This window comes from Kosakonia cowanii JCM 10956 = DSM 18146 (assembly GCF_001975225.1).
GTDB lineage: Bacteria > Pseudomonadota > Gammaproteobacteria > Enterobacterales > Enterobacteriaceae > Kosakonia > Kosakonia cowanii.
The window spans coordinates 2,879,262-2,936,932 of sequence record NZ_CP019445.1 but is presented as its reverse complement, the minus strand read 5'-3'; the positions used below and the strand labels follow the sequence as shown (position 1 = coordinate 2,936,932).

Sequence of the window (57,671 nt, the reverse complement as noted above, 5' to 3'; positions counted from 1 at the left end):
TAACGCAGATACCCTGCCGCAGATTGCTCATCAACTGCTCAGCATGATTTGCATAAGGCAATGAAAGGCTGTAGCCGGAAATCAAAGCTGCATTTTCCACGGCGCTATCCTTTTATAACCATCGCGTAGTAATTGCCGCCCTCAGTAGCGCCGACCAGCAGCGCATGGCGAACAGCAAGCTTGAGCGGTTGGCGCACAAAATTCATTCGCTTATCAAAGAAGGAATCGGTGCCAGCAATCGCCGGTACAGTTTGCGTTTTCATGCACTCGGTAAGCACCAGCAGGTTCAACAGACCGGCCGCCGATGCGACGAAACCGAAGTAAGCGTTGTAGTTAACAACCGGCACCTGCGGGTGCGACTGATGGAAAACCGCGTAAAGGGCGTCGATCTCAATCTGCGAATGCGCAGGCCCGCCATGGCTGCTGCCGCACACCAGATCGATCTCGTGGGTACCCAACCCGGCATCGGCAAGCGCACGTTGAATAGCCAACACCATGGCAGCCGATTTTTCGCCTGATTGGGCAGGATCAAACCAGCTGTTATCACAGGATTTGCCGTAGCCAATGATTTCGGCCAGAACCTCAACTCCGCGCTCGCGAGCAGCCTGCGGATCCTCAAGCAACACCATGCAGGCGCCTTCACCCGGTACATACCCTTTTGCCTTCTCGCTATAAATTTGATAATCGGCCGCGTCGGCGATCATGGCGATTTTCTGCGTAACGGCATCCATATAGAGCGCCATGGAGGGAAAATACTCATCTGCGCCGCCGACAATGACCTGCGGCTGCAGATTCTGTCGCACAAGTTCGTAACCATAGGTCAGTGCGCCGAGCGCAGCATTTTCACCGGTTGCAAGCGTCGTGGTATAGCCTTTGATCCCTTCAGAGATGCCGCAAAAAGTGGCAATAGCGTTCATTAGCGAGCCGGGAAATTCCGAAGTGCGAACTTTGCGCGGATCGGGTTTCAGGCTTTGCAAATATTTATAGGTTGTCTCCTGCGGACCGCGTGACATGCCCATCACCATGCCGAGGTTTTCACCGTCGCGCTTAATTTTGCGCTTACCGCTGTTTAACGCCTCTGAGAGTGCGACCAGTGCAAATGTTCCCCCGCGAGTGGCTTTACGTGAATCAAAGCGGCGCAGATATTTGCGGGGTTCCAGATTGTTCACCTGGAAGGTTTTGAAATGCGCCTCCTCTTCCGGCAGCCTCCCCTCGCCCACAGCATGCTGACTGCCAAAGATGTCGCTCAGTTGGTTGGTTTTCTCCAGAACCCCTAACAGCTCACGCGCCTCGGTGAGGGTATCCTGCGGGAACTTCACTCCGCCCAGGGTTCCGGTAGCGCTGCGCTGCCAGATGTTATGCAGAATGTCGCTTACCGTGTGACCAATAGCCGTTACGGCACCAGCGCCGGTTATTGCAACGCGTTTCGGGGAATAGTGTGTTACAGGTACGGTTCCGGGTCGGGTGCTAATAACCATGCAGCAGTTATTACCGCCAAAGGCATAGTTGTTTTTCAAAAAGAGATTAACCGGTTTCTCTCTGAACTCATTTGCTACGTAATCCAGATCGCAGTTGGGACGCGGGACAGAGAAGTTGAGCGTAGGCAAAACGATATTGTCAGGTAGTGTGACCAGACAGGCGATTAACTCAACGATGCCGGCAGCGCCGATGTTGTGACCAAAATAGGACTTTGTTGAGCTGACAAGCAAATCCTTGCGATGGGCAAAGACTTTGTTCATCGCCATGGTCTCGATTCGGTCGTTAGCTTCCGTTCCGGTACCATGCGCATTGACGTAGTCAATCTGGTCAGGGGTGACGCCCGCGTTCTCCATCGCTTTGAGCATCACCTGCACAGCACCATTGGCGCGCGGATCGGGCCCGGTCTCGTGGTAAGCGTCGCAGGATGTGGCATAGGAGAGGATTTCGCCATAGATAGTGGCCCCACGTGCTATGGCATGCTCATACTCTTCCAGTACCAGCGCCCCTGCACCTTCACCGATTGACATACCGGGCTGGCCAGAGAAAGGGGTACAGGTATCGGGATGCATAACGTTAAGGGCGTAGAAACCGGCGAAGGTCGGCAAATAGATCGGTTCCGTTCCCACAGCCAGCATGGTTTTGCTTTTGCCGTTTTGCAGATAGTCGAACGCCATGCCAATAGCATTTGGGCTGGCCGTACAAGCGGTCGCTACCAGTTCTACCCCGCCTTTCAGACCAAGCAGCGTTGACACACTTGAACAGCATGAGGCGAATCCGCCAGCATAAAGAGCCTTACGCAGGGAAAAGTCTTCGATGCGTTGTTCAAAAAGTGGCAGAAAGGCTTCGGTACCCGCAGAGGAGACGCCAACAATTAACCCCGTCTCTTCCAGTACAGGCAAGTTTGTGATGAGCCCCGCCTGGCTTAACGCATCCTTACCCACTTTATAGGCCCAGAGCGCAGCGTTATCCAATGACTGCACAATCTCATCTGACAGCTCAGGGAACTGAATGTCGTGCAGCACCTCCGCGGCACGGGCATTTTCGAACCATTTCGCAAAACGTTGGCTATCCGTTACACCACATCTCTTATTAAGAAGTGCGGATTTAAAATCCTGAAGGTTTTCAGCCAGAGACGAGAGTATGCCCATCCCGGTTATAACGACTCTTTTTCTACTACTCTTCATTATTCTTCCCTGCAGCGGCAATGATGAACAGACCACCTGGATCGAGGCGGGTAACAACGCCAGTCGGCGCATTTGCGTAAAGCTGGCGTTATGGATGATTACGCGTGTCGTGCTTTCATGGCGTCGATATAACTGTGCTCCGTCGGGCTGACTAACAAACTCAGGTTATAAAGGAAGGGAAGATTTTGTGTTTTTGCCGGGATCTTCGCGGTCGCGGTTTCGATGGTGAAACCTGAAATATCTGACCAGGCGTAATCATGATCGAGCAGTGCGAGGGCAATTGGTGCGCCCAGCGCAGGAGACCAGACGGATTTAATGATGACGCCAACCTGCCGATCGTCGACCAAGACTTTGTCATTGGAAGCAATAACGGCGCTATCCGTCAGCGGAGAAATACCGATAATTTTACGTTTTGCAGGCGCGAGGGATCGTTCTATAACCGCGTCTTTACCGATAAATCCCTCTTTGTCGTATTGCACCGCCCACTGCATTTGCAGCTCAACCGGATGACGGCTGAAATCGGCATAGATACTTTCATCCCAGCACATATTCTCGATGCGCACTGTGTGTTGGTAATCAAGACCGCCAGTTTTTAATTGATATTTTTCACCTTTCTCAACAAGCATTGACCATGTATCAACGAGCGTAGGCTGTGGGCCAATTAACAGATAACCAAACTCCCCGTGTTTGCCGCAGCGAAAGAGGATCAGTTCTCCGTCCTGATTAATATATTCATGGTAGGGTAAGCCGATAATGTCGAAGCCATAAACTTCCGCGAGTAACTCCCAGGAGTAAGGCCCCTCAACCATAAGCGCCCCCCACGCCTCCTCCGTCATCGATTTGATAACAGGTAGATCAGCGATCTCCAGCGCTTCAGGATGTTGGAGAAGGTTATTAAGAGAGTCGATTATATCGGACGCGGAAATGTTTTCTGACAAGATATAGTAACCATCCGGCGTACATAAAATATAGGCGTCACCTCTAATGGTGCCATCCTCATAAAGCACCAATGAATATAGCCCCTGCTCATCGCGGATAATGGAAACATCAGCCGAAGCAAGATGATTGACTAAAGCCCATGCATCATCCCCCATAACGCTTACTATAGACATGTGAGAGTAATCAACCAGCAGGGCATTCTCTCTTACCGCTTTATATTCGATAGCAGGTTCGTGATAAGCAGCTGGAAGCAGATGATTATTGAAAATACCCATTTTAGCCTTGCCGGCAAGATGCAAGTCATGCAGTGATTTCATAGAAGTCCTTATTAAAATAGTTAACCGAAATTAAGCTTGACGTTTCGTTATCACAAAAGAAGCAAGGCTGTTAATGCTGCGCATATAAGAAGGGTTATCGCTTTCACTTACTTCAATATCAAAAACCTTATCCAGCATTACGATAATTTCGGTGGCGTCAACTGAATCTAATTTCAGGCCATTGCCAAACAAGGGGGTGTCATCGTCAATTTGTGACGGCTCGCGAGAGATGTTTAAGCGCTGGACGATTTCTGTTTTGATGGTAAACAGAACCTCTTTACGCTCTTCAATTTTACTCTGCATTATTGTCATGCTTTTCATCCCTGTTATTTAGTTTCACGAAAATTGATAATGGTGCCATCGCTTATCTTTTTCTTACCGACATTTGCCGTAACGGAGTAGTGTTTAAAACCAGCAGGGTCAGTAAAAGCAGGCCTGCTTATCACCTCAATGGTATCTCCCGGATAAGCTATGTCCTTAAATTTCAAGTTCTGCGATGCCAGAACGCCACGGACTTGCGCCCGGCGCTCGCGAATAATTGCGATTAATTCCGGCTTGTGAATAACGTTATGAATATCGCGTAAACTGGTTAGTGACATACCAAACCGTTCGGCACAGGCGTCGCAAATATCACTGATGAAAGAGAAATACTCACTCGCCTGACCAAATATCTCCGCAACAATCACACCCGGCATAATAGGGTTTTCGGGAAAATGCCCGTTAAGATAAGGGTCGTTATAGGTAACATGTTTGATTACCCGGATATAACCATTTTCACCATATTTATACTCTTCTATACGATCGACCATCATAAGAGGCTGGCGCCAGGCGCCCATCTCAAGAAAGAGCTTTGGAGGAATAGTGTATTTTGACATAAATCACCGCATCACTAGCCCACCATCAATAACGATGGTCTGCCCGACAATATAACTGGATACTGAGGAAGATAACCAAACGATGGTATTAGCGACTTCATTACAGTCTCCTAGCCGCTTGAGGGGGATAGAGTTGGTTACATCACGAACGACGGTCCTTGAAACTTTTTTGACCATCTTTGAGGCAATCATACCCGGCGCCACGGCGTTGACACGGATTCCACGTGGAGCAAGTTCAGCAGCCAGAGTCCGCGTAAAACCGAGTAACGCCCCTTTAGAAGCGCTGTAGTTTGCTTGCCCAACACTGGAAATAATTCCAGCGATAGACGCGACGTTAATAATTGTCGCGCCTTCCGCGCTCCGTAAGAGTTTCAGCACCGCTTTCGTAAGATGAAAGGTGCTTAATACGTTGGTTTCAATCACGGTATTGAAATCGTCGAAACTCATTGAGGAAAAAAGATTATCTTTAACGATACCCGCATTGTTAACGAGAACGTCGAGACGCTCGATAGCGGAACCAAGATGGATAACCAAATCACCCACACTCGCGGGATTAGCAAGATCGCACTGCAAAACTGTTAAACGGTGGCCATTGTCATGAGTCTCGCTTAATAAACGGAGGGGCTCGGCGTTGCTTTTAAATATTGCAAAGACGTTACAGTTCTGATCCAGATATTTCTCGCATATCGCTAATCCGATATCGCCGCTTGCGCCAGAGACAAGCACATTTTTAGTGTTCAAATCCTTATATGTATACATTCTATTCCTTTATCCTTGCTCAGGAGATAATTGTCACTGCAATAGCGTGTGTTCGACAGTGGGATATGCTTAGTGAGATATGTTCGATATCTCTCTCTTGGATTATCTGTGCTATCCGACCGGAAAGAGAAAAATAGGGACATCCGAAACAGTCATGCTGGACCTCCATATCCTGAAAAGTTATCCCTTCACGAAACCCCAAACCTAACGCTTTCACAAGAGACTCTTTTGCAGCCCAAAAACCTGACGCTCTCTCATAATCCAGACACTCTGCGATAAATTTATCTCTCTCTGAAAGAGAAAACACACGATGGAGAAAACCATCCCCACCATTATTTATTGCTCGTGTAATCTTGCTTACTTCAACAATGTCCGTACCAAGGTAAAAGCGCTTTTTAGCCATAGTTATTAAAGCTGATAACTGATGTTAAATTTCGCCGTAAAATCATCGACGATCATCTTTGAAGGAGAGAGCAAAGGAAGAGACAAAGATAGTTCATATCCCAAAGACTGGACATTCCCTTTTACTCCTCCAGTAACCCCCACGAGTTTGTCGCCACCATATATTTGCCGTGTAGACTTGCTCCCACCTACTTGCCCATAATCAGCCCCAAAGAAAGGGGTAACCCCGTAAAAGCCAGTGTTAATATTAAGAGTATTTTGTATGTAGAAACCATTTATCGCATCAACACCAGAACTGTTTTCAAACCCTCGTACATTCCAGCGATTACCAATATTAAACTGATCCTGAATCGTTAGTGCTGCGGGGCTGTATTGCGCACCGATGGACATCTCATACCAGGCAGGCATAGATGACAACTCCAGCGCCTTTAAATATGTCATATTTAAATTATAGATATGACTGGCGCGATCCACGTCGCCAGATAACATATCTGGTGTTTCTTTTCCAGCTGGCCATTTAACAAACTGCTGCCAACTTAATGTTGAATCTAATGAAGCTCCGTCAAACCCCTGAATATAATTGAAGGCCAGTTTTACGTTGCTCATATCGCGTTTCTGCATTGCCAGTTTGACACCGCCAAACTCATAATCGGCTTTTCTCTTGAAGATTTCCAGGCTTGCTGAAAGTTTCTTTGACATATCGCGAAAAAGTAGGCGCGAAGTTTTAAAACTGTAATATTTATTCCTACACATATAATCATAATCCCATCCAGCAATGGGTATGTTTTGATTTGAGACGCTGGTGCTATAGATAAATTCATAGTCCCAAAACCCATATGGGAAGGAGTACCAGGCGGTTATATTTTTGTAGCCTCCAGTTGTACTACTCGCTCCGGAAAGATAACCCACATCACTTATGCCAGCGATATTGAACAGATAAAGTGCACCACTTGTTATATTTTGCCCAGTACTTTTATCACCCCAATTACTATAATTTGCTTTTGCACTCCATCTCTTTGTACGGTGGGTGTTTATAATGATATTGCTATAACCGTTTTGATTTCCGGGTGCGACATTTATCTTAACATCAACTGCGGGCGTTCTTTGCAAATTTTCAAGCCCTTGCTCAATATCCCTTAGATTAAGAATGTCGCCTTCTTTAAAAGGCAGGATGAGAGTGGTAACGTCACCGCTTTCAATTAAAATATGCTCTATCCGACCCGGTGTAACCGTTATAACAAGCGTGCCTGTAGTTAAATCTTGACTGGGAATGTCAATACGCGTTGTTACAAAGCCAGCATTAATAAAGTAATCTTGAATGATTTTAGCCAGACTGCGAATGCCATTGACGCCAAGGCATTCCCCAGTAAATTTATTTTTTATATCCTTAATATTTTGATCATTTATAAAATCATTATCAAGAGTAAGACTAGTTATGGGATAACATATTTTTTCCTCAGGAACCTTGATATTATCAATAATCAACTCTCTTTTATCAGAGAAAACATCTTTCTTCTCAATTTTATTCTCACGCAATAGATTTGCGTCGTTGCGCTGCTGTTCCCTCGCAAAATGGTCAAGATTGTCGGCTGCGGCCACATGAAAACAAAAAAAACAAATAAGAAAATGGATTTTATAGAGTTGCACTATTACGGTCGCTCAGATTGAATTAAAAGCAGCAGCATTGCTGCTGCTTTTATAACGTTTTTAAATCACAAACCAACGATAGTGCCTGTGCCGGTTAACTGTGCGGTGTTAAGTACAAGTCCCCTTTCACCGCCTAAAACAGCATTAGCACCAGAGTTATGTATTAATTTCGAAGTAATTACTGCGTTGCCTTCAGTATAGATGTTTTTGTAATTGTAAATCGTGCGAGCAGCGTTGACATCGAGATAATCCCAGGCAACCACATTACCATAGTTAGTCACATCAAGTGCTGATTTGATGAATGCTGAACTACCAACCATGTTGCCCTTGCTGCTATTAACAACATTACCTTCCGATTCAACATAAAGCACCGTACCTGCAGCAATATCCTTTTCATTGGTAAGAGTGCCAGTTGTATCTACTTCCAAGGTATTATCAGCAGAAATAGTATTGTAGTTATGCAATGCCCCCGCAACACGTACTACCGAGTTCTGCTTACTACTAACCCACCCATAATTATTAAAATCGCTGCCGACAATTAACGAGAGATGACGATCGGCTGAAATTATCCCTGTTGCATCATTGTTTTCAATTGATCCAGAGCTGTAATTTGACAGAGAGTCAACATCAATATTGAGATCGCCAGTACTATGGATCGTGGCATAATTGTTAACCAAGCGTTTGGCCTTAATATTTGCATCACTTCCACTGACGAGCAAGCCGCGATAATTGTCGAGTGTTTCTGCAACATTCAAAGTTAACGGGCCGTGCTCGGCAATAATGCGACTATGCGTATTATTAATAGACTTAGCGTTAATTGTCACACCATTAGTCCCAATCAATCCGCCAATTTGACCGGGTATTCCGAAGTAATTACCATACCACGATCCGAAATCTTCACCATAGGTGTTATTAACACTGGTTTTAGCATCAATCTTGAGAAGGTTATTTGCAACCATCAATCCATGATAGTTATCAACATCTGCTTCTGTTTGGATTGAGATATCTTTGCCAAGAATCACCCCACCCACGTTCTTGACGTTTTTAGCTTTAATGTCAACATTACCTAACTGTGAACTTACTAAACCAATATGGTTGTTAAAATACCCGGTTAAATCTATGTTAACTCCACGGTCCCCCATAATCTGACCGACATAAAGACTATTATCCATTGTGGAGCCGATGACTGAAACGGTGTCTTTCGAAAGAAGCCTTCCACTGGAGTTGTCGATATTGCCAATTGCAGACAGTGACACAGCTTTATCAGCGGCTATTTTCCCATTACGATTGTTGATCGTACTACTACTTTCCAGGGAGATCGTACCTGATGAACTTATTCCACCAGTCGAATTATTAATCGTGCCAGCTTTTAACTTAATACCGTCGTCACCTGCAATTAATCCTAAGGAATCGTTACTGGTAGCATCAGCAGTGATATTATCTTTGTTGATAAAATACTTAGCCGTCTCAATCTGAATGCCCCCTGCTTGTGACCTAATAAGGCCTTTGGTGTTATCAATATTCCCGGAACTGATCATATCAATTTTTCCGGTAGATTGAATTTCACCTCCAACATTAGTTATCTCTGAAGTTTCAAAAGCAACATAACCACCCTTGATCTGCCCAGCCCGGTTATCTAACTTACCTGTTTTTAAGGCGACAACAGCGGCTTCCAGGCCTGCAGAACTACCTTTACCGCTGTTAATTAACGTTTTGCCATTAGTATTGACACCTAAAATCCCACCAGAAGAAATTTTACCGTTTTTGTTATTAAACTCACCACTATCTATATAGATATCGGATTCTGAAGCGATACTACCGGCGCTAGTGTTATTTATTGAATTCTTCGTCGTGTTAATAAATATTTTGCCCTTACCCGATATATCTCCACCGATATTTTCCAGCACACCATTAGTTGTGATGTTGGTAGAGCCAACTGATTGAACCTCACCGCCAGTGTTAATAAACTTACCATTTACATTAATATGGATATCATTAGCACCACCGGCAATAACCCCCATATTTCTGACACCAACTCCACTTTCAGTACTGATCAAATTAATATGATTTGCGTACATCCCGCCAAGATCAGACACATCAACCGCGTATGTATTCCTGATACCGCTTGCTGTTACATGGCCTAAGACCTCAGCATTTTTATTGACATAATTATTACCTGCGATAACAGTAAGTTCATCCGTCACGATTTGCCCTTGTACTGCAACGGAGCGAGCAAGAATTTCTGTTGGCGAAGAGCTCATTAGCCCTTTGACAGTAATAACACCACCTCCAACTGAATAACCTCTTAACACGCCGTTCTGAATATCTGGTCTACCGGTCGTGATAGTGGCTTTACTGGTATTGATAAAACCACTGCCCAGGCTAGTAGAGATACCATTCGGGTTGGCAATGACTAAATGAGCTTTGTCTCCTGCAACCTCCATCAGGCCTTCAAGCATGCTGGTTTTATTGGAAGTGACTTCATTAAGGATGACTTTGGCGCTACCTGAGGTAAGGTTGCTATTACCCGCTATGACTCCCCCAATTACGGTATTTGTGCCAGATGAGCTGTTATTGAAAATAACCCCGTTCTTGCCAACATTGAAATCATCATAAACGTTATGAGAGAGGCCATTATCATTGGGATTGGCAATATTGATTACGGGTACGCCATTTGAACTGGCAATGGTGCCATTTTTAATATTCAGATCGCCTGCTTGAGCAAGAACCGGTAGAGAGAGCAGAATAGAAGCTGCTACTGGATTGAATCTCATCAAACGCCCTGTTTTTCTTTTACCTTTCATTTATTTCCTACCTGTAATTTATGCAAATTATTAAGATGAGTTTAGCCGCTTACCAAATCGACTTTTGAAGTAGTTTATGTAGGCATCTAAACTCGTTATGCAGATTGAAACCACGCTAACATTGGAGCTCCGCCATTTGTCTTAACACTTATTTCGGCATACGGATTTGCAATACACATACCAAAAACTCACACCCTAAAATTAGTTAATATCAAACACACTTTTTATTTCACACTCTTCTAACAATGAAGAGCTAATAGGAATTTTTTAATTATTGCTAAAGAGCGCATTAAAACAAGTGAATTATCCTTAAAAAAAAGGCCAAGTGCTTACCAAGTAAAATTAAGATGAATTCTTATTTTACCTTTTAACTCAACCATTTATAAAAACAAATTATACGACTAATGAATTTAAGATTATTTCATATAACTACTACAAATATTCAAAACATAAAAATAACATCTGCATTAAAAATTTACATAGGTCGCACCAGGCAGTATTTACCTCCCTTCAGCCAATACTTCCATCAAAGAGTCAATGGGGGCACAAAAGTTTCCATAACCAGGAGCGAGACTAATAGTCATATTATTAAATAAGAAAAATAGCTAAACATAAAATCTTAAAGAAAAATCTAACCACATCGCTCTTAAATAAAGAAATTATTATTTAAGTAATGCTTATGTTCTTCTTAAAAACGAATAAGAGATCTTATCAATAAAACACAAATACGTTACTGACATGTTATCAGCAGGACGGGAAACCACGTTTTTTCATGTAAAAAGAGATCAATAATTTAACACATATTATTTATTAGCTAATTAACACTTTATTGCTATCCAATCATTTTACGGGAAGGTTATTATTTTTGTCGGAAGCAGTGGCTTTGCGTGAGATCGCGATTCATTCGAGTGAGTACATGTTCGCTATCAAATGTAAATGCGCAATATTAGCTTGTTATTAGCACACTTAAGCAAGTTATATCCTTTAGCTTCTTTCAATCAGATTAGCGCGTAATGAGATCTGAATTGTAAAAAAATCCTTGTTAATACAAGGAACCTTTAAGGTTAAAACCATCAAGAGTAAGGTGCATTTATGAAACGTAAAATTTTAGCGCTTGCATTATTGTCTTCTTTTAGCATGGGTGCAGTTCAGGCAGCTGATACTACAGCACAAGCTGTGGCGACATGGTCCGCAACAGCAAAAAAAGATACCACTAGTAAATTAGTGGTTACTCCCCTGGGAAGTCTTTCATTCCAGTACGCTGAGGGCGTTAAAGGGTTCAATACTCAAAAAGGTCTTTTTGACGTTGCAGTTGAAGGAGATTCAAGCGCAACGGCATTTAAACTAACCTCACGATTAGTAAGTAACACGCTAACACAGCTTGATGGATCAGGGTCAACGCTGAATGTTGGAGTTAATTACTTTGGTAATGCGGTCGACAAAACGTCAGATACAGTTCTTGTTGACACCCTTACCGGTAAAAGTGGTGGTCTGAGCAATATTGCTTCTAATTATAATCAAGCAGGTCGTTTTGCTGGTCAGGATGCATTTACATTCTCGATCGCAAGTGCAACTACTGATGGCACAACACCTGCAACAGATTTAAGTGTATTGCCAGAAGGTATTTGGAGCGGCGATGTTAGCGTCCAGTTCGATGCAACATGGACTAGCTAACTTTCATTAATTAAGGAGCGAGGGACCGCTCCTTTTTTTTAGGACAAGAAATTATGAAAAAAATTATTTTTGCGTTAAATTTTTCTTTAACTGTCATGATGCCTGCATATGCATTAGATATTGGAGACATATCTTCTTTTATGTATAGCGATAGTTCCGTTATCAGTAAGGAGATAAAGAACTCTACAAATACAGGTCGTCTTATCAATATCAGAGTTGAGAGAATAACAAACCCTCTAGAAGGAGGTACAATCATTCCCATGGAGAGTAAAAATGAGCTTCTTTTGACGCCAGGAAGTTTATTGCTACCCGCTAATAGCAATGAGACCATTCGTTTTTTTTACAAAGGACCGACTGACGATAAAGAACGTTACTACCGAATTCTTTGGTCCGATCAATCGTTAAGCGAAGGCAAAAGAAGCAACGCAAAGCGCCATGCTGTTGCCACAGCATCAGCGCTTATTAGTTCAATATTGGTTGTTGCTCCTCGTAAAGCTAAATATGAATACAAATATTCCACAGGAAAAATCACCAACCCTGGAAATGCTACGTTACGTATTATCGCCTATGGCCCATGTTTAAAACCGACTGATGGTGAGTCTTGCAAAGAAAATTACTATCTTATGCCCGGTAAGTCGCGAACATTCACTCGAGTCAATGTTGCAGATAAGAATGGCCGTGTAGCTTTCTGGCAAGAGAATCATTTCGTTTCAGTTAAATAGTTTTGGGAGATTTTGTCTGTGCGCATTGTCGAGAATAAAACCCTCCAGGCTTGCGTTACTTATACCGTCATTTTCTTTGCTGGCATGAGTGAAGTTTACTCCTCTCCTCTTCAGAGTTTACATGTCGCCGGCATCATGGTTCCTGATGCTTTTAGGAAAGCATTACAAGATGGTATGAGTATCCCTTTATTCATTCATCTAAATGGGGTTTCTGGTACGCAAGATGATCAGCGTATCGGCACTGCTTCCATTTGGCTCGATGAAAATATGGTGAAAGTGCGCTTAATTGAGCTTGAAGATCAGAATGGCAATGCGTCGTTGAATGATCACACACGGTCAAAAATTAATAGTCTAAAAGATATTCCATTTAATGAAGAGTCTAAAATACCCATTACCGCTAATGCCTGGTTATACCTAAACTTCCAACAACTTACATTGCAAGTGATCGTCACTCAGCAAGCACTAAAAACCCTTTTCCGCCCTAAAATCGAGGATATCGGTGAATCAAGTGCAGAAGATCTTAGTAGTACAATTGCTTATAACTTTGGCATCTATAACAATAAAATGAAGGGGGGAGATATTAGTACTTCAAATTACCTTTCATTTGACTCAGTTACAGCCCTAAAAGAGCACCATTTAATGATGAATGGCACTGTGTATGGCCTGGGATCGAATTCCCAACAGGCTCAGATCTACCGTGCCATGTACGAACGTGACTTTTCAGGCTTCAGAGTTGCCGGTGGCATGCTAGACTCCTGGAACTTACAATCTCTTGGATCGGTCACTGCGCTTCCTTCTGGAAGAATTTATGGTTTCTCCTGGGGCAACCACGCGCAGTCAACGGTCTTCAATGATTCGCACTCCGTTATCCCCGTCATTGTTTTCCTGCCCTCTGCTGGCGAAGTTCACCTTTCTCGGGATGGTAAACTTCTCAGCGTACAGAACTTTAGCATGGGCAGTCATGAAGTTGACACCAGCGGACTCCCTTATGGCATTTACGATATCAAAGTCGATGTTATCGTTAATGGGCAACATATAAGCCAAAATATTCAGCGAGTTAACAAACTTTTTGCGCGGGGTAAATCAGCGGGAATGCCATTCCGTTGGCAATTTTGGGGAGGTAACATACATATGGAGCGATGGGAGAGTGGCGATAGGGAAATTCAGAAAGCTAAAAACAGTCTCCTGATAGGATTGTCCACTTCAGGCGGTCTTAATGCGTTAGCCTGGATGGCTTCAGCATATAACTACGACTCAGTCACTGTCGGAGAACTTCAGCTCTCATGGCCCATTACCGAAGCTTTACAAATCAGCATGCAAAATATGTTAGCTACCGATGGATCATGGAGTTCCATTAGTAGTCTAAATGCAACTTTGCCCGGAAAATTTAGTTCTGTCTGGTTAAGCCAGGAAAAAACGTCTATAGGGAATACCCTTCGGCGTAGCGATGCTACCAATATTGCAATTGGTGCATCATTAAATCTCAATACGCTTTGGTCACGGCTAGGTTCCTTCAGCGCAAGCTATAACAAAGATCGCCAACATAACAGTCATTATTATACGGCTGATTATACGCAGACCCTCTACAATGGGCAGTTCGGTTCATTAGGATTACGAGCAGGCTTGCAACGCTATCAGCATAGCAATAGTCGGCAAACAACCCGTATGCAAAAATATGTTGCTTTTGATTTTCTGCTTCCGCTCGGAAGCGCTTTTCGGGCCGGCATAACGCAGCAGAATGGCTATGCTATGGCAAACATCTCAGCTCAGAAGCAGTTCGATGAAGATGACACTATACAAGCCATCGGCGCCGATATTTCCAGAGGCATTTCTGGTAAAAACAGTAATAATAAAAACTTAAGCGCCACGGCATGGACAAAATATGAGAATCGCTTTTCAACCGGTACATTAAGTGTCAATAGCGGCCTTGATGGATACTTAAGCACAAATTTTACGGCTAACGGTAGTCTCGGCTGGCAAGGAAGTGAGATAGGTATGAGCGGCAGCACAGAGGGTAACGCTGGCGTGATATTACGTACTGATATTGAACATGATGGCCAACTCACTGCAAGAGTTAATGGTCGCCTTTTCCCACTACTAGGAAAACGTAACTATCTTCCTTTAGATCCTTACTCACGTTATGAAATTGAGATTCTTAATAGCAAAAAATCTGTCGATAGCTATAACATCGCAAACGGCAGAAAAGGTCAATTTACACTCTATCCGGGCAACGTTGTAACCATGGTGCCCGAAATTAAACAGATGGTAACCGTTTCGGGCCGGATACGCGCTGAGGACGGAACATTACTTGCCAATGCTCACATCAATAACCATATTGGAAGAACACGCACGGATAGTAATGGCGAGTTCGTAATGGATATTGATAAGAAATTCCCTACCGTTGATTTCAACTACGATGATAATAAACTTTGCGAAGCAAATTTGGATATAAGTAATGCGCGCGGCGCTGTTTGGGTAGGTGATATTATTTGCCAGGGGTTAAAAACGTTCGCTAGCACTATGGTTGATGGAGAGATAAATGAAGGTTAATTTATATTGGCTTTTAGCTTTTGTTTCTCTCTTCTTAACGGTTCATATTGTAGAAGCTGCCATGAACAAAACCGTCTTTTCCGATGCTCCTACTCGTGAATATGTTTTCGTAGAAAATAATAACAACGATAATTTTTTCGTTACTCCTACTGGTGCGCTCGATCCACGAATGACAGGTTCCAACCGTTGGACGGGCCTAAAATACAATGGTTCCGGAACCATTTACCAGCAGAGCCTTGGCTATATTGACAACGGCTATAATACGCTTTTATTGAGCAACCGTCGTTTCGATATGTGGCTTGAAAACGCGCCGACATCACATTTAATTACTGGGTTACGCTGCATTAACTGGTATAAAGGCTGCGATATGGCGACAAGCTTGATTTTGCCAGAAGCTACAGATGCAGCAGGATTTTATGGTGTCTCTGTCCCGTCAGGTGGTGCTAAATGGATGCATGGAATGATGAGCGATCAATTCTATCATTATCTTAATAATGCCTCCGTAGGGAGTAACTTTACCATGACCATTAATACTTGTACGACTGCAGAAAGTTACAGCGCTCATTTTGGTCAACGCTGTCGCAATATGGCCTCAGGTAACTGGTACGTTCGTAAAGTCTCTTATACAAAAGGCGCTCATCTCAAGTTTGAAAATACTAACGGGATTACGGAAGTTTTCATTAATAGTGATGGGGTTCCGACGCTCGGCGAAGGAAACTCAAGCTGTTACCCCCTGGTTATCGGAAAAATCTCTGGCCTTGCCTGTAAAATGCTTACCTATTCCCTGCGTGATAATGGGATGAGTAACTCAACAATAAAAGTTTTTCCATCAATAAACAAACCAGCTCTCGAATCAGTGATAAATGCTGAAGATATGCAATTTAGTCTCGATAGCAACACCTGGAAGACAGTAAGCAAAACGAGTCATTACTTTACTTTTAATGAACTGAAAGGAAAAAGAAGTGTTTACATTTTTCTTTCACAAAATTTTTTCAAACAAATGGTTAAACTAGGTATCAGTGACAGCAATACAAACGATCTTTTTAATTTCAGAATGCATAATGCCCTTGCACCTGAATCCGGTTGGTATGAATTTTCCACATCAAGCCAGCTTATTATTAAACCAAGGGATTTTAGTGTAAGCATAATTTCTAAAGATTATGTCCAAAATCCCTCTCGCACCGGAAAAATCGGTAGAAATAGTCCTTCACTGGACTTTGATTATATTGTAACGACAAATGGCAAGACCTCAGCTGATGAAGTGCTAATCAGCGTAACAGGACCAACACAAAAAATTTACGGGCGCTCATGGTGTATATTTAAATCTTTAGATAGCTTAACTCAGGTTCCTTTTCCAGCATCATTAACTTATAAAACCAGAAATGGGGTCAATAAAACCTATGATGTCGGCTGCGATGGGCTATGGCGTGATATGACAGATGCCTTTTGGTTAACAACACCCTGGTTTAGCTCAAATGGGGCTATGGGATTGATGAACAAATCAAACGTCCGCTTCTCCATTCCTATGAACGATGAGCGCTCTTTGTATACATTAAATCATTCAACGTGGTTCGGGGATGTTAGCGCATCGGGAGAAATTAGAATTAAGGCGACCTGGCGGAATGTTAATTAAAAGAGTTATAAATTACGTTTGCTTGCTTTTTTGGCTTGCTCCATTTTTTGCGAATGCTATTTATGTTGGTAATCAAACCTTTTCGATTGATGCTGGAAGCAATATGTTCGCAAAATTGGTGATAAATAATAATAAATCCGCTCGTCTCTATCGTATAACTATCAGGGCAATCGACAGTCCAGGTATATCTGAAGTTTATTCTCAACCTGCTGACGGGGAGCTATTGTTCGCACCTCGACAAATGATGCTGCAACCAGGAGAGAGCGATTTCTTCAAGTTTTATTACCATGGCCCTGCAGATGATAAAGAACGTTACTACCGTGTTGCATTCGAAGAGATCCCGCCTCAGAACAAAATATCAAAGAACGCTAATGACAGTATTATAAGTATGGCACCGATCATAGTGATGGACACCATTCTTGTAGTGAGACCTCGTAAGATAAATTTCAAATGGTCTCTGAACCACTCCACAGGAGAGGTTGCTAACAATGGAAATACATGGTTTAAGGCGCTATTAAAACCCGGATGCGGAGCAAACGAAGATGCCAGTACGACATGGTATCTTCGGCCCGGTGAATCACTCCACAGTGGCCATGTAAAACAGGCGGGTGAAATATTCATACTCTATAACGATGCTTTTATAAAAATATATGATGAATGCACCTGAATCATAACTGATTTTTATATTTCATGTGGTTATTGTTTATACAACCATACCGATATAATCAGATAGATGGTGAGTTTTACTACGAATTCACTCCAGCATTAGTCACGTTAAACTCTCATATAAGAAAATTGATGATTTGAGATCTTAAAGCCGTCTAATCAATATTCATTTAAGTCATAAAAAATCATGGAAATTGCGCTCCCATCATGTTGAAATTACCGGATGGAGTAATGGCTGTTTTAAATATGGAATGTTGATAAGGAACTCAGCTCTGGCTGCGTTGATAGGCATATGCACTGGATTATAAACGAATATATTGAATTCAGGCCCGTTTTAAAGAAATTAACCTCCCTTAAAAACCCTGAAGTAAGTGTGATCTTAACCACACCAGCAAGTCGGTGTCTTCTGTTATTACTTGAAGCCTCTCCCGATATTGTCTTACAGCAAGATTTTTTCAAGAAAGTATGGGAAGAGGAAGGTATGTTGGTTCCCGCTAATACTCTCTATCAGAACATTTCTATTGTCCGCCGCGGGTTGCGTGCAGTGGGCGATACGGATCAAAAACTCATCGCCACCATCCCTCGTAAAGGCTTTCAAATTGACGATGGCGTCAGGATCCTTAAACAGGAAGATATTGTAAAAGCGGATAACACGATTGAGCTTCCTGCTATTGACGTCCCGAGCTCAGACCTGCCTGAAAAGAGCGCAGTTCCAGAGGATGAGGATGCCTCACCCGAGCCTGTATTAACACCGACTTTCCAACCATTACCTGGTGAAGATGAGAATAGAATTAAGAAATTGCTTTTGCCTCTTCTGCTTATTCTTATCTCTTTTGTTACTGGCTTTATTGTCACAAGCTTCATTTGGTACAGACATGTTGAACCCGCCTTCTTCAACACTTATACGCTTACAGAAACTGATAACGGTTGTCATCTTCACACCAGGAATGACATTCATGATAACAATAATCCTTATTCAAAATATAAATCCTTAATTCTGAATACGGGCTTAAGTTGCAAAAGTTATCCCTGGGTCTACTTTCCTCTTTCCGTGACCTCCCCTACTTTGACTGCGTTAGCTTGTAAGAATAAATATACAACGGAATCTTCGCCAGGATGTATCTCTCTTCATATTACCGGAATCAACCGTGATGACTAAAAAGAGGGTTAGCTTATTAATAATTTGTCTGTTGGCAGGTCTCGGATTCGGCTATTTGTACCTCATGGTAACGACACACTTCCGCGCTGCGGAAACCTGCACGGCGGTTGTGGTTGTGTTTAACAAGGACGCACAAGCTAATTTGACACTGGACTTTATGTACAACAGACGGACCCTAAGCGGTATCGTCTCTGTTAGCGGGCGTTACCGTGATCCCAACCACACAGAGGGTACAATAAGAAGGGATGTCGCTTATACATGGGTTGAGAACAAAAATACTTTTCACCTTTTATCAACCAATATTAATAAGGTCGATAATGTTGAAAGTTTACCTGAGGATGTCATCGCTACTGTCCTGCCGGCGTTCTATGTTTACCCTAACAGACGGGTAAATTATGCAATTCAACCGCAAGGGAGTAGCAGCTTCCTGTTCAGTGTCGGTAAACGCCCTTTGTTTGTCTGTACCAGGTGATGAACGTTCAGAAAAGGCAGTAGAGGTGTAAGTCGGCTATTTGATAGTTTTTAGCGGCGTATAAACACGGTTTTACTTTCGAAGCAAAAAACAAGGGGTTACCTTTCGGTAACCCCTTATCAGATATGGCGGAAGCGCAGAGATTCGAACTCTGGAACCCTTTCGGGTCGCCGGTTTTCAAGACCGGTGCCTTCAACCGCTCGGCCACACTTCCGGTGTGAGGCGCACTATAAACATCCCTGCCCTTCATGTAAAGCGTGACAATGTTCGTTTGCGTGAAAAACAACCAAAAACAGGTTAATCGCTTTAAACATCAACACAGTGCTCAATAAAGAAGCGGATAAGGACAGCGTTTTAATGTTTTTTGATGTACATATCTTGCGTGAGATAGTAACCCAGCGGATCGGGATTGAAACCACCCACCCATGGTTTCACCAAATGCGTACGGACATAGTGATAAACCGGGATTGCTGGTACATCACGCGCCAGAAGATCTTCTGCTTGCTGATAATATTTTCCTCGCTCAGCAATATCTTTCGCCTTCGCTGCATTATCCAACGCCTCGTCATAGGCTGAATTGCTGTACTTACTGGTATTCTCACTACTTCCGGTACGGAAGTTGTTCAGGAAGGTCGCTGCATCATCGTAATCCGCGATCCATGCATAGCGCACTGCGTCAAAATTGCCGGTATGCATCGTATCCAGCATTGTTTTCCATTCCTGATTCTGCAGCTTTGCCTCTACACCAAGATTTTTTTTCCACATTGAACTCGCAGCAATGGCAATCCGTTGATGTGTCTCCATCGTGTTGTAGAGAAGGTTAAATCTTAGGGGGTGCGCTTCATTGAAGCCCGCCTCGTTTAACAATTTCTTCGCCTCTGCAAGGCGTTTTTCACGCGGCCATGTTGAATAATCTGGCGGAGATAACTTCACTCCGCCGATTTCTGGCTGGCTGATGACCCATGCCGGCCTTTGACCCTGCGCCATCACTTTGTCAGCAATAATATCTTTATCTAACCCCATATTGAGCGCGCGGCGCAGACGCGGATCGTTGAAGGGGGGTTTAGTGGTATTGAACTCGTAATAGTAGGTTGCCAGTTGAGGCTCAACGCTGACCTGCTCGCCAAATGTTTTACGTAGCTGGGCAAACTGATTCACAGGAATTGTGTAGGTAATATCAATTTCCCCGGCCTTAAAGCGGTTTACATCTGCAGTTTCCGCGCTGATAGGCAGATAGGTGACTTTATTGATCACTGTCGCCTTATTGTTCCAGTAGCGCGTGTTACGTTCCGCCACGATGCGCTCATTGACCACCCAACCGGTCACTTTATACGCTCCGCTGGTGACGATATGTTCTGGTTTTGTCCACTTATCACCGAAGCGGTTAACCAGTACTGGATCGATCGGAACCATTGAGGGGTGAGCCAACATAGATAAAAAAGAGGCTGTCGGTTGAGTCAGGGTAACCTCAAGGGTCGAGTCATCCACTGCTTTTACACCCAGTGAATCAACTGGTTTTTTACCTTGTGCGATATCTTCTGCATTGAGGATATGCATATTGCCCGGATAGCTGGCGTAAGGAGAGGCCGTTTTCGGATCAACAAGACGCTGCCAACTCCAGACCACATCCTTAGCTGTAATTGCCGTACCATCTGACCAGGTGATCCCCGGGCGTAAATGAAACGTCCAGACAGTATTATTTTTGTTTTCCCATTTTTCGGCTAAAAGCGGCTCAATAGAACCATCCTTTTTGACTGCCAGCAGCCCATCGAACATATCGCGAATAATATTGAACTCGATGTCACTCTCAACTTTATGCGGGTCCAACGATGCTGGCTCGCTGCCATTATTGCGCACCAATTCCTGTTTTGCCGCCAGTTCAACACCTGCGGGTACGCTTGCCGCATAGGCCTGGGTCGTTGCGCACATCATCCCAACTGCCAATAAAACGTGAGTTATGTTGTTTAGTGTTTGTGGTTTCATATCCATTTCGCCTTTGAAATTTGTTATATACCGACGCCTTTACACTCTTAACGTGCTAAAGATTAGACGGCAAAACATTTCGAGCGATATAAGAGATAAATATGGCTCTGCATCACATTTGTTCCCAGAATCTTCTGGTCACCTTTTTTATCGATAAAACAGGCATCAGCAGCCGCTGCGATGAGTAAAGATGGGTAAAACGTCTTTTACAGCACGCAAGACTTTCCTAGACTCCACTTCTAATTACATCTGTCATAAGAGAGTGGCTTATGGATCGTCTAATTACTTCTTCGCGTGACCGCACATCCCTGCTGAGTACGCACAAAGTTCTTCGTAATACCTATTTTCTGCTCAGTCTGACACTGGCTTTTTCTGCGATTACCGCAACAGCAAGCACCGTTCTGATGCTCCCTTCACCGGGTCTTATTCTGACTCTGGTGGGTATGTATGGTTTGATGTTCTTAACCTATAAACTGGCGAATAAGCCAAGCGGTATTCTGGCAGCATTTGCTTTTACCGGCTTCCTTGGGTACATCCTCGGCCCAATGCTGAACGCGTATTTGTCTGCCGGGATGGGTGACGTCATTGCGCTGGCGCTTGGCGGTACCGCACTGGTATTTTTCTGCTGCTCAGCCTATGTGCTGACTACACGCAAGGATATGTCTTTCCTGGGCGGTATGCTGATGGCCGGTATCGTGGTTGTGCTAATCGGTATGGTTGCGAATATTTTCCTTCAGCTTCCTGCCCTGCATCTGGCAATCAGCGCAGTATTTATTCTGATCTCTACCGGTGCGATTTTGTATGAAACCAGCAATATTATTCATGGTGGCGAAACGAATTATATCCGTGCGACCGTGAGTCTCTATGTTTCGCTCTACAACATCTTTGTCAGCCTGCTGAGCATTCTCGGTTTCGCCAGCAGAGACTAACGCCAATCCCTTCTCCATCAGGCCCCGCTTATGCGGGGCTTTGTTTTTTGTTACACTCCCGCCGTCATAAACAGCCGTTGTGGAAACTATGTTGATCTTTGAAGGTAAAGAAATCGAAACAGATAGCGAAGGTTATTTAAAAGAGACTTCGCTGTGGAGCGAGGCTCTGGCAGAGGCGATCGCAGAGAAAGAGAGTATTTCTCTCTCCCCTGAACATTGGGAAGTGGTGCGTTTCGTGCGTGGCTTTTATCTGGAGTTCAATACTTCACCTGCGATTCGCATGCTGGTAAAGGCAATGGCCAATAAATATGGCGAAGAGAAAGGCAACAGCCGCTATCTCTATCGCCTCTTTCCAAAAGGACCGGCTAAACAGGCCACGAAAATTGCAGGCCTCCCTAAACCGGTTAAGTGCATTTAGTAGCGGATCCCAAAATCGCTCCACGCTTTGTCGGGTTGATGAGGCTCGGTCAAAACCTTATCAACCCGCGCACTACGCGGCCCACCCGCTTTTAACCACTCAATCAGTTTGTTGACATTCTCAGCCTCACCGCAGGCAACCACCTCAACACTGCCATCATCCAGATTTCGCGCATATCCGACTAATCCCAGACGCTGCGCTTCGTGTTGTGTGGTGTAGCGAAATCCAACACCTTGTACGCTGCCGTGTACCCAGGCGATTGTGCAAACTTGAGCCATATCTTATCTCCATCAATGCGGGCGCGTTGCATTTACCCGGCGAACCCGTGACAATAGCGCCCATTTTCTTCAGCCGACAGAATAGCCAAATATGAGTGTACGTTTAGTGTTAGCCAAAGGACGCGAGAAGTCATTGTTGCGTCGTCATCCCTGGGTGTTTTCCGGCGCCGTAGCGCGAATGGAAGGCAAAGCCAGCCTCGGAGAAACCGTGGATATCGTCGATCATCAGGGTAAATGGCTGGCCCGCGGAGCGCTCTCTCCCGCTTCACAAATCCGCGCGCGCGTCTGGACATTTGATAAAGACGAAAGCGTTGATATCGACTTCTTTATCCGCCGTTTACAGCAAGCGCAGCAGTGGCGTAACTGGCTCGCCGGGCGTGATGGTCTGGACAGCTATCGTCTGATCGCGGGCGAGTCTGACGGCTTACCCGGTGTAACGATTGACCGTTTCGGCAATTTTTTGGTGCTGCAACTTTTGAGCGCCGGAGCGGAATATCAGCGTCCGGCACTCCTTTCTGCACTACGAACGCTCTATCCGGAATGCGCTATTTACGATCGCAGTGATGTCGCGGTGCGAAAAAAAGAGGGACTGGAGTTAACACAAGGCCCGGTGTCAGGCGAGCTTCCTCCGCCGCTGCTGCCTATCGAAGAGAACGGCATGAAGCTGTTTGTTGATATTCAGGGTGGGCATAAGACAGGTTATTACCTTGACCAACGCGACAGCCGACTGGCGACACGTCGCTATGTAGCTGACAAACGCGTACTTAACTGCTTCTCTTACACTGGCGGCTTTGCCGTCTCCGCACTGATGGGCGGCTGTCGTGAGGTCGTGAGCGTCGATACCTCTCAGGAAGCGCTGGACGTTGCGAAGCAGAACATTACCCTGAATAAGCTCGATCTGAGCAAAGCGGAGTTTGTACGCGATGATGTGTTCAAACTGCTGCGTAAATATCGCGATCAGGGCGAAACCTTCGATGTGATAGTGATGGATCCGCCAAAATTCGTTGAAAACAAAAGCCAGCTAATGGGTGCGTGCCGCGGCTACAAAGATATCAACATGCTGGCTATTCAGTTGCTCAATCCCGGCGGCGTGCTGCTGACCTTCTCCTGCTCAGGTTTGATGACCACCGATTTATTTCAAAAAATCATCGCTGATGCCGCCTTAGATGCCGGGCGTGATATACAATTTATAGACCAGTTCCGTCAGGCCGCCGATCACCCGGTGATCGCAACCTACCCGGAAGGGCTTTATCTGAAAGGGTTTGCCTGTCGCGTCATGTAAGTTGAAATCTGGAGCCGTGCCCCCATATTTGGGGTTATCAAAGGTTCCCGGGAGGTGACAATGATAGCCAGCAAATTCGGTATCGGTCAGCAGGTTCGCCACTCACTGCTGGGGTATCTTGGCGTAGTGGTCGACATCGACCCAGAGTACTCGCTTGATGAGCCGTCAGCAGATGAGCTGGCAGTCAATGACGAGTTACGCATACTGCCCTGGTACCACGTAGTGATGGAAGATGACGACGGTCAACCTGTTCACACTTATCTGGCCGAAGCGCAGCTCACCAGCGAAATAACGGATGAGCACCCCGAACAGCCCTCAATGGATGAACTGGCGCGGACCATTCGGCGCCAGCTGCAGGCTCCAAGACTGCGAAACTGATCGTACCCCGCAACCAGCGGGGTATTTTTTTATTTCGCCAAACCCAGGCGCGGGATTTCAATCGCCGGGCAGCGATCCATCACTACGTTCAACCCCGCTTCCTGTGCCAGCACAGCAGCCTGTTCGTTAATCACGCCCAGTTGCATCCATAACGTTTTCGCCCCCACGGCTATCGCCTCTTGCGCGACGTCCCATGCGGCCTCGGAGTTGCGGAACACATCCACCATATCAATTTTCTCTGGCACTTCTGCCAGCGTCGCATACCCCTGCTGACCCAATAGCGTCGTTCCCGCCACTTTTGGTGAGACTGGGATCACATGATAGCCCTGATCTAACAGGTACTTCATGACGCGGTAGCTGGGACGATCGGGTTTGTCGCTTGCGCCAACCAGAGCGATGGTGTGCGTAGCGCGTAAAATCTCGGCAATATCGTTCTCTTTCATCATTTCCTCCGCTTGATTTCACAAAGTGTAAATCAATCGGGGTAACTCAACCATTTTCTGTTTTTTTTATGCGCTTCTCTTGCAGCATCAAGTGCTTCCAGTAATCTGTAGCAAACATCACTGACGGAAATAGATCATGGAATCAACCACTCGCACGCTACCCGTACGCAAGAATATCGCCCTTGTCGCGCACGATCACTGCAAGCAGTTGTTAATGAAATGGGTTGAGCGGCACCAGCCCGTGCTGGCAGCACATCAACTGTATGCAACCGGCACTACCGGTAATTTGATTCAACGCGCAACTGGGCTGGAAGTGAATGCTATGCTGAGCGGCCCGATGGGGGGCGATCAGCAGGTCGGCGCGCTCATCTCGGAAGGTAAAATCGACATACTCATTTTCTTCTGGGATCCGCTAAATGCCGTCCCTCACGATCCTGATGTAAAAGCCCTGCTTCGCCTGGCAACGGTATGGAATATTCCTGTGGCAACCAACCTTTCAACCGCCGATTTTATTATCGAATCCCCGCAATTTAATCACAGCGTTGATATTTTGATTCCAGATTATCAGCGCTATCTGGCTGAGCGGTTAAAGTAACTTCAGGCGGCACCGCCGCCTGAGTTCAGGGCTTTCTGGCAACGGGCACATCCAGCGATTTGAGTATTTCAACAAAGCGTGAAGGTTCATCCTTGTTGAACAGCAACCAAACGCGCTTACGTGCTCGCGTCAGTGCAACATAGAGCAGACGACGCTCCTCCGCGTCAGGAAACTCCTCCTCCTCAGGCAAAAGCGCCTGTTCCATAATCGATTCCCGCGCTGGCGCAGGAAACCCATCTTGCCCCTCTTTTAGGCCAACAATAATGACATAGTCGGCCTGCTGCCCTTTACTGGCATGAACCGTCATAAAATCCAGCTGCAGTTTCGGCCATCGCGTTGCCGCTTTGTCCAGGCTTTTTGGCCTGGCGTGATGATAACGGGCCAATACCAGGATGCGCTCCTCAGGCTTCGCGAAACCGCTTAGCTTATCAAGCAGCGCATCGAGTTGATCTTCTGCCAGCAGCGTTACGGATTTTTTATCACCTGCCAGCAAGCTGTTAAGCGGCTTGGCAAGCTGCGAGGGGTTTTGCTGAATAAAGCGGTTCGCCACTTCACCGATGCGTGAATTAAAGCGATAAGTTGTATCAAGGGCGCAGAGATCGCCTTCACCAAAATAGTGATGAAAAGCGGTGGTAAGCGAAAGTTGCGCGCCGCTGAAGCGGTATATGGCCTGCCAGTCATCACCGACCGCAAAAAGTGTTGTTTGCGTATTCTGTTTGCGTAACGCCGCCAGTAGCGCAGCGCGCTGGGGTGAAATGTCCTGGAACTCATCCACCAGAATATGCTTCCACGGGCTGATAAAGCGCCCTTTTTCCAGCACGTTGATGGCCTGATGAATAAGCCCCGAAAAGTCGACGGCGTTCTCTTCCTTAAGCGCGCTCTTCCATGCTTTCAGCAATGGCGCCATCAATTTGATGCGTTTGGCAAAGAGATCGCGTATCTCATCCGGTGCGCTGGCAATCATTTCTGCCTGAGCACCGCCATGCATGCGCATCAAACTTATCCAGCGATCCAAACGTGGTGCAACGCGCCGCTGCAACGCCTCGTCATCCCAATAATTCCCTTCAGGAAGGTGCCAACTCAGCTCCTCTTCCAGCCACTGACGCCACCCTTTTGCCTGCGCTTTTTTCTCGCTGCACTGCTGCACCCAGGTTTGGGTTAACAGCGTCAGACGTGCGGCAGTATTGTTTTCCAGCTCGCTTAATGCAGGCACTTTCTTGCTGCCTTGCTGAATGATGTACAGCGCCAGCGCATGAAAAGTCCGCGCAGTGATCTCATCGGTATGCAGCCGCTCGCGAATACGCTCATCCATCTCCTGCGCTGCTTTACGGCCAAAGGCGAGCAGAAGAATTTGATCGGCAGAGGCCTCACCGCGTGTCAGTAGCCAACCGGCACGCGCCACCAGCACGGAAGTTTTACCGCTGCCAGCGCCAGCCAATACCAGAAGAGAGTGCTCACCATTGACCACTGCCCTCGCTTGCGCCGGATTTAGAGGCGAGCTTTCAACTTGTTCAAAAAAGGTCGCATACTGCTTCAGCATCGATTCGGTAAAGGCTTGATTATGCTCTGCCCGACGCCCTTCAACATCCTGTAGCCATACATGGCACTGTTGCCAGAGCGTGCGACAATTATCAAACTCCGACAGGCGACTGGTGGGTATCGGAAGCGCAGCGAAAGCCTCCTGCAACTGACGCTGTACGCCGGTCAACTGGTTACGCGTCAACCATCTGGACGGCTCGATACGTTCAGAGATAAGCGCTAACTGACCCGACAGGAGTTCAGCTGCCACCTCGCTCATCTCCGCGCTCCAGCTGCGCCAGCGCTCATTCAAAAGGTGGTAAAAACGCTGCGTGTCACTCCACTCGGTGCCATGCAAGCGCACCACTTTGTTATCAGCCAGCTGAAACTCCATCTCTCCCCAAACCATGCCCCGCTTACACTCAATCGCCAACAATTGATTAAAGGGAATGAGGTATTCATGGCGGTCGCCCGCTACTTTTATACCTGCATGCAGGATGGTCGCGCGATCGTACGGGTGCTGTGCCAGGCGTTTTCCCAGGGAAGTCGCTTTCAGTTCCATCTCTTGGTGATCTCAGCTTGTGACAATTATTGCCAGTTTACCTGTCAGAGAATTGGTGCTCCAGTCCAAAAAATCGTTACAATTGCCGGAACGATCAATACCCGGAACTCAACTGAGGCTTTATGCGTACCATTTTGAATATCCTGAATTTTGTCCTCGGTGGTTTTGCCACAACACTGGGCTGGCTGGTGGCAACCATTGTTAGCGTGTTGTTAATCGTGACCCTTCCGCTCACGCGCTCATGCTGGGAGATCACTAAGCTATCCCTTATTCCGTGGGGAAATGAGGCGGTCCACGTCGATGAACTCTCTCCAGACGCCAGGAATGGTCTGCTGAACGCAGGGGGAACCTTACTGAATGTTGTCTGGTTTATCCTGTTCGGCTGGTGGCTTTGCGTGATGCATATTATTGCCGGCGTGGCTCAATGCCTGACAATTATTGGCATCCCGGTTGGCGTGGCGAATTTTAAAATCGCCGCTATCGCGTTGTGGCCGGTGGGCCGTCGTGTTGTTTCCGTTGAAACGGCACGCGCTGCACGTGAAGCCAACGCGCGTCGTCGTTTTCAGTAATCGGATCCCTGCCCTATGTTGAGCCCCTTGCTTCGTCGTTACACATGGAACAGCGCCTGGCTGTATAACGTCAGGATCTTTATCGCCCTTTGCGGCACCGCTGCGTTACCGTGGCACCTTGGCGAAGTTAAACTGACCATTCCATTAACCCTTGGCGTGGTTGCTGCTGCGCTGGCCGACCTCGATGACCGTCTTACCGGGCGGTTAAAAAACCTGGTCATTACGCTGGTCTCCTTTTTTATCGCCTCGGCATCGGTGGAGCTGCTATTCCCCTGGCCATGGCTGTTCGCACTTGGCCTGGTCAGCTCCACTATCGGCTTTATTTTACTGGGAGGGTTGGGTCAACGATATGCCACTATTGCCTTTGGTGCGCTGCTGATTGCCGTTTACACCATGCTGGGCGTGTCGCTTTTCGAGCACTGGTACCAGCAACCTTTGCTGTTGCTGGCTGGAGCCGTATGGTTCAACCTCCTGACGCTGGTCGGGCATCTTGTATTCCCCATTCGCGCGCTGCAGGACAACCTGGCTCGCTGCTATGAGCAGCTAGCGCACTATCTGGAGCTGAAATCACGCCTTTTCGATCCTGATATTGAGGAAGCCAGCCAGGCACCTTTATATGAACTCGCCTTATCTAATAGCCAACTGGTTACCACGCTTAATCAGACAAAGGGCACGATGCTCACCCGTTTACGGGGCGATCGTGGGCAGCGAAGCACGCGTCAGGCGCTGCATTACTACTTTGCCGCACAAGATATTCATGAACGCGCGAGCTCATCGCATATTCAGTATCAAACCCTGCGCGAGCATTTTCGCTATAGCGACGTGATGTTCCGCTTTCAACGTCTTCTTTCGATGCAGTCTCAAGCCTGCGCGCAGCTCTCCCGCGCGATTTTGCTGCGCGAGCCCTATCAGCATGACGGTCGATTTGAACGGGTATTCCTTCACCTTGACGCCGCGCTGGCGCGGATAAAAAACAGCGGGGAAACGACTCCCGAACATGTCAAAGCACTCGGTTTTTTACTCGACAATCTACGCGCGATCGACGCGCAACTGGCAGCGATTGAATCAGGACAGCCTCATCCTCAGGCTCATGGCGAGACAGAAAATCAGCTCGCCGACGACAGCCTGAACGGCTTACACGACGTCTGGTTACGCCTGCGCCAAAATGTGACACCCGAATCTGCCCTCTTTCGCCATGCAGTACGTATGTCGGTGGTGCTCTGTATCGGCTACGCCTTTATCCATCTCACCGGTTTACAACATGGCTACTGGATCCTGTTAACCAGCCTGTTCGTTTGCCAGCCGAACTATAATGCCACGCGCCATCGTCTGAGCTTGCGCGTCATCGGCACGCTGATAGGTGTGGCTATCGGTTTGCCGGTACTCTATTTTGTTCCTTCCCAAGAGGGACAGTTGCTGCTGATTGTTATTACTGGCGTGCTCTTTTTCTCATTCCGCACGGTGCAATATGCCCATGCCACAATGTTCATCACGCTGCTGGTTTTGCTCTGTTTCAACCTGCTCGGGGAAGGGTTCGAAGTCGCTATTCCACGCATTATCGATACGTTGATTGGCTGCGCTATCGCCTGGGCGGCAGTGAGCTTTATCTGGCCGGACTGGCGTTTCAGGAACCTGGCGAGCGTCACGGAGAAGGCATTTAACGCCAACTGCCGTTATCTTGACGCGATCCTCGAGCAGTATCATCAAGGACGTGATAATCGCCTTGCCTATCGCATCGCCAGGCGTAACGCTTACAACCGCGATGCCGAACTGGCTTCGGTAGTATCGAATATGTCTTCGGAACCAGGTACCTCACCTGAACTCCGTGAAGTGGCGTTCAGATTGCTGTGCCTTAATCAGACTTTTATAAGCTACATTTCTGCGCTGGGGGCCCATCGCGAGCAATTAACCCAACCTGAAGTGTTGCGTCTGCTGGATGACGCGGTGTGTTATGTGGATGATGCCCTCCACCATTCGCCTGCCGATCAGGGGCGGGTGCAGGATGCGCTTGCTGATTTATCGCAGCGCATCAAGCAACTGGATCCGCGCCCTGACAGCAAAGAGCCGCTTGTATTACAACAGGTTGGCCTGTTGATAGCGTTATTGCCGGAAGTTTCTCGTTTAAAAAGCCAAATAGTCTAGAGAGGGTTAGCTCCTTTATTGATCACATCATTAGACCACTCAAGCAGCGCCTGGCGACGACTTGCCGGAAGCGCTGCTTCATGAATGCCGACGATGGCCCCTTCCAGTGCAAATAACACTTTTACACTGAGTTGTTTATTCATTTTCCGAAGTCTGAGCCAGCAAACTTTCGCACCAAGTAGCCGCAGGATTTGCGCATCTTTGATGCCGGCCTGCTGCAATTGAAACTCGAGTTGACTGGAAAGATTGGGTAGATCGCGCAGGCGAAAAAGTTTTTCGCGCTGTGTTTTCTCCCGCCGTGCTGCATCAAGCGCAAGTGTAGAAAGCTTCAGCAGCAAGCCGCGGTCACCCCATACATTGTCGCTGACATAAAAATAATTTAACGATATCTGACGCCCCCGCTTGTTGAGACTTAAAAGCGGTGCACGCCGGACGACGTCATACTGCGCGCTTTCATCACAGGCGCGTAAGTAGAGTTTCCCCTCGGCTATCATCGCAAAAACGATGTTATCCACTGCAAGGCTATAACCACCAAAGTGGGCGCGATGGCTAATTTGTCCGAGTGAAGTGAGATATTCGCGCGATTGATATATCCGTTGATAAGATAGGTCTTCCATGATTTTTCCTTTATAAATCACCTGGTAATGCGTTTTTCCGTAAGCGGATCCAGTAATCAGGAACATAGGCAACTGCGCGCGCGACGGCAAGCAAATTTTGTATTGAGCCGCATCCACAAAACAAAAATGCGAGATGCTTTCAGAAATTGAGGTTGATCTTTAAACACTCAACGGGTACTGTATGTTTATACAGTAACTCAGAGGGCTGGATTGCTTATGCACACTTCAGGCTATGCAAATCGTTCTAAAACATCCGCTTCCGCGATTAACAAATTGAACCAGAGCGAATCGAATACTCTCGCTACCGGGCTAATTAGCGAAGTGGTTTACCATGAAGACCAGCCCATGATGACTCAGTTATTATTGCTGCCACTGCTACAGCAGCTTGGTCAACAGTCGCGCTGGCAGCTGTGGTTAACACCGCAACAGAAATTAAGCCGTGAGTGGGTTCAGTCTGCTGGCTTGCCGCTGACCAAAGTGATGCAGATTAATCAACTCTCTCCCGGGGTTACGCTGGACTCCATGATCCGGGCGTTACGGACCGGTAATTTCAGCGTTGTCATTGGCTGGCATACTGAGGAGTTGACGGAAGATGAACATCGCCGCCTGGCATCGGCAGCCGAAGAAGGTAATGCGATTGGCTTTGTTATGCGTCCAATTCGTCGCAATCCCCTCGCTGCGAGACAGCTTTCCGGGATAAAAATTCACTCAAATTTGTATCATTGAGTAAATTTAGGAGTTTTCCTGGGATTATTTTTCGCAGCTTCCAGTATCCCCTATTTATTAGCTAAATAGAGCCGCAAAGCTTGTGCGGCGTGGTTTGCCATACATCAATGATGAACGATATCTGAGCACAAATGTTAAATTTTGTGTACACAAAGCCTTTTTTTTCATATGCCTGACGGACTTCACACTTGTAAGTTTCCAACTACGTTGTAGACTTTACATCGCCAGGGGTGCTCGGCATAAGCCAAAGATATCGGTAAAGATATCTGCAGAGTTGTCAGTGAGCAATGCCCCCGGTGAAGGATTTAACCGTGACTTCTCGACGAGATTTCCATGGCGATTTTTGGATGATAACGAGGCGCAAAAAATGAAAAAGACAGCTATCGCGATTGCAGTGGCACTGGCTGGCTTCGCTACCGTAGCGCAGGCCGCTCCGAAAGATAACACCTGGTACACCGGTGCTAAACTGGGCTGGTCTCAGTTCCACGATGTTGGTAACAACCAGATCCCTAACAATGGCCCGACTCACGAGAGCCAGTTAGGCGCTGGTGCGTTCGGTGGTTATCAGGTTAACCCGTACGTTGGCTTTGAAATGGGCTATGACTGGCTGGGTCGCATGCCGTACAAAGGCAGCGATGTAAACGGCGCATTCAAAGCTCAGGGCGTTCAGCTGACCGCTAAACTGGGTTACCCGATTGCTGATGACGTTGACCTGTACACCCGTCTGGGTGGTATGGTTTGGCGTGCAGACGCTAAAAACAACCAGGGCTTCAAAGATCACGATACCGGCGTTTCTCCGGTCTTCGCTGGTGGTGTTGAGTGGGCAGTTACCCGTGATATCGCTACCCGTCTGGAATACCAGTGGACTAACAACATTGGTGACGCGAACACCGTTGGTGGTCGTCCGGACAACGGTCTGCTGAGCTTAGGTGTTTCTTACCGTTTCGGTCAGCAGGAAGATTCCGCACCGGTAGTTGCTCCGACTCCGGCTCCGGCTCCGGAAGTACAGACCAAGCACTTCACTCTGAAGTCTGACGTTCTGTTCACCTTCAACAAAGCTACCCTGAAACCGGAAGGTCAGCAGGCACTGGATCAGCTGTACAGCCAGCTGAGCAACCTGGATCCGAAAGACGGTTCCGTAGTGGTTCTGGGCTTCACCGACCGCATCGGTTCTGACTCTTACAACCAGGGTCTGTCTGAGAAACGTGCTCAGTCCGTTGTTGATTACCTGGTTTCTAAAGGTATCCCGGCTAACAAAATCTCCGCACGTGGCATGGGTGAATCTAACCCAGTTACCGGCAACACCTGTGACAACGTGAAAGCACGCGCTGCTCTGATCGATTGCCTGGGTCCGGATCGTCGCGTTGAGATCGAAGTTAAAGGTATCAAAGACGTTGTAACTCAGCCGCAGGCTTAAGTTCTCCGTCAGAAAAAACCCCGCCATTGCGCGGGGTTTTTTATTATGTAGCGTTTGAAAAGGGGAAGAATCAGGAAGGCGGTTGACTACTCTTTTCCAAGCAGCGCCTGCAAGTCGTGCTTTATTGTCGACATTTTCGACGCATACTTCTCTTTATGCTCAGCATCCTCAATCAATTGCACAATCGTTTCGGAAAGGGTCTTTCCGCGGCGTTGCGCCAGCCCCGCCAGTCGTTGCCAGACAACAAACTCCAGGTCGATTGATTTCTTGCGCGTATGCTGATGCTCGGCATTAAAGTGCCGCTTACGACGCGCACGAATAGTCTGCTTCATCCGATTGATCAACGCCGGATTAATATGCTGCTCAATCCAGGCGTTAACACGCACGGGCTCATTTTCGAGGGTCAATAAATTATCGACGGCCTCTTTCGCCGCGCTGGCTTCCACATAGCGGGTGATCAACTCCCCTTCACGGTGCTTTTTAACCAGATACTTCCATTTCCAGCCGCTTTCGAGATTTTCCAGTTGTTGATATTTCATTTCTCTCTCAACGTAACCGCGTAACTGAGTCCAGAATATCAGTTTTTTAAGACTCTGCTCAGAAGAAATCACCAGGAACAGTCGATCTGCCGGGTGAGGCTGGCTGAAAGTTGTAATCATTGTGTGATGCGCCAGCGTTTACGGTATAATCCCGCCTTTTACAGCTGACTAAAATAACGACTTTGACCACTACAAAACTTGAATGGAACGACCTGGTTCCTGACGCAGACAGCTATCAGGACGTGTTTGAATCGTCCGCATTAGCGAGCGAAACGGACTTCTCACTGGCTGATACTCAGCCCCGATTGCACTATGCACTTGAGCAGTTGCTCTACCCGCGCGCAATCTCGCGCTTTTTACTGACAAAAGCGCCAGAAGAAGCCGAATATCTGACGCTTATTGGTGAAACGCTCGCCTCGCTACTGCCTGCCCCTCTCACGCCTGCAGGCGGCCAGTACGATATTACCGGCTCAATCGTGCGTTTCGAACCCACCACCGATCCCGAGAGTAATTTCGTCGGTAAGCAGCCGGTTGTGATTGCCGACTGGGTTGAAGCCGAGCAGCTGTTCGGTTGTCTGCGTCAGTTTAATCAAGAGATCACCCTTCAGCCTGGCCTGGTTCATCAGGCAAACGGCGGCGTATTACTGATTTCGTTGCGTGCTCTTTTAGCTCAACCATTACTCTGGATGCGTCTGAAAACCATGGTGACGCAGCGCCGTTTCGACTGGGTGTCGTTTGACGAGTCACGCCCACTTCCAGTGTCGGTACCGTCTATGCCGCTGGATCTGAAAGTTGTGCTGGTCGGCGAGCGCGACTCGCTGGCAGAGTTCCAGGAGATGGAGCCGGAACTCGCTGCACAGGCGATTTATAGCGAATACGAAGAAACCCTGCAGGTTACAGATAGCGACACACTGCGCGTATGGCGTCAGTGGGTAGAACAAACGGCCAGCGCCACACAGTTACCGACGCCGGCGGCAGATGCCTGGGCCACGCTAATTCGTGAAGCCGTGCGTTATACCGGCGATCAAGAAACATTACCGCTCTGCCCTTTGTGGCTTTCACGCCAACTGCGCGAAGTTGCGGCATTAACGGCTGACGATACCTTTGATAACGATGCCCTGACCACCATGCTTGCTCAGCGTGAGTGGCGAGAAGGATTCCTTGCGGAGCGGATGCAGGATGAGATCCTGCTTGAGCAGATCCTTATCGAAACCGAAGGGGAACGCATCGGCCAGGTTAATGCCCTTTCCGTGATTGAATTCCCGGGCCACCCACGCGCCTTTGGCGAACCCTCGCGCATCAGCTGCGTTGTGCATATCGGTGACGGTGAATTCAATGACATTGAGCGCAAAGCGGAACTCGGTGGCAACATCCATGCGAAAGGGATGATGATCATGCAGGCGTTTCTGATGTCCGAGCTGGACCTTGAACAACAAATACCCTTCTCTGCCTCACTCACCTTTGAACAGTCTTACAGTGAAGTGGATGGCGACAGCGCTTCAATGGCTGAGCTTTGCGCGCTGATCAGTGCCCTGGCAGAGGTGCCGGTCAATCAACGCCTTGCTATCACCGGCTCAGTCGATCAGTTTGGTCGTTGCCAGCCGGTCGGTGGTTTAAACGAAAAAATTGAAGGCTTTTTCGCCATCTGCCAGCAACGTGAACTGACCGGCGAGCAAGGGGTCATCATTCCTTCGGCGAATGTTCGGCATTTGTGTTTACGCCAGGAGTTGCTGGATGCCATTGAGGCGAAGCAATTTTCCATCTGGGCAGTGGATGATGTGACAGATGCGCTACCCTTATTGATGGGTCTGGCATGGGACGCTGAAGGGCAAACTAACCTCAAGCAAATCATTCTCGAACGTATCGCGCAGGCAACCCAACAAGAGGCTCGCCATCGCTTTCCCTGGCCGTTACGCTGGCTAAACTAGTTCACTGTTAACTGATCGGACTTGTTCAGCGTACACGTGTTAGCTATCCTGCGTGCGAAATTACAAATAAGGCTTATTAAGAACATGGTAGATAAACGCGAATCCTATACAAAAGAAGATCTTCTTGCCTCTGGTCGCGGCGAACTGTTTGGCGAAAAAGGCCCGCAATTACCGGCTCCGAATATGCTGATGATGGACCGTGTGGTTAAAATGTCCGAGACCGGCGGTAACTTCGATAAAGGCTACGTTGAAGCTGAACTGGATATCAATCCGGACCTGTGGTTCTTCGGTTGCCACTTCATCGGCGATCCGGTTATGCCGGGCTGCCTCGGTCTTGATGCCATGTGGCAGCTGGTTGGTTTCTACCTCGGCTGGCTGGGCGGCGAAGGCAAAGGCCGTGCGCTTGGCGTAGGTGAAGTGAAATTTACCGGTCAGGTTCTGCCGACAGCGAAAAAAGTCACCTACCGCATTCATTTCAAACGCATCGTTAACCGTCGTTTGATCATGGGTCTGGCTGATGGTGAAGTGCTGGTTGACGATCGTCTTATCTACACAGCATCCGATCTGAAGGTCGGTCTGTTCCAGGATACCTCTGCTTTCTGATAGCAGCGTAACCCTGCCAAAACGCGAAACCTCCGCATTGCGGAGGTTTCTTTTTCTAAAGAGACAGAATCAGGCAGTCACTGCCCTGTCCTCCATGGCCTGTCGCCAGCCTCCAAGCCACTCGGACCTTTGATTCAGGGTTTGGTACGGACACATCTCTTTCGAGCGCCCCGTAATACCAGCCTGATAACCACGTTGATGTGCCCGTTCCAGGCGATCGCGTTTTTGTCTCTTCATGCCTCGTTTCCCTCATTCTTTTATCTGGTGGAAAAGAAAACAGTGGTCACTTAATGTGCAACCACAGGTCACAAATACCTTGAATGAACCGCGTCGTCAATGCGCAAAATTCACGCCAGTGTCATAAATGTGACCTGGACAAAACTTCGTTTGTACAACAAACACACAATCGCCTGACTAAGTTTATGAGCACAAAAACAAAAAAAGCCGCAGCAAGTAAAGGCCCGCTGCGGCTTCTTTGATCATTAAATCTACTTATGGCAGACGGTTCAGCTCCGCAGCGATACTGGCGGCTTCCTGCTGCCAGCCTTGCGCCAGCGTTTTCACCATCGCATCGTAACCATCTTCTTGCTGCTTCAGCTCGATATGGAAAGGCCGCTTAATTAAGCTGCCCTGATGCTTAAGCAGCCATTCGCCGCTGACAATAACGCGCCCGTCATAGCGGCCGTGAAAACCGGTTACCGTCACATTCAGCGTGTCCTGCTCGCTGCCCAGCGGCTGCGATGCCACAACCCAGCCGGGTAAGGCATTGCCCAGGTTCGCCACCAGCGTATTACGCAACTGTTGATCGAGCGGGCTGGCCCAGAGATTGTTATTGGCAATAACGTATTGCACATCGCTGGTTTGATACACCACGCCATTGCCGGCCAGATAGTCCGGCACAGAGACCTGCTCTACCCAGAGCTGGCGATTGCCCTGGGTTTGCCCGTTCATCGACTGCGTCGTGGTTACCGACGGCGACGGTAGCTGGTAGTAACTTTTGTTATCGCCGCCGCTGCTGCAGGCGGCTAATAACAGGACAAGCATCGCCAGTGCGCTCTTTCTCATTGTTTCGCCCTCTTCGGCTGCGGATCGTCTTTCCCTTTCGCTTCGAATACCAGCGCATTGCTCTTATCGTTCAGCGTCTTCAGCACCGGCTGCAGTTCCCGTAACACCTGATCCAGACGCTGCATATCCGCCACCATCTTGTTGTAGGCGGCCGACCCCGGCTGGAAGCCTTGCATACTGCGATTAAGCTCGCGCAGCGTAGACTGCATATCTGCCGGAAGCTGCTGCATTGACTGGCTGGCAGTCAATTTATTCAGATTATCCAGCGTCGTTTGCAGACGTTTAAGGGTTTGCTGGCTCTCCGACAGCGTATTTGTCGCCTGCTGAATCATTGGATTGAGCGGCAGGTTGTTAATCTTATCCAGCGTATCCATCAGTCGCTGCTGGATTTGCGCCAGGCCGCCGCTCATCGTCGGGATGATCGGGTAGCCCTCAAACTCAGTGAACTCTTTCATCGGCGGCGCATTACTGTAGAAGTCGAGATCGACATACAGCGCGCCGGTGACGATATTCCCGGTCTTCAGCGATGCGCGCAGGCCACGATTAAGCAGTTCTTTCATATGCGCGGTCATATCTGCATCCTGCCCCAGCTGATTCGCCAGCCGCTCAGGCTCAATGCGGATCAGAACCGGAATGCGGTAATCATCGTTCAGCGCCTGGCGCATGCCCGGGTTAAAAAATGGCACCTTGCTCACGGTTCCAAGGCGAATACCGCGGAACTCCACCGGCGCACCCGGCTGCAGGCCGCGAATCGAATCCTTAAAGAACATCAGGTAGTCGACATGATCGGTGTAGAGCGAGTCCTGGATACTGCGCTGATCGTCATACAGTTTAAAGGCGCTCTTCTCCGCCACCGGCTGCCCTAAGTCCAGCCCATCCGGGATATCAAAACTGACGCCGCCGCCAAACAGCGTCGCCAGCGATCCCATTTCGACACGCATCCCGGCAGAGGTGAGATCGACGGCAATACCGCTATCTTTCCAGAAGCGGACATTGCTGGTCACCAGCCGATCGTTCGGCGCATTGATGAAGAGCTGATAGGTCATGGTCCGTTTTTGCGTATCAAAGTTACTGGTTTCAACCGAGCCCACACGATAGCCACGGAACAGCACCGGATCGCCAGGTGAGAGTTGACCCGCCTTGCTGCTGTCGAGGATCACGCGGATACCTTTGGCATCCGGCGGTGCCAGCGGAGGGGCATCCAGCAGGGTATATTGATCGGGCACGCTGCCTTTAGCACCCGGCTGAAGTTCAATATAGGCACCCGAGAGCAGCGTTCCGAGGCCACTGACCCCTTCACGACCGACCTGCGGTTTTACCACCCAGAATACCGAATCGTTATGCAGCAGTTTTTCCATGCCGGAGTTGAGGCGCGCCTTGATCTCCACGTGGGTTAAATCATCGGTCAACGTGGTGCTCTCCACGACGCCGACATCCACGCTGCGGCTTTTAATTGGCGTTTTCCCGCCGACAATGCCCTCAGCATTGGTGGTGATCAACGTCACTTCCGGCCCCTGATGGCTGTAGTGATAAAAGAGGATCCAGGCGCCAATCAGCGCGGTAACGATCGGGAAAATCCAGACCGGTGACCAGTTCCTAACTTTTTGCACCTGGGCTTCGCCCTGTTTATTCTCCATGCTCTGACAACTCCTCATGGTGCGTTTGTGGCTCCCGATCCCAACTGAGACGCGGGTCGAAAGTCATCGCCGCAAACATCGTGATAATAACGACCAGCGCAAACATTAGCGCACCCATTGCAGGATAGATATTCATCAGCCCGCCAATGCGAACTAACGCAGATAGCACTGCAATAACAAAGACATCAATCATTGACCAGCGGCCAACAAACTCGACCACCTCATAAATAAAATGCATCCGTTCACTGTCACGTCTGCCGTAGCCTTTCGCATCAATGCAGAGCCAGGCAATACCGATCATTTTCAGCGTCGGCACCATAATGCTGGCAATAAAAATCACCAGCGCTACGGGATAGGAGCCCTCGCTCCATAACAGCACCACCCCCGCCAGTATGGTCGATGGCGTCGGATCGCCCAGCAGATCCGTTATCATGATCGGCAAAATATTGGCCGGCAGATAGAGCATGATCGCTGTGACGAGCAGTGCCAGCGTCCACTGAATGCTGTGGCGTCGCCGGACATAACCGCGCGTATGACATCGCGGACAAACCGGATTATCCATCGGGACTATTGCCGTGCAGCAGGGGCAAGAGCGCAGCCCCTGACGGATCCCGGTAATGCCCGCACGCAGAGGTTGCTCAAGTACAGGCGCAGGCGCGATATCATCCCATAGCCAGTGGCGATCGACGCACTGAAACGCGCGCAGCTGCAGCAGGCAAAAGAGGCACCACGGAATGAAACTGCTGCCGATGCCGATATCGCCATAGGCCATCAGTTTAACGAAGCTCACCAGCACGCCAGCAAGAAAAATCTCCGCCATGCCCCAGCTTTTCAGCTGAAACAGCACCCGCGCCAGCGCGATTTTAAGGCGAAAATCCATCCGCACCCGGTTAACCAGCAGCAGGATAGTGATAAGGCAGAAGGCAGGCACCAGCTGGACAAAAAGCAGGAAGAGCGTGCCAAGGCTGGCGTAGTCTTCAGAAAACATGACGCTTGGGATCTCAAGCAGCGTCACTTCGCTGCCGATGCCCGCCACCTGCATATTGACGAAGGGGAAGAGATTAGAGAGCAGCAGCATAAACAGGGCGACGAAGGCGTACGCCGTCGGACGCTGCCGCGGCTCCTGCCATTCGGTCGTCAGGGTTGTGCCGCAGCGCGGGCACGCCGCCCGGTGTCCATGTTGCAGCGACGGTAACGCCACCAGCATGTCACATTGCGAGCAGAGAATGTGGCGCGTGCCATGATGGTGGTGTTCACACATACCGCTTTCCTCTATGCGCCGTTTTTCAGCGCCTCCAGATACTCCCAGCGTTCAAACGCCGCTTCCAGTGCCTGCTCGGCTGACGCCATATCAGCGAGGACTTTTTGCGTATGATCGTGCGGCTGGCTGAAGAAACTTGCATCCGCTACCTGCGCCTGCAAGCTTTCCAGCTCTGCTTCCAGCTGTTCCAGCTTTTGCGGCAGCTGTTCCAGCTCACGCTGCAGGTTATAGCTTAGTTTGTTGGCGCTGCGTTTAACAGTTTCTGCTTTGGCGGCAGGCGCCTCGGCACTTTTCTGCACCGCAGCGTGTTTAAACGCCTGCGAAGCCGCCTGCTGACCGCGCGCATCGTGATAACCACCAACATACTGCCCGATGCGCCCTTCGCCTTCGAAGATCCAGCATTCGGTCACGGTGTTATCAACAAACTGACGGTCGTGGCTCACCAGCAGAACCGTACCCTGGTAGCTATCAATCAGCTCTTCCAGCAGTTCGAGGGTTTCCACATCCAAATCGTTGGTCGGTTCATCGAGAATCAGCAAGTTGCTGGGTTTAAGGAACAACCGCGCCAGCAACAGGCGGTTACGCTCCCCGCCTGACAGCGCGCGTACCGGCGTCATTGCCCGCTTCGGATGGAACAGGAAGTCCTGCAGGTAGCCGAGAATATGGCGCGGCTTGCCGTTGACCATCACTTCTTGCTTACCTTCCGCCAGGTTATCCATCACGGTTCTGTCGGGATCCAGCTCAGCACGATGCTGGTCGAAGTAGGCCACTTCAAGCTTGGTACCAATGTGAACGCGGCCGCTATCGGCTTTCAACTGTTCAAGCATCAGCTTCAGCAGGGTCGTTTTACCGCAGCCGTTCGGGCCAATCAGCGCAATTTTATCGCCGCGCTGCACCTGGGTGGAGAAGTCGCGCACCAGCGCTTTACCGTCGACGCCGTAATCAACATGCTCCAGCTCGAAGACGATTTTGCCAGAGCGGGATGCCTCTTCGACCTGCATTTTTGCGCTGCCCATCACCTCACGGCGTTCGCTGCGCTCGCGGCGCATCGCTTTCAGTGCGCGCACGCGCCCTTCGTTACGGGTACGACGTGCCTTAATGCCCTGGCGGATCCACACCTCTTCCTGCGCCAGCTTGCGATCGAACTCGGCGTTTTGCAGATCCTCTACGCGCAGCGCTTCCTCTTTCTCCAGCAGATACTGGTCGTAATTGCCCGGATAGGAGACCAGCTTGCCGCGATCGAGATCGACAATACGCGTCGCCATATTGCGGATAAACGAACGGTCGTGCGAAATAAAGATAATGGTGCCGCCGAACGATTTCAGGAACCCTTCCAGCCAGTCGATGGTTTCAATATCGAGGTGGTTGGTTGGCTCATCAAGCAGCAGCACGCGCGGCCCGCTGACCAGCGCACGCCCCAGCGCCGCCTTACGCAGCCAGCCGCCGGAGAGTGCTGAGAGCGACATATCAGCCGTCAGGCCAAGCTGCGCCAGCACTTCATTGATGCGGTTCTCCAGCTGCCACAGGCCGTGGTGATCCAGCATCTCCTGTACGCGCGCCAGCTCGGCAAGGTTTCTGTCGCTCGGATCGGTCATCACCAGGTGGGAAACCTCGTGATAACGCTTGAGATACTCTGCCTGCTCTTCGATACCTTCGGCAACGAAATCGTAGACGCTGCCGCTGACATTGCGCGGCGGATCCTGCTGCAGACGCGCAACAACTAAATCCTGTTCATAAACAATGCGACCATCATCGAGATTCACTTCCCGGTTGAGGATCTTCATCAGCGTCGATTTGCCTGCGCCGTTACGGCCAACCAGACAGACGCGCTCATTCTCTTCGATATGCAGTTCCGCATTATCAAGAAGCGGTGCGTCGCTGAATGAGAGCCACGCGCCGTGCATACTAATTAATGACATCTATTTATCCTTTCAGGCTGCGGTAATCAGCCAGCAGTTGTGGATTTGACGGTTGCGGGCAAAATCCTGCGACTGCGTTTTTTGGGTAATTTCTTGTGCTTTAAGCCCCAGCTTCGCCAGCCCGTCGAGATCCATACGGAAACCGCGTTTGTTATTGGAGAACATAATGGTGCCCCCTTTGCGCATCAGACGCTTCAGGTCTTCCATCAGGCGCATATGATCGCGCTGCACATCAAAAGACTCTTCCATGCGCTTGGAGTTGGAGAAGGTGGGCGGATCGATAAAGATGAGATCGAACTGCTCATCGGTCTCCTGCAGCCAGCCGAGGCAATCCGCCTGGATCAGGCGATGTGCGCGGCCGCTTAAGCCATTAAGGCGCAGGTTACGCTCTGCCCACTCCAGATAGGTGCGGGACATATCCACGGTGGTGGTTGAGCGTGCGCCGCCGAGGCCCGCATGGACGCTGGCGCTGCCGGTGTAGGCGAAAAGGTTAAGGAAATCTTTGCCTTTGCTCATCTGGCCCAGCATGCGGCGGGCAATACGGTGATCGAGGAACAGGCCGGTATCCAGATAATCGGTCAGGTTGACCCACAGGCGCGCGTTATATTCGCTCACCTCGATAAAGTCGCCCTTCTCGTTCATCTTCTGGTATTGATTATTGCCCTTCTGGCGCTCACGGGTTTTCAGCACCAGCTTGTTAGGCGCAATACCGAGCACGTGAATGGTGGCGGCAATAATATCGAACAGGCGTTGACGCGCTTTTTGTGCATCGATGGTTTTCGGCGCGGCGTACTCCTGCACCACCACCCAGTCGGCATAGCGATCGACGGCAACGTTGTAGTCCGGCAGATCGGCATCATACAGGCGATAACACTCAATCCCCTCCTGACGTGCCCACTTCTCCAGCTTCTTAACGTTTTTACGCAGGCGGTTAGCGAAATCTTCCGCCATCGCTGGCGCTTTCGCTTCGCCGGTGTTTTCCGCCAGATGGTAGTTTTTCTGCACACAGTCGAGCGGGCCGTTTTTGGCTTTGAACTGACGGTCGGCGCGCAGTTGCAGGCAGTTGAGCAGATCGACCGAGGCGCTAAACAGCGACAGGTTCCAGCCGCCAAACTGCGCTTTCAACAGACGACCCAGCAGGCTGTGCAGGGCGATCAGCGCCGGTTCACTCTCAAGACGCTCGCCGTAAGGCGGGTTACTGATAACCGTGCCGTACGGGCCTTGCGGCAATGGGTTGCTGAGCTGCGCGACATCTTTGGCTTCAAAGGTAATCAGCTCGCCAATTCCGGCGCGACGGGCGTTTTTACGGGCATTCTCAATGACGCGGGCATCGCTATCAGAGCCATAAAAACGGGATTCATACGCCGCCAGCCCCTGGCGCGCGCGGTTTTGCGCATCGGCTTTCACTTCACCCCAGATGGCATCATCATGCTGCGCCCAGCCGCTAAAACCCCAGTGGCCACGGTGCAGGCCAGGCGCGCGATCGGTTGCCGCCATGGCAGCTTCAATCAGCAGCGTGCCGGAGCCGCACATCGGATCGAGCAGCGGCGTGCCCGGCTGCCAGCCGGAGCGCATCACAATTGCTGCGGCCAGGTTCTCTTTGATCGGCGCGATGCCGGTACGATCGCGGTAGCCGCGCAGGTGCAGACCTTCGCCGCTCAGATCGAGCGAGATTTGCGCCGTTTCATGGTTGAGCCAAACGTTAATGCGCAGATCCGGCATTTCACGTTCGACGTTCGGGCGCGGCAGGTTTTTACGCGTAAAGCTGTCGACAATCGCATCTTTCACTTTCAGCGCGCCGTACTGGCTGTTGCGGATCTCATCGTTCAGCCCGCTGAAGTGCACGGCAAAGGTTGCGCCCGGGTTGAAAATCTCTGTCCAGTTGATCGCCTGCACGCCGAGATAGAGATCAAGGTCGCTGTAAACCTTGCACTCTCCCAGCGGCATCATAATGCGCGAGGCCAGGCGGCTCCACATCAGGCTTTGGTACAGGAGCCGCGTGTCGCCTTCAAAATGGACACCACCCTGAACGACGCGGCACTCCACGGCGCCGAGTTTTTCAAGTTCAGTTTTTAACAGCTCTTCCAGCCCACGGGCCGTACTGGCAAACAGAGAAATCATAATGTCACTTACACTCTACGAAAATTGTTGCGCATTATAGCTAATCTCGCCCTCATGTCATAAAGTTGAGGGCTTATTTTCGTCTAACAGGGAGGAAGACGTGCCTACCCTTTCACGTCTTTATATCCATCCGGTGAAATCCATGCGCGGTATTGGCCTGACGCATGCCCTCGCCGATGCCAGCGGCCTCGCGTTTGACCGGGTTTTTATGGTCACGCAGCCTGATGGCACCTTTATTACCGCGCGTCAGTTTCCGCAGATGGTGCGTTTTCTGCCCTCGCCTTTAACGGATGGCCTGCATCTGACCGCGCCCGACGGTAGTAGTGCGGTGATCCGCTTTGCCGATTTTTCCCCCGACGCCGCACCTACCGAGGTGTGGGGCAACCACTTTACGGCGCTGATTGCCCCTGCGGCCATCAACCAGTGGCTGAGCGGCTTTTTCGACCGCGAGGTGCAGCTGCGCTGGGTGGGCACAAATCCGACCCGCCGCGTTAAGCGCCACGAAGAGGTTCCCCTCTCCTTTGCCGATGGCTTTCCCTATCTGTTAACCAATGAAGCCTCGTTGCGCGATCTGCAACAACGTTGCCCTGCCAGCGTACAGATGGAGCAGTTTCGCCCCAATCTGGTGGTGACCGGGGCGCAGGCGTGGGAGGAGGATAGCTGGAAAGTGGTGCGCATTGGCGACGTGGTGTTTGACGTGGTTAAACCGTGCAGCCGCTGCATCTTTACCACCGTCAGCCCCGAGCGCGGTCAGAAACACCCTACCGGTGAGCCGCTCGCCACACTGCAAAAGTTCCGCACGGCGCAGGATAATGGCGACGTCGACTTCGGTCAGAATTTAATTGCCCGCAACAGCGGCGTAATTCGCACCGGCGATGAGGTTGCGGTACTGGCCACCGGCCCGGCGAAAGTGTATGGCGCGGGTGCGGTCGTTGAATCACTTGAACCGCAGGCGCAACCCGCAGGCACGGTGGATATTGAGTGGCAGGGTCAGACCTTTCGCGGTAATAACCAGCAGGTGCTGCTGGAGCAGCTGGAAAACCAGGGGATCCGCGTGCCCTACTCATGTCGCGCAGGCATCTGCGGCTGTTGCCGGATACGTTTAGTCGAAGGGGAAGTGAGTGCGCTGAAACAGTCAGCGCTGGGTGAGGATGACACTATCCTCAGTTGCAGCTGTGTACCGAAAACGTCGCTGCGGCTGGAACCTTAAACCGCCTGCTCGAAAGCGAGGCTCGCGGCATTAAGCTGCGGCTTCAGGCGATCGTTCATGATCTTTATCGCATCGCCCAGTTGCATCGTGCGCCCGGCAACCACCACGCCGGGCTGCGCCAGCAGGCAGAGCGTCGCGTTCTCTCCAGGCTCGACCACCAGCAAATTCACGCACTCTTGCGTATCGCTTAACCAGACGCAGGCACCATCGCCAGTGGCGGGCGTCCACGGGGAGTTGTGGCTCAAAAAGTGCCAGCTTTTCGGCATTTGCGGTTTAAGAAAGCGGATTGCCACCAGCGCATTGAGCACCAGCTCGGCGCGTTGCTCATTAGATAATTCTAAATCGCGGCATTTTTCATCGAAGGAGAAATAAAGCGCAGCGTCATCAACACAAAAACCAGACGGGGAAAAGGCATCAGGCGTCAGCATTTTACGGGCGAATCGGGAGCGAAATAACATACCATTGGCTAAATCGAGCATCATACGATCGTGCTCTTCATCAAAATACCAGCGCCAATTATCGTCAGGTTTAATTCGCATTGTTTCCCCCTTTCCCCCTAAACATCCTGTTGTTTTTTCATCCGTTGTGCCGCCTCGCTTATTAACTTAATAATTGAAGACTGAAATGTTTAAATTAGCAACAGTGACGGAATATAAAACAACCAGGGCCGGAAATAAAGCCCTGGTTACGCAGGAGGGGAAAAAGATCAGAGGTAGGTGACGATCTCTTTTACCAGCGGTGGGCCTTTAAAAATAAAACCAGAATAAATTTGCACCAGCGAAGCGCCCGCTTCCATCTTCTCGCGTGCGGCAATCACCGAGTCGATTCCGCCGACGCCAATAATCGGTAAACGCCCAGATAATTCTTGTGACAGACGTCGGATAATTTGCGTACTTTTTAATTGCAGGGGACGTCCACTTAAACCACCGGTTTCATCACAGTGCTTCATTCCCTGAACCAATGCCCGGTCGAGGGTGGTATTGGTGGCAATAACGCCATCAATATTGTGGCGAACTAAACTATCAGCGACCTGGATTAGCTCTTCTTCAGAAAGATCGGGCGCAATTTTCACCGCCACCGGAACATATTTATGGTGGCGAGCTTGCAGATCATTCTGCTTAATTTTAATGGCGCTGAGTAAATCATCCAGCGCTTCGCCATATTGCAAGGTGCGCAAACCTGGGGTGTTTGGCGAAGAGATATTGATGGCGATATAACCGGCATAGGGGTAAATTTTCTCCATGCAGATCAAGTAGTCATCTTTTCCCTGTTCAACCGGCGTATCTTTATTTTTGCCAATATTAATACCGAGTACGCCGTCAAAATGCGCCTTTTTGACATTCTCGACCAGATTGTCGACGCCAAGATTGTTAAAGCCCATGCGGTTAATCAGCCCTTCAGCTTCCACCAGGCGGAAGATCCTAGGCTTATCATTTCCCGGCTGCGGGCGCGGCGTCACGGTGCCAATCTCGATTGAGCCAAACCCCATCGCGCCCAGCGCATCAATGCACTCACCGTTTTTATCCAGACCTGCGGCCAGACCGAGCGGATTTTTAAAGGTCAGTCCCATGCACTGCACCGGTTTTGCCGGTACACGCTGGCGGACAAGCGCTTCGAGCGGCGTGCCGGTAACGCGGCGCAGCTGCTGGAACGTTAATTCATGAGCGCGTTCTGGATCGAACTGGAAAAGGGCTTTACGAACGAAGGGGTAGTACATGAACTCTCCTGGATTCCCGGTGTGCAAACCGGGGGCGTATTATCAGTGAAAGCGCAGCGAAAGGGAATTGACCTGTGGCAAAAAAAGCCTATTCCGCGCAATCGTTTTCCTCTCAGGCCCTCTCTTTATGCAAATTTCAGCAACTTTTCCCCGAATAAATCATTTAGGGGAATAAACCGCCTCTGTCACACTGCCTGAAATTGTTATCAATGTTATCTATAAGCAAACATTTGGTTATAAGGAGTAAGCATGCGCGTTGTCACCCTGGCCGGCAGTCCCCGCTTTCCCTCGCGCTCCAGCGCGCTTCTGGAGTATGCCCGCGATAGGCTTTCTGCGCAGGGCGTTGAGGTTAACCACTGGCATCTGCACAATTTTGATCCTGAAGACCTGCTCTATGCCCGCTTCGACAGCCCGGCGCTGCAAACCTTTATCGAGCAACTCAGCATGGCTGAGGGGCTGATTGTCGCCACCCCGGTCTATAAAGCAGCCTATTCCGGCGCCCTAAAAACCCTGCTCGACCTGCTTCCCGAACGCGCGCTGGCAGACAAAGTGGTATTGCCGCTGGCAACGGGCGGCACGGTAGCGCATCTGCTGGCGGTTGATTACGCCCTGAAACCGGTGCTGAGTGCCCTCAAAGCACAGGAGATCCTCCACGGTGTCTTCGCCGACGACAGTCAGGTGCTCGATTATCAACATAAACCGAGCCTGACGCCCAATCTGCAAGGCCGACTGGATAGCGCGCTGGAGACCTTCTGGCAGGCGCTCCATCGCCGCGATATTAAAGCCCCGGATTTCCACGCCCCGCAAGGAGTTGCTCATGTTTAACTGCCTCTCATTTTCCGCCACCGGGCTGCTGCTTGGCGGGCTGCTCACCCTCTCCGCCTGGGCGCAGGCCGCCGAGCCGGCACCGGAGGCTTTGCGCATTGGCTATCAAAAAGGAAGCGTCAGCATGGTGCTGGCGAAAAGCCACGGCCTGCTGGAGAAACGCTATCCGCATACCAAAATTTCCTGGATTGAGTTCCCGGCCGGGCCGCAAATGCTTGAAGCGCTGAATGTCGGCAGTATCGATCTTGGCAGCACCGGCGATATCCCGCCGATTTTCGCCCAAGCTGCGGGCGCAGATCTGGTCTATGTCGGCGTCGAGCCGCCAAAACCGAAAGCGGAAGTGATCCTCGTGGCTGAAGATAGCCCAATCAAAAGCGTAGCGGATTTGAAGGGCCATAAAGTCGCGTTCCAGAAGGGCTCCAGCTCCCATAACTTGCTGTTGCGGGCGCTGCAACAGGCCGGACTTAAATTCAGCGATATTCAGCCGGTGTTCCTCAGCCCGGCAGACGCGCGTGCCGCATTCCAGCAACACAATGTCGACGCCTGGGCTATCTGGGATCCCTACTACTCTGCCGCCCTGTTACAAGGCGGCGTGCGGGTACTGAAGGATGGCACCACCCTCAAGCAGACCGGTTCATTTTACTTAGCCGCGCGCCCCTATGCCGAGAAGAATGGCGCCTTTATTCAGGGCGTACTGGATACCTTCAGCGCAGCGGATGCTTTAACGATTAGTCAGCGCGACGAAAGTATCGCTCTGTTTGCCAAAAGCATGGGGCTGCCGCAACCGGTGATCGCCACCTATTTCGATCACCGTCCGCCAACCAAAATCACCCCGGTAAATGAGGCAACGGCTGCACTACAGCAGCAGACCGCCGACCTTTTCTATGAAAACCATCTGGTACCGAAAAAAGTCGATATCCGTAGCCGCATCTGGCAGCCGACCCAAGAAGGAGCGAAATCATGAGTCTGAATCTGTTCTGGTTTTTACCGACCCACGGTGATGGTCACTATCTTGGCACCGACCACGGCGCGCGACCGGTTGATTATGGCTATTTGCAGCATATCGCCCAGGCAGCCGACAGGCTCGGCTTTAGCGGCGTGCTGATCCCGACCGGGCGATCCTGTGAAGATGCGTGGCTGGTGGCTGCCTCGTTGATTCCGGTCACCCAGCGCCTGAAGTTTCTGGTTGCCCTGCGCCCGAGCGTGATCTCGCCGACGGTTGCCGCGCGCCAGGCGGCAACGCTCGACAGGCTCTCCAATGGCCGGGCGCTGTTTAACCTGGTGACCGGCAGCGATCCGCAGGAGCTGGCAGCCGACGGTGTGTTCCTCGATCACAGCGAACGCTATGAGGTATCGTCGGAATTTACCCATATCTGGCGTCGTTTGCTGGAGGGCGACACCGTCGATTTCACCGGCAAGCATTTACAGGTACGCGGCGCGAAGCTGCTCTTCCCTCCGGTACAACAGCCGCGACCGCCGCTCTACTTCGGCGGATCCTCCGATGTAGCCCAGGATCTGGCGGCAGAGCAGGTCGATCTCTATCTCACCTGGGGCGAGCCGCCAGAGCAAGTAAAAGAGAAGATTGAGCAGGTGCGCACGAAGGCCGCTGCCCACGGGCGAAAAGTGCGCTTCGGTATTCGCCTGCATGTGATTGTGCGCGAAACCAATGCCGAGGCGTGGCAGGCAGCGGATCGCCTTATCTCACACCTTGATGATGCAACAATTGAAAAAGCGCAGGCAGCCTTTGCCCGTCAGGACTCGATTGGTCAGCAGCGTATGGCCGCCTTACACAACGGCCGGCGCGATAAGCTCGAAATCAGCCCTAACTTGTGGGCCGGAGTCGGTCTGGTGCGTGGCGGCGCGGGCACGGCGTTAGTGGGCGATGGCCCGACGGTTGCAGCGCGCATCAACGAATATGCCGCTCTCGGTATCGACAGTTTTATCCTCTCCGGCTATCCGCATCTGGAAGAGGCGTATCGCGTCGGCGAACTGCTCTTCCCGCATCTGGATGTCGCTATCCCCGAGATCCCGCAGCCGCAGCCGTTACAGCCGCAGGGTGAAACGGTGGCGAACGAGTTTATTCCGCGTAGCGTGGCGCAAAGCTGAGGTTGTGATGGCGAAAGAGAATAAGTGGTTGTTGCGCCTGGCTCCCTGGCTGCTGCCGGCGCTGATAGTCGCGGTCTGGCAACTCGCCTCGACCTTCGGCTGGCTCTCAAGCCGTATCTTTCCGTCGCCGGAAGGGGTGGTGGAAGCGTTCTGGACGCTCAGCGCCAGCGGTGAGCTGTGGCAGCATCTGGCGATCAGCGCCTGGCGCGCGGCGATTGGTTTCTCCATCGGTGGCAGCATTGGCCTGACGCTTGGGCTGATTAGCGGCCTCTCGCGCTGGGGAGAACGTCTGCTGGATACCTCGATTCAGATGCTGCGTAACGTGCCGCATCTGGCGCTGATCCCGCTGGTGATCTTGTGGTTTGGTATTGATGAGACGGCGAAGATCTTTCTCGTCGCGCTCGGGACGCTCTTTCCGATCTATATCAACACCTGGCACGGGATCCGCAATATCGACCGCGGACTGGTGGAGATGGCGCGCAGCTATGGCCTCTCCGGCTTTGCGCTCTTCGCCCATGTGATCCTGCCCGGTGCCCTGCCGTCGATTATGGTTGGCGTGCGCTTTGCGCTCGGCCTGATGTGGCTAACGCTGATTGTCGCCGAAACCATCTCAGCGAATGCCGGTATCGGTTATCTGGCGATGAACGCGCGCGAGTTTCTGCAAACCGATGTGGTGGTGGTGGCCATCATTCTCTACGCCCTGCTCGGCAAATTGGCCGATATCAGCGCACTGGCGCTGGAGCGTCTGTGGCTGCGCTGGCACCCCGCATACCATACGAAGGAGGTAACAGCATGAATACTGCCCGACTGAACCAAGGCATCCCGCTGCTGTTAAATGGCGTCACCAAACGGTATGGCGCCAACACAGTGTTAAATGGGCTCGATCTGCATATTGCCGCCGGGCAGTTTATCGCGGTGGTGGGCCGCAGCGGCGGCGGGAAAAGCACGCTGCTGCGTCTGTTAGCCGGGCTGGAGACACCAAACAACGGTGAGCTGCTGGCAGGCACGACGCCCCTTGCCAGCATTCAACATGATACGCGCATGATGTTTCAGGACTCACGTCTGCTGCCGTGGAAATCGGTGATTGATAATGTTGGTCTCGGGCTGAAAGGCCGCTGGCGTGAGTCAGCAGAAAGCGCGTTACGCTCGGTGGGGCTGGAGCAGCGTGCGGCAGAGTGGCCAGCGGCGCTCTCCGGCGGCCAAAAACAGCGTGTTGCGCTGGCGCGTGCGCTGGTACATAAACCGGGTTTGCTGCTGCTTGATGAACCGTTAGGCGCGCTGGATGCCCTCACCCGGCTGGAGATGCAGGCGCTGATCACGCAGTTGTGGCAGGAGCAGGGATTTACGGTGGTGTTGGTGACGCACGATGTCAGTGAAGCGGTAGCGATGGCAGACCGCGTATTGCTGATTGAGGAAGGGAAAATTGGCCTCGATGTGAGTGTCGATTTGCCGCGCCCGCGCCGCCTCGGATCGGTCAGGCTGGCCGAGCTCGAAGAGCAGGTATTGAACCGCGTGATGCAGCGCGGCGAGTCCGAAAACAGCGTTGTGCCCCGAACCCGCCACGCATGATGTTATTAACGAACAGTAACAGCCCATCTGCCCGATAAGCGTAGCGCCATCGGGCATTACTGCCGGATGGCGGCTGACGCCTTATCCGGCCTACAACGCGCGCAGGTCGGATAAGGTGCTACACGGTTATGCCAGCGCTTTGCTGACTTTCTCGTAGAGATCGCCAGAGAGATTCGGCAACGCTTTCAGCTGTTCCAGCGCTTTACGCATCAACGCCTGACGACCTTCATCGTAACGTTTGAAGCGGATCAGCGGCTCAATCAGACGCGACGCAACCTGCGGGTTACGGCTGTTAAGCTCCGTCAGCATTTCGGCCAGGAAGCGGTACCCGCTGCCATCTTCAGCATGGAACGCCGCCGGGTTGCTGCTGGCAAACGCGCCAATCAACGAGCGGATACGGTTCGGGTTGCTGAGGGTGAAAGAGCGGTGTTGCAGCAAGCCGCGCACCGTTTCCAGCGCATTCGCCGCCGGGCTGGTGGCCTGCAGAATAAACCACTTATCCATCACCAGACCGTCCTGATGCCACTTGTCATCATACTCCTGCATCAGCAGATCGCGGCCAGGCAACTGGGCGGCAACCGCCGCCGCGAGCGCGGCCAGCGCATCAGTCATATTATCCGCCTCGTGATACTGCTGGCTGACCAGTTTATCTGCCAGCTGCGCATCGCCAAAGGCGAGATAACGCAGGCAGGTATTGCGCAGGGAGCGCTTGCCAATATCCTCATGCTCCACACGATAGCTGTCGAGTTTATGGGCGTTGTAGACCGCGAGGAATTCGTCTGCCAGTTCGGTGGCCAGCGTGCGGGTCAGCGCTTCACGAACGGCAGCGATAGCCACCGGATCGATGATGTCGAACAACTCGGCAATCTCATTGACCGACGGCAGGGTCAGGATCTCGGCGGCGAGTGCCGGATCGATCTGATCATCGAGCAGGATCGCGCGGAACGCATCGGCAACATGCAGCGGCAGCGAGAGCGCCAGCCCCTGCTGATGACGCGCAACGTTCAGCTTGATATGTGTCGCCAGCAGGCTCTGCGCCGCATCCCAGCGCGCGAAGTCGTTCTTCGCATGGCGCATCAGGAACGTCAGCTGCTGATCGCTCCACTTATACTCCAGCTTCACCGGTGCGGAGAAATCACGCAGCAGAGACGGGACAGGCTGGAAGTAGACGTTATCAAACACAAAGGTCTGCTCCGTCTGCGTCACATTTAGCACGTTGTGTACCGGGTGGCCCTCTTTCTGCAGCGGGATCACTTTCCCTTCGTTATCGTAAAGTTCGATATCAAACGGAATATGCAGCGGCAGCTTCTCCTGCTGCTCCGCCGTTGGCGGGGTGCGCTGGCTGATGGTCAGCGTGTACTGCTCGGTGTTCGGGTTGTAATCATCCTGCACCGAAACAATCGGCGTGCCGGCCTGGCTATACCAGCGGCGGAAATGGGAGAGGTCGATATTGGACGCATCTTCCATCGCCTGAACAAAATCATCGCAGGTCGCCGCGCTGCCGTCATGGCGCTCAAAATAGAGCTGCATCCCTTTCTGGAAGTTCTCTTCCCCCAGCAGGGTGTGCAGCATGCGGATCACCTCCGCCCCTTTTTCGTACACCGTCAGGGTGTAGAAGTTATTCATCTCAATAACTTTTTCAGGACGAATCGGGTGCGCCATCGGGCTGGCATCTTCGGCGAACTGCATGCCGCGCATGGTGCGTACATTATTAATGCGGTTAACGGCGCGGGAGCCGAGATCGGAGCTGAACTCCTGATCGCGGAACACTGTCAGCCCCTCTTTCAGGCTCAGCTGGAACCAGTCGCGGCAGGTGACGCGGTTACCGGTCCAGTTATGGAAATATTCATGTCCAATCACGCGCTCGATATCGAGATAATCTTTATCGGTGGCGGTATCGGTGCGGGCGAGAACATATTTGGAGTTGAAGATATTCAGCCCTTTGTTCTCCATCGCGCCCATATTGAAGAAGTCGACGGCCACGATCATATAGATGTCGAGATCGTACTCCAGACCGAAACGCTGCTCGTCCCACTTCATTGAATTTTTCAGCGAGGTCATCGCCCACGGCGCGCGGTCAAGATTCCCGCGATCAACATAGAGCTCCAGTGCCACTTCACGACCGGAACGGGTAGTAAAGGTATCGCGCAGCACATCAAAATCACCGGCCACCAGCGCAAAGAGGTAGCAGGGTTTTGGGAACGGATCCTGCCACTGCACCCAGTGACGACCATTGTCCAGCTCGCCCTGATCGATACGGTTGCCGTTAGAGAGTAGGAACGGGTAACGGGCTTTATCGGCAATCAGTTTGGTAGTAAAGCGCGCCAGCACGTCCGGGCGATCGAGATACCAGGTGATATGACGGAACCCTTCCGCTTCACACTGGGTACAGAGTGCTTCACCGGATTGATAGAGTCCTTCGAGCGCGGTATTCGCCGCCGGGCTGATCTCATTAACGATGCGTAAGGTAAAACGGTCCGGCAGACCGTCGAGCACCAGCTGACCGCCCTCTTCTTTATAGTTCGTCCAGGGTTGGTCATTAATATGCAGGGAGATAAGGGTCAGATCGCCGCCATCCAGGCGCAGCGGCGCAGCAGAGGCGCTTTGGCGTGACACGTTGCTCAGCGCAGTGACGACGGTTTTCGCGGCGTCAAGGTCGAAGGTCAAGTCAATATCACTAATCAGGTAGTCCGGCGCACGGTAATCGTGGCGGTATTTGGCTTGTGGCTGTTGTGTCATAAAAAACCTTTAGCATCTTCTGTTGGTTACGGTTCCAGTCTATTCCGGTTGCTACAAACGCGCCACGCAGAATGTTTATCTTTTCAGAGGGAAAAGCTCTGTCTGCTACATTTTTATAACAGTGGGCACGAAAAGCCATCGACCCTTTTTCGACGATATGGTGTGATGGGGTTCACTAAATGAGTAAACAAGGTATACTCCAGCGACTTACTTGCTTTGTTTAATCTACTAAACGCTCCTGTAAGAGGATGCTACTGCGCGCCATGACTCAACTCGCTTTTTCTGGTCTGCAAACGCTGCTGGATACCGATGCCTACAAACTGCACATGCAGCAAGCGGTGTTCCATCACTACTATGATGTGCATGTCTCGGCGGAATTTCGCTGTCGCGGCGACGATCTGCTGGGCATTTATGCCGACGCGATCCGCGAGCAGGTTGATGCGATGCGCCATCTGCGCTTGCAGGATGACGAATTCCTCTGGCTCTCCGGCCTGCCCTTCTTCAAACCCGACTACCTCGCCTGGCTGCGTAACTTCCGTTACGATCCGCAGCAGGTCACCATCAGCAACGATAATGGCAAGCTCTCAATTCGCCTCTCCGGCCCGTGGCGCGAGGTGATTATGTGGGAAGTCCCGCTGCTGGCGCTGATTAGCGAAGTGGTGCACCGCTGTCGCTCGCCTGAAGCGGGCGTCCAGCAGGCCCTGCTGCATCTGGAGAGTAAACTGGCAGATTTCGCTGCGCGCACCGCCTCGATGGATATGTCCGGTTTCCGGCTGATGGATTTCGGTACCCGCCGTCGCTTCTCTGCCGACGTCCAGCAAGCAATTGTTGAGCGGCTTAAACAGGAGCCGTGGTTCGTTGGCACCAGCAATTACGATCTCGCTCGTCGCCTGTCGCTGACGCCGATGGGTACGCAGGCCCATGAGTGGTTCCAGGCACATCAGCAGATTAGCCCCGATCTGGCGACCAGCCAGCGTGCCGCGCTGGCTGCCTGGCTTGCTGAGTACCCGGATAAACTCGGTATCGCCCTGACGGACTGCATCACCATGGATGCCTTCCTGCGCGATTTCGGCCCGGAGTTCGCTACCCGCTATCAGGGGCTGCGCCATGATTCTGGCGATCCCGCAGAGTGGGGCGAGAAAGCGATTGCCCATTATGAAAAGCTTGGTATCGATCCGTTGTCGAAAACGCTGGTCTTCTCCGATAACCTCGATCTCAATAAAGCGCTGGATCTCTACCGCCATTTCGCCTCGCGTATCCAGCTTGGCTTCGGCATCGGTACGCGACTCACCTGCGATATTCCGGGCGTTAAGCCGCTCAATATCGTGATTAAGCTGGTGGAGTGTAACGGTAAACCGGTGGCGAAATTATCCGATAGCCCTGGCAAAACGATTTGCCATGACAAAGCGTTCGTCCGCGCGCTGCGCGAGGCCTTCGACCTGCCGCAGGTGCGAAAGGCGAGTTAATCATCAGGGAGCCAGTCGGCTCCCTTTTTTCATGACAAATTATTAATGCTGCCTGCGAATTCTGCTTGTCTGATGGCGCTCGCCAGGTAACATAGGTGATCCCGCCCATTTCGGGTGGACAAGTGTTTATTTTTTCCGACTATTAATAGAGAGAATATTATGAGCGTTGTGCCTGTAGCCGACGTATTCCATGGTCGCGTTGCCGTTGACAGTGAAGTGACGGTTCGCGGATGGGTGCGCACCCGCCGAGATTCTAAAGCTGGTATCTCCTTCCTCGCCGTTTATGACGGCTCCTGCTTTAATCCTGTACAGGCCGTTATTAATAATTCTCTGCCCAATTACAATGATGACGTTTTGCATCTGACCACCGGTTGCTCGGTTGTGGTTACCGGCAAAGTTGTGGCCTCGCCGGGCGAAGGTCAGAGCCTGGAGATCCAGGCAACATCCGTAGAAGTGACCGGCTGGGTTGAAGATCCGGACACCTACCCGATGGCGGCAAAACGTCACAGCATCGAATATCTGCGTGAAGTCGCACACCTGCGCCCGCGCACCAACCTGATCGGCGCCGTCGCGCGCGTTCGTCATACGCTGGCGCAGGCGCTGCACCGCTTCTTTGACGAGCAGGGCTTCTTCTGGGTCTCTTCTCCGCTGATCACCGCCTCAGATACCGAAGGCGCTGGCGAAATGTTCCGCGTCTCGACGCTGGATATGGAAAACCTGCCGCGTAACGCTGAAGGCAAAGTTGATTACGATAAAGACTTCTTTGGCAAAGAGGCGTTCCTGACGGTTTCCGGTCAGTTGAACGCAGAGACCTATGCCTGCGCGCTCTCAAAGGTTTATACCTTTGGCCCGACTTTCCGCGCGGAAAACTCCAACACCAGCCGCCACCTGGCGGAGTTCTGGATGCTGGAGCCGGAGATCGCCTTTGCTAACCTCGACGATAACGCCCGTCTGGCTGAAGCGATGCTGAAGTATGCCTTTAAAGCAGTGCTGGAAGAGCGTCTGGACGATCTGCAATTCTTCGCTGAACGCGTTGATAAAGATGCAATCGGTCGTCTTGAGCGCTTTATCGCGGCTGACTTCGCGCAGGTCGATTACACCGATGCGGTGGCGATCCTTGAGAAGTGCGGTGAGAAGTTCGAAAACCCGGTTTACTGGGGTGTCGATCTCGCGTCCGAACACGAACGCTATCTGGCTGAGAAGCACTTCAAAGCGCCGGTTGTCGTTAAAAACTACCCGAAAGAGATTAAAGCGTTCTATATGCGCCTTAATGATGACGGTAAAACCGTGGCGGCGATGGACGTGCTGGCACCGGGCATCGGCGAAATCATCGGCGGCTCGCAGCGTGAAGAGCGTCTCGACGTGCTGGACGCGCGTATGGCTGAAATGGGGCTCAACAAAGAGGACTACTGGTGGTATCGCGATCTGCGCCGCTACGGCACCGTACCGCATGCCGGTTTTGGTCTCGGCTTTGAGCGTTTGATCGCCTATGTTACTGGCGTGCAGAACGTTCGCGATGTGATCCCGTTCCCGCGTACGCCGCGCAACGCAACCTTCTGATTGCGTCAATGTCAAACAAGGCCAGCATAATTGCTGGCCTTTTTATTATCTGCTGTCAACTTTTGTTAACGCGGTCACACTTTACCCCACCTGATAAATCGCCCTTTATACGTTTCTTTGCGTTTTTTTACGCCTGAATTGCTTCGCAACAAAAATCACGGACGTGAATATTTCAAAGTGTTTCATTCGAATGATTAGCACATTTGGTTAAAATTAGCACAGCTATCTGGACGTCTAAATACAAATATAAGAAAAAGCCTTATCTGC

Annotated in this window: 50 protein-coding genes and 1 tRNA gene (1 of these 51 only partly in view); 26 read left to right on the top strand and 25 right to left on the bottom strand. The window is 50.4% G+C overall.

Going from position 1 to position 57,671, the window contains the following annotated elements; genetic code table 11:
• The 9 genes from BWI95_RS13785 to BWI95_RS24115 form a co-directional block, all read right to left on the bottom strand.
• Positions 1-100: the 5' end (the start) of a beta-ketoacyl synthase N-terminal-like domain-containing protein gene (locus tag BWI95_RS13785; RefSeq protein ID WP_054803125.1), read on the bottom strand. 1,127 nt of this gene lie to the left of the window's left edge; only the first 100 of its 1,227 coding nucleotides appear in the window; it begins with the start codon at positions 98-100; the stop codon falls past the left edge of the window.
• Between the two features lie 4 nt (positions 101-104).
• Entirely contained in the window at positions 105-2,663 is a 2,559-nt protein-coding gene (locus BWI95_RS13780; RefSeq protein WP_076769656.1) for a beta-ketoacyl-[acyl-carrier-protein] synthase family protein, read from the bottom strand.
• Positions 2,664-2,761: 98 nt separating this feature from the next.
• Positions 2,762-3,919: an aminomethyltransferase family protein gene (locus BWI95_RS13775; protein ID WP_054803124.1), complete on the bottom strand. Its 1,158-nt coding sequence runs from the start codon at positions 3,917-3,919 to the stop codon at positions 2,762-2,764.
• Between the two features lie 30 nt (positions 3,920-3,949).
• Complete coding sequence (locus BWI95_RS13770; protein ID WP_042713487.1) at positions 3,950-4,231, bottom strand: acyl carrier protein; 282 nt, start codon at positions 4,229-4,231, stop codon at positions 3,950-3,952.
• Positions 4,232-4,245: 14 nt separating this feature from the next.
• Entirely contained in the window at positions 4,246-4,794 is a 549-nt protein-coding gene (locus tag BWI95_RS13765; RefSeq protein WP_054803123.1) for a hotdog family protein, read from the bottom strand.
• A gap of 3 nt (positions 4,795-4,797) precedes the next feature.
• Positions 4,798-5,553, bottom strand: coding sequence for an SDR family NAD(P)-dependent oxidoreductase (locus BWI95_RS13760; RefSeq protein ID WP_076769655.1), 756 nt, complete (start codon positions 5,551-5,553; stop codon positions 4,798-4,800).
• Positions 5,554-5,572: 19 nt separating this feature from the next.
• Positions 5,573-5,956, bottom strand: coding sequence for a holo-ACP synthase (gene acpS, locus BWI95_RS13755; RefSeq protein ID WP_054803122.1), 384 nt, complete (start codon positions 5,954-5,956; stop codon positions 5,573-5,575).
• A 5-nt stretch (positions 5,957-5,961) separates the two neighbouring features.
• The gene (locus BWI95_RS13750; RefSeq protein ID WP_076769654.1) at positions 5,962-7,602 is read right to left on the bottom strand and encodes a ShlB/FhaC/HecB family hemolysin secretion/activation protein; all 1,641 of its coding nucleotides are present in this window, start codon (positions 7,600-7,602) and stop codon (positions 5,962-5,964) included.
• A gap of 65 nt (positions 7,603-7,667) precedes the next feature.
• Entirely contained in the window at positions 7,668-10,406 is a 2,739-nt protein-coding gene (locus BWI95_RS24115; protein WP_054803120.1) for a two-partner secretion domain-containing protein, read from the bottom strand.
• 1,092 nt (positions 10,407-11,498) lie between these two features.
• Between BWI95_RS24115 and ecpA the strand changes: the two genes are divergently transcribed.
• The 7 genes from ecpA (at position 11,499) to BWI95_RS13710 (ending at position 19,282) form a co-directional block, all read left to right on the top strand.
• Positions 11,499-12,080 carry a common pilus major fimbrillin subunit EcpA gene (ecpA, locus tag BWI95_RS13740; protein ID WP_076769653.1) on the top strand — a complete coding sequence of 194 codons (582 nt, stop codon included), beginning with the start codon at positions 11,499-11,501 and terminating at the stop codon, positions 12,078-12,080.
• Between the two features lie 53 nt (positions 12,081-12,133).
• Positions 12,134-12,802 carry an EcpB family pilus assembly chaperone gene (locus BWI95_RS13735; protein ID WP_076769652.1) on the top strand — a complete coding sequence of 223 codons (669 nt, stop codon included), beginning with the start codon at positions 12,134-12,136 and terminating at the stop codon, positions 12,800-12,802.
• Between the two features lie 18 nt (positions 12,803-12,820).
• Entirely contained in the window at positions 12,821-15,352 is a 2,532-nt protein-coding gene (locus tag BWI95_RS13730) for a CS1-pili formation C-terminal domain-containing protein (protein WP_232374361.1), read from the top strand.
• Positions 15,342-16,985: a fimbrial adhesin EcpD gene (gene ecpD / locus BWI95_RS13725; RefSeq protein WP_076769650.1), complete on the top strand. Its 1,644-nt coding sequence runs from the start codon at positions 15,342-15,344 to the stop codon at positions 16,983-16,985. Before BWI95_RS13730 ends, ecpD begins: the two co-directional genes overlap by 11 nt.
• Positions 16,975-17,652 carry a fimbria/pilus periplasmic chaperone gene (locus BWI95_RS13720; RefSeq protein WP_232374359.1) on the top strand — a complete coding sequence of 226 codons (678 nt, stop codon included), beginning with the start codon at positions 16,975-16,977 and terminating at the stop codon, positions 17,650-17,652. The genes ecpD and BWI95_RS13720 overlap by 11 nt, the downstream gene beginning before the upstream one ends.
• A 291-nt stretch (positions 17,653-17,943) precedes the next feature.
• The gene (locus BWI95_RS13715) at positions 17,944-18,810 is read left to right on the top strand and encodes a transcriptional regulator (RefSeq protein ID WP_054803118.1); all 867 of its coding nucleotides are present in this window, start codon (positions 17,944-17,946) and stop codon (positions 18,808-18,810) included.
• Positions 18,803-19,282: a hypothetical protein gene (locus BWI95_RS13710; RefSeq protein WP_054803150.1), complete on the top strand. Its 480-nt coding sequence runs from the start codon at positions 18,803-18,805 to the stop codon at positions 19,280-19,282. Before BWI95_RS13715 ends, BWI95_RS13710 begins: the two co-directional genes overlap by 8 nt.
• A gap of 126 nt (positions 19,283-19,408) precedes the next feature.
• On the opposite strand, the gene BWI95_RS13705 is transcribed toward BWI95_RS13710, so the two are convergent.
• Together BWI95_RS13705 and BWI95_RS13700 are read right to left on the bottom strand one after the other, a co-directional pair.
• Positions 19,409-19,496 (bottom strand) — tRNA-Ser (locus BWI95_RS13705).
• Between the two features lie 140 nt (positions 19,497-19,636).
• Positions 19,637-21,265, bottom strand: a complete 1,629-nt coding sequence (locus BWI95_RS13700; protein ID WP_076770316.1) for an ABC transporter substrate-binding protein — start codon at positions 21,263-21,265, stop codon at positions 19,637-19,639.
• Between the two features lie 269 nt (positions 21,266-21,534).
• Between BWI95_RS13700 and yccA the strand changes: the two genes are divergently transcribed.
• Together yccA and tusE are read left to right on the top strand one after the other, a co-directional pair.
• The gene (yccA, locus tag BWI95_RS13695; RefSeq protein ID WP_054803117.1) at positions 21,535-22,194 is read left to right on the top strand and encodes an FtsH protease modulator YccA; all 660 of its coding nucleotides are present in this window, start codon (positions 21,535-21,537) and stop codon (positions 22,192-22,194) included.
• 88 nt (positions 22,195-22,282) lie between these two features.
• A complete protein-coding gene (gene tusE / locus BWI95_RS13690) occupies positions 22,283-22,612 on the top strand; it encodes a sulfurtransferase TusE (protein ID WP_054803116.1) in 330 nt (109 codons plus the stop codon).
• Here tusE and yccX read toward each other — a convergent pair.
• Entirely contained in the window at positions 22,609-22,890 is a 282-nt protein-coding gene (yccX, locus tag BWI95_RS13685) for an acylphosphatase (protein ID WP_076769648.1), read from the bottom strand. The two genes, tusE and yccX, sit on opposite strands and share 4 nt — an antisense overlap.
• 91 nt (positions 22,891-22,981) lie before the next feature.
• Between yccX and rlmI the strand changes: the two genes are divergently transcribed.
• Together rlmI and hspQ are read left to right on the top strand one after the other, a co-directional pair.
• Positions 22,982-24,172: a 23S rRNA (cytosine(1962)-C(5))-methyltransferase RlmI gene (gene rlmI, locus BWI95_RS13680; RefSeq protein WP_076769647.1), complete on the top strand. Its 1,191-nt coding sequence runs from the start codon at positions 22,982-22,984 to the stop codon at positions 24,170-24,172.
• Between the two features lie 60 nt (positions 24,173-24,232).
• Positions 24,233-24,550 (top strand): heat shock protein HspQ, encoded by a 318-nt coding sequence (gene hspQ / locus BWI95_RS13675; protein ID WP_023481608.1) that lies wholly within the window; start codon positions 24,233-24,235, stop codon positions 24,548-24,550.
• Positions 24,551-24,579: 29 nt separating this feature from the next.
• Here the strand turns inward: hspQ and BWI95_RS13670 are convergent, their stop codons facing one another.
• Positions 24,580-24,993 carry a CoA-binding protein gene (locus BWI95_RS13670; RefSeq protein WP_023481329.1) on the bottom strand — a complete coding sequence of 138 codons (414 nt, stop codon included), beginning with the start codon at positions 24,991-24,993 and terminating at the stop codon, positions 24,580-24,582.
• 136 nt (positions 24,994-25,129) lie between these two features.
• Between BWI95_RS13670 and mgsA the strand changes: the two genes are divergently transcribed.
• The gene (gene mgsA, locus BWI95_RS13665; protein ID WP_054803115.1) at positions 25,130-25,588 is read left to right on the top strand and encodes a methylglyoxal synthase; all 459 of its coding nucleotides are present in this window, start codon (positions 25,130-25,132) and stop codon (positions 25,586-25,588) included.
• A gap of 25 nt (positions 25,589-25,613) precedes the next feature.
• On the opposite strand, the gene helD is transcribed toward mgsA, so the two are convergent.
• Positions 25,614-27,668, bottom strand: coding sequence for a DNA helicase IV (gene helD, locus BWI95_RS13660; protein ID WP_076769646.1), 2,055 nt, complete (start codon positions 27,666-27,668; stop codon positions 25,614-25,616).
• A 122-nt stretch (positions 27,669-27,790) separates the two neighbouring features.
• Between helD and BWI95_RS13655 the strand changes: the two genes are divergently transcribed.
• Positions 27,791-28,237 (top strand): YccF domain-containing protein, encoded by a 447-nt coding sequence (locus tag BWI95_RS13655; protein WP_054803114.1) that lies wholly within the window; start codon positions 27,791-27,793, stop codon positions 28,235-28,237.
• A 15-nt stretch (positions 28,238-28,252) separates the two neighbouring features.
• Positions 28,253-30,379, top strand: a complete 2,127-nt coding sequence (gene yccS / locus BWI95_RS13650) for a YccS family putative transporter (protein WP_076769645.1) — start codon at positions 28,253-28,255, stop codon at positions 30,377-30,379.
• Here yccS and BWI95_RS13645 read toward each other — a convergent pair.
• Positions 30,376-30,996 (bottom strand): TfoX/Sxy family DNA transformation protein, encoded by a 621-nt coding sequence (locus BWI95_RS13645; protein ID WP_054803149.1) that lies wholly within the window; start codon positions 30,994-30,996, stop codon positions 30,376-30,378. The two genes, yccS and BWI95_RS13645, sit on opposite strands and share 4 nt — an antisense overlap.
• A gap of 216 nt (positions 30,997-31,212) precedes the next feature.
• Here BWI95_RS13645 and sulA point away from each other — a divergent pair, with 216 nt between their 5' ends.
• Positions 31,213-31,722: an SOS-induced cell division inhibitor SulA gene (gene sulA, locus BWI95_RS13640; RefSeq protein WP_076769644.1), complete on the top strand. Its 510-nt coding sequence runs from the start codon at positions 31,213-31,215 to the stop codon at positions 31,720-31,722.
• A gap of 367 nt (positions 31,723-32,089) precedes the next feature.
• A complete protein-coding gene (gene ompA / locus BWI95_RS13630) occupies positions 32,090-33,139 on the top strand; it encodes a porin OmpA (protein ID WP_023481315.1) in 1,050 nt (349 codons plus the stop codon).
• An 86-nt stretch (positions 33,140-33,225) separates the two neighbouring features.
• Here the strand turns inward: ompA and matP are convergent, their stop codons facing one another.
• Positions 33,226-33,678 (bottom strand): macrodomain Ter protein MatP, encoded by a 453-nt coding sequence (matP, locus tag BWI95_RS13625; RefSeq protein ID WP_023481810.1) that lies wholly within the window; start codon positions 33,676-33,678, stop codon positions 33,226-33,228.
• A 182-nt stretch (positions 33,679-33,860) separates the two neighbouring features.
• On the opposite strand from matP, the gene BWI95_RS13620 reads away from it, so the two are divergent.
• Together BWI95_RS13620 and fabA are read left to right on the top strand one after the other, a co-directional pair.
• On the top strand, positions 33,861-35,606 hold the full coding sequence (locus BWI95_RS13620) for an AAA family ATPase (RefSeq protein WP_054803113.1): 1,746 nt from the start codon (positions 33,861-33,863) through the stop codon (positions 35,604-35,606).
• Positions 35,607-35,690: 84 nt separating this feature from the next.
• On the top strand, positions 35,691-36,209 hold the full coding sequence (gene fabA / locus BWI95_RS13615; protein WP_023481591.1) for a bifunctional 3-hydroxydecanoyl-ACP dehydratase/trans-2-decenoyl-ACP isomerase: 519 nt from the start codon (positions 35,691-35,693) through the stop codon (positions 36,207-36,209).
• 69 nt (positions 36,210-36,278) lie between these two features.
• Here fabA and rmf read toward each other — a convergent pair whose 3' ends face one another.
• The 6 genes from rmf to rlmKL all read right to left on the bottom strand — a co-directional run bounded on the left by rmf (position 36,279) and on the right by rlmKL (position 44,212).
• Positions 36,279-36,446 (bottom strand): ribosome modulation factor, encoded by a 168-nt coding sequence (rmf, locus tag BWI95_RS13610; RefSeq protein ID WP_023481470.1) that lies wholly within the window; start codon positions 36,444-36,446, stop codon positions 36,279-36,281.
• Between the two features lie 255 nt (positions 36,447-36,701).
• A complete protein-coding gene (pqiC, locus tag BWI95_RS13605; RefSeq protein WP_054803112.1) occupies positions 36,702-37,274 on the bottom strand; it encodes a membrane integrity-associated transporter subunit PqiC in 573 nt (190 codons plus the stop codon).
• Positions 37,271-38,911: an intermembrane transport protein PqiB gene (pqiB, locus tag BWI95_RS13600; protein WP_076769643.1), complete on the bottom strand. Its 1,641-nt coding sequence runs from the start codon at positions 38,909-38,911 to the stop codon at positions 37,271-37,273. The genes pqiC and pqiB overlap by 4 nt, the downstream gene beginning before the upstream one ends.
• A complete protein-coding gene (gene pqiA, locus BWI95_RS13595; protein ID WP_054803111.1) occupies positions 38,901-40,172 on the bottom strand; it encodes a membrane integrity-associated transporter subunit PqiA in 1,272 nt (423 codons plus the stop codon). The genes pqiB and pqiA overlap by 11 nt, the downstream gene beginning before the upstream one ends.
• Before the next feature lie 11 nt (positions 40,173-40,183).
• Positions 40,184-42,091: an ABC transporter ATP-binding protein gene (locus tag BWI95_RS13590; RefSeq protein ID WP_054803110.1), complete on the bottom strand. Its 1,908-nt coding sequence runs from the start codon at positions 42,089-42,091 to the stop codon at positions 40,184-40,186.
• Positions 42,092-42,103: 12 nt separating this feature from the next.
• Positions 42,104-44,212, bottom strand: a complete 2,109-nt coding sequence (gene rlmKL, locus BWI95_RS13585; RefSeq protein ID WP_054803109.1) for a bifunctional 23S rRNA (guanine(2069)-N(7))-methyltransferase RlmK/23S rRNA (guanine(2445)-N(2))-methyltransferase RlmL — start codon at positions 44,210-44,212, stop codon at positions 42,104-42,106.
• Positions 44,213-44,312: 100 nt separating this feature from the next.
• On the opposite strand from rlmKL, the gene BWI95_RS13580 reads away from it, so the two are divergent.
• Entirely contained in the window at positions 44,313-45,422 is a 1,110-nt protein-coding gene (locus tag BWI95_RS13580; protein WP_054803108.1) for a YcbX family protein, read from the top strand.
• On the opposite strand, the gene zapC is transcribed toward BWI95_RS13580, so the two are convergent.
• Both zapC and pyrD read right to left on the bottom strand, forming a co-directional pair.
• On the bottom strand, positions 45,419-45,961 hold the full coding sequence (gene zapC / locus BWI95_RS13575) for a cell division protein ZapC (RefSeq protein ID WP_054803107.1): 543 nt from the start codon (positions 45,959-45,961) through the stop codon (positions 45,419-45,421). The genes BWI95_RS13580 and zapC overlap by 4 nt on opposite strands.
• A gap of 167 nt (positions 45,962-46,128) precedes the next feature.
• Entirely contained in the window at positions 46,129-47,139 is a 1,011-nt protein-coding gene (pyrD, locus tag BWI95_RS13570) for a quinone-dependent dihydroorotate dehydrogenase (protein ID WP_054803106.1), read from the bottom strand.
• Between the two features lie 249 nt (positions 47,140-47,388).
• Here pyrD and ssuE point away from each other — a divergent pair, with 249 nt between their 5' ends.
• Genes ssuE through ssuB form a run of 5 tightly spaced genes read left to right on the top strand, consistent with a single transcriptional unit; the run spans position 47,389 to position 51,639 of the window.
• Entirely contained in the window at positions 47,389-47,964 is a 576-nt protein-coding gene (gene ssuE / locus BWI95_RS13565; RefSeq protein WP_054803105.1) for an NADPH-dependent FMN reductase, read from the top strand.
• Complete coding sequence (locus BWI95_RS13560; protein WP_054803104.1) at positions 47,957-48,928, top strand: sulfonate ABC transporter substrate-binding protein; 972 nt, start codon at positions 47,957-47,959, stop codon at positions 48,926-48,928. The genes ssuE and BWI95_RS13560 overlap by 8 nt, the downstream gene beginning before the upstream one ends.
• On the top strand, positions 48,925-50,070 hold the full coding sequence (gene ssuD / locus BWI95_RS13555; protein WP_054803103.1) for an FMNH2-dependent alkanesulfonate monooxygenase: 1,146 nt from the start codon (positions 48,925-48,927) through the stop codon (positions 50,068-50,070). Before BWI95_RS13560 ends, ssuD begins: the two co-directional genes overlap by 4 nt.
• A gap of 7 nt (positions 50,071-50,077) precedes the next feature.
• Positions 50,078-50,866: an aliphatic sulfonate ABC transporter permease SsuC gene (ssuC, locus tag BWI95_RS13550; RefSeq protein ID WP_054803102.1), complete on the top strand. Its 789-nt coding sequence runs from the start codon at positions 50,078-50,080 to the stop codon at positions 50,864-50,866.
• Positions 50,863-51,639 carry an aliphatic sulfonates ABC transporter ATP-binding protein gene (gene ssuB / locus BWI95_RS13545; RefSeq protein ID WP_054803101.1) on the top strand — a complete coding sequence of 259 codons (777 nt, stop codon included), beginning with the start codon at positions 50,863-50,865 and terminating at the stop codon, positions 51,637-51,639. Before ssuC ends, ssuB begins: the two co-directional genes overlap by 4 nt.
• A gap of 126 nt (positions 51,640-51,765) precedes the next feature.
• Here ssuB and pepN read toward each other — a convergent pair whose 3' ends face one another.
• Positions 51,766-54,378 (bottom strand): aminopeptidase N, encoded by a 2,613-nt coding sequence (gene pepN / locus BWI95_RS13540; protein WP_076769642.1) that lies wholly within the window; start codon positions 54,376-54,378, stop codon positions 51,766-51,768.
• A gap of 263 nt (positions 54,379-54,641) precedes the next feature.
• Between pepN and pncB the strand changes: the two genes are divergently transcribed.
• Entirely contained in the window at positions 54,642-55,844 is a 1,203-nt protein-coding gene (gene pncB / locus BWI95_RS13535; protein ID WP_076769641.1) for a nicotinate phosphoribosyltransferase, read from the top strand.
• A gap of 159 nt (positions 55,845-56,003) precedes the next feature.
• Positions 56,004-57,404 (top strand): asparagine--tRNA ligase, encoded by a 1,401-nt coding sequence (gene asnS / locus BWI95_RS13530; protein WP_023481622.1) that lies wholly within the window; start codon positions 56,004-56,006, stop codon positions 57,402-57,404.
• Positions 57,405-57,671: the final 267 nt, after the last annotated feature.

Coding starts and splice junctions, on each gene's coding strand:
- rmf (WP_023481470.1), bottom strand. CDS start 36,446: ATGAAGAGACAAAAACGCGATCGCCTGGAACGGGCACATCAACGTGGT.
- ssuB (WP_054803101.1), top strand. CDS start 50,863: ATGAATACTGCCCGACTGAACCAAGGCATCCCGCTGCTGTTAAATGGC.
- pqiA (WP_054803111.1), bottom strand. CDS start 40,172: ATGTGTGAACACCACCATCATGGCACGCGCCACATTCTCTGCTCGCAA.
- helD (WP_076769646.1), bottom strand. CDS start 27,668: ATGGAACTGAAAGCGACTTCCCTGGGAAAACGCCTGGCACAGCACCCG.
- BWI95_RS13655 (WP_054803114.1), top strand. CDS start 27,791: ATGCGTACCATTTTGAATATCCTGAATTTTGTCCTCGGTGGTTTTGCC.
- BWI95_RS13780 (WP_076769656.1), bottom strand. CDS start 2,663: ATGAAGAGTAGTAGAAAAAGAGTCGTTATAACCGGGATGGGCATACTC.
- BWI95_RS13735 (WP_076769652.1), top strand. CDS start 12,134: ATGAAAAAAATTATTTTTGCGTTAAATTTTTCTTTAACTGTCATGATG.
- mgsA (WP_054803115.1), top strand. CDS start 25,130: ATGGAATCAACCACTCGCACGCTACCCGTACGCAAGAATATCGCCCTT.
- BWI95_RS13645 (WP_054803149.1), bottom strand. CDS start 30,996: ATGGAAGACCTATCTTATCAACGGATATATCAATCGCGCGAATATCTC.
- BWI95_RS13715 (WP_054803118.1), top strand. CDS start 17,944: ATGCACTGGATTATAAACGAATATATTGAATTCAGGCCCGTTTTAAAG.
- yccX (WP_076769648.1), bottom strand. CDS start 22,890: ATGGCTCAAGTTTGCACAATCGCCTGGGTACACGGCAGCGTACAAGGT.
- pepN (WP_076769642.1), bottom strand. CDS start 54,378: ATGACACAACAGCCACAAGCCAAATACCGCCACGATTACCGTGCGCCG.
- BWI95_RS13770 (WP_042713487.1), bottom strand. CDS start 4,231: ATGACAATAATGCAGAGTAAAATTGAAGAGCGTAAAGAGGTTCTGTTT.
- ssuD (WP_054803103.1), top strand. CDS start 48,925: ATGAGTCTGAATCTGTTCTGGTTTTTACCGACCCACGGTGATGGTCAC.
- rlmI (WP_076769647.1), top strand. CDS start 22,982: ATGAGTGTACGTTTAGTGTTAGCCAAAGGACGCGAGAAGTCATTGTTG.
- BWI95_RS24115 (WP_054803120.1), bottom strand. CDS start 10,406: ATGAAAGGTAAAAGAAAAACAGGGCGTTTGATGAGATTCAATCCAGTA.
- hspQ (WP_023481608.1), top strand. CDS start 24,233: ATGATAGCCAGCAAATTCGGTATCGGTCAGCAGGTTCGCCACTCACTG.
- ecpA (WP_076769653.1), top strand. CDS start 11,499: ATGAAACGTAAAATTTTAGCGCTTGCATTATTGTCTTCTTTTAGCATG.
- BWI95_RS13560 (WP_054803104.1), top strand. CDS start 47,957: ATGTTTAACTGCCTCTCATTTTCCGCCACCGGGCTGCTGCTTGGCGGG.
- rlmKL (WP_054803109.1), bottom strand. CDS start 44,212: ATGATTTCTCTGTTTGCCAGTACGGCCCGTGGGCTGGAAGAGCTGTTA.
- BWI95_RS13700 (WP_076770316.1), bottom strand. CDS start 21,265: ATGAAACCACAAACACTAAACAACATAACTCACGTTTTATTGGCAGTT.
- pqiC (WP_054803112.1), bottom strand. CDS start 37,274: ATGAGAAAGAGCGCACTGGCGATGCTTGTCCTGTTATTAGCCGCCTGC.
- BWI95_RS13760 (WP_076769655.1), bottom strand. CDS start 5,553: ATGTATACATATAAGGATTTGAACACTAAAAATGTGCTTGTCTCTGGC.
- pyrD (WP_054803106.1), bottom strand. CDS start 47,139: ATGTACTACCCCTTCGTTCGTAAAGCCCTTTTCCAGTTCGATCCAGAA.
- BWI95_RS13720 (WP_232374359.1), top strand. CDS start 16,975: ATGTTAATTAAAAGAGTTATAAATTACGTTTGCTTGCTTTTTTGGCTT.
- zapC (WP_054803107.1), bottom strand. CDS start 45,961: ATGCGAATTAAACCTGACGATAATTGGCGCTGGTATTTTGATGAAGAG.
- BWI95_RS13765 (WP_054803123.1), bottom strand. CDS start 4,794: ATGTCAAAATACACTATTCCTCCAAAGCTCTTTCTTGAGATGGGCGCC.
- BWI95_RS13775 (WP_054803124.1), bottom strand. CDS start 3,919: ATGAAATCACTGCATGACTTGCATCTTGCCGGCAAGGCTAAAATGGGT.
- yccA (WP_054803117.1), top strand. CDS start 21,535: ATGGATCGTCTAATTACTTCTTCGCGTGACCGCACATCCCTGCTGAGT.
- fabA (WP_023481591.1), top strand. CDS start 35,691: ATGGTAGATAAACGCGAATCCTATACAAAAGAAGATCTTCTTGCCTCT.
- ompA (WP_023481315.1), top strand. CDS start 32,090: ATGAAAAAGACAGCTATCGCGATTGCAGTGGCACTGGCTGGCTTCGCT.
- pncB (WP_076769641.1), top strand. CDS start 54,642: ATGACTCAACTCGCTTTTTCTGGTCTGCAAACGCTGCTGGATACCGAT.
- yccS (WP_076769645.1), top strand. CDS start 28,253: ATGTTGAGCCCCTTGCTTCGTCGTTACACATGGAACAGCGCCTGGCTG.
- sulA (WP_076769644.1), top strand. CDS start 31,213: ATGCACACTTCAGGCTATGCAAATCGTTCTAAAACATCCGCTTCCGCG.
- matP (WP_023481810.1), bottom strand. CDS start 33,678: ATGAAATATCAACAACTGGAAAATCTCGAAAGCGGCTGGAAATGGAAG.
- BWI95_RS13590 (WP_054803110.1), bottom strand. CDS start 42,091: ATGTCATTAATTAGTATGCACGGCGCGTGGCTCTCATTCAGCGACGCA.
- tusE (WP_054803116.1), top strand. CDS start 22,283: ATGTTGATCTTTGAAGGTAAAGAAATCGAAACAGATAGCGAAGGTTAT.
- pqiB (WP_076769643.1), bottom strand. CDS start 38,911: ATGGAGAATAAACAGGGCGAAGCCCAGGTGCAAAAAGTTAGGAACTGG.
- ssuE (WP_054803105.1), top strand. CDS start 47,389: ATGCGCGTTGTCACCCTGGCCGGCAGTCCCCGCTTTCCCTCGCGCTCC.
- ssuC (WP_054803102.1), top strand. CDS start 50,078: ATGGCGAAAGAGAATAAGTGGTTGTTGCGCCTGGCTCCCTGGCTGCTG.
- asnS (WP_023481622.1), top strand. CDS start 56,004: ATGAGCGTTGTGCCTGTAGCCGACGTATTCCATGGTCGCGTTGCCGTT.
- BWI95_RS13710 (WP_054803150.1), top strand. CDS start 18,803: ATGACTAAAAAGAGGGTTAGCTTATTAATAATTTGTCTGTTGGCAGGT.
- BWI95_RS13670 (WP_023481329.1), bottom strand. CDS start 24,993: ATGAAAGAGAACGATATTGCCGAGATTTTACGCGCTACGCACACCATC.
- acpS (WP_054803122.1), bottom strand. CDS start 5,956: ATGGCTAAAAAGCGCTTTTACCTTGGTACGGACATTGTTGAAGTAAGC.
- ecpD (WP_076769650.1), top strand. CDS start 15,342: ATGAAGGTTAATTTATATTGGCTTTTAGCTTTTGTTTCTCTCTTCTTA.